General features: G+C 67.5%; 47 protein-coding genes and 2 tRNA genes (1 of these 49 only partly in view). 22 read left to right on the top strand and 27 right to left on the bottom strand.

Annotated features, from left to right (window positions below):
- From AC3A84_RS05070 to AC3A84_RS05055, 4 genes are all read right to left on the bottom strand, one after another.
- Nucleotides 1-1,191 carry the 5' portion of a branched-chain amino acid ABC transporter permease gene (locus tag AC3A84_RS05070; protein WP_487968560.1) on the bottom strand. Its footprint begins 129 nt before the window's first position, so 1,191 of the gene's 1,320 nt are visible here — the first part of the coding sequence; its start codon is at nucleotides 1,189-1,191; its stop codon lies beyond the left edge, outside the window.
- A 5-nt stretch (nucleotides 1,192-1,196) separates the two neighbouring features.
- On the bottom strand, nucleotides 1,197-2,150 hold the full coding sequence (locus tag AC3A84_RS05065; protein WP_487968559.1) for a branched-chain amino acid ABC transporter permease: 954 nt from the start codon (nucleotides 2,148-2,150) through the stop codon (nucleotides 1,197-1,199).
- Nucleotides 2,151-2,289: 139 nt separating this feature from the next.
- Entirely contained in the window at nucleotides 2,290-3,525 is a 1,236-nt protein-coding gene (locus AC3A84_RS05060; protein WP_487968558.1) for a branched-chain amino acid ABC transporter substrate-binding protein, read from the bottom strand.
- 118 nt (nucleotides 3,526-3,643) lie between these two features.
- Nucleotides 3,644-5,287 (bottom strand): 3-(methylthio)propionyl-CoA ligase, encoded by a 1,644-nt coding sequence (locus tag AC3A84_RS05055; protein ID WP_487968557.1) that lies wholly within the window; start codon nucleotides 5,285-5,287, stop codon nucleotides 3,644-3,646.
- A 199-nt stretch (nucleotides 5,288-5,486) separates the two neighbouring features.
- Here AC3A84_RS05055 and AC3A84_RS05050 point away from each other — a divergent pair, with 199 nt between their 5' ends.
- From AC3A84_RS05050 to AC3A84_RS05030, 5 genes are all read left to right on the top strand, one after another.
- Nucleotides 5,487-6,989, top strand: coding sequence for a protein adenylyltransferase SelO (locus tag AC3A84_RS05050; RefSeq protein ID WP_487968556.1), 1,503 nt, complete (start codon nucleotides 5,487-5,489; stop codon nucleotides 6,987-6,989).
- Nucleotides 6,986-7,399, top strand: a complete 414-nt coding sequence (msrB, locus tag AC3A84_RS05045; protein ID WP_092939032.1) for a peptide-methionine (R)-S-oxide reductase MsrB — start codon at nucleotides 6,986-6,988, stop codon at nucleotides 7,397-7,399. Before AC3A84_RS05050 ends, msrB begins: the two co-directional genes overlap by 4 nt.
- 73 nt (nucleotides 7,400-7,472) lie before the next feature.
- The gene (locus AC3A84_RS05040; protein WP_487968555.1) at nucleotides 7,473-8,048 is read left to right on the top strand and encodes a septation protein A; all 576 of its coding nucleotides are present in this window, start codon (nucleotides 7,473-7,475) and stop codon (nucleotides 8,046-8,048) included.
- Nucleotides 8,045-8,332 (top strand): BolA family protein, encoded by a 288-nt coding sequence (locus AC3A84_RS05035; protein WP_487968554.1) that lies wholly within the window; start codon nucleotides 8,045-8,047, stop codon nucleotides 8,330-8,332. The genes AC3A84_RS05040 and AC3A84_RS05035 overlap by 4 nt, the downstream gene beginning before the upstream one ends.
- A gap of 62 nt (nucleotides 8,333-8,394) precedes the next feature.
- Nucleotides 8,395-9,180, top strand: a complete 786-nt coding sequence (locus AC3A84_RS05030; protein WP_487968553.1) for a peptidylprolyl isomerase — start codon at nucleotides 8,395-8,397, stop codon at nucleotides 9,178-9,180.
- Between the two features lie 236 nt (nucleotides 9,181-9,416).
- On the opposite strand, the gene AC3A84_RS05025 is transcribed toward AC3A84_RS05030, so the two are convergent.
- The 4 genes from AC3A84_RS05025 to AC3A84_RS05010 form a co-directional block, all read right to left on the bottom strand.
- Nucleotides 9,417-10,544 (bottom strand): branched-chain amino acid ABC transporter substrate-binding protein, encoded by a 1,128-nt coding sequence (locus tag AC3A84_RS05025; RefSeq protein WP_487968552.1) that lies wholly within the window; start codon nucleotides 10,542-10,544, stop codon nucleotides 9,417-9,419.
- Nucleotides 10,545-10,680: 136 nt separating this feature from the next.
- Nucleotides 10,681-10,938, bottom strand: coding sequence for a hypothetical protein (locus AC3A84_RS05020; protein WP_487968551.1), 258 nt, complete (start codon nucleotides 10,936-10,938; stop codon nucleotides 10,681-10,683).
- A gap of 203 nt (nucleotides 10,939-11,141) precedes the next feature.
- Nucleotides 11,142-11,576 carry a DNA polymerase III subunit chi gene (locus AC3A84_RS05015; protein WP_487968550.1) on the bottom strand — a complete coding sequence of 145 codons (435 nt, stop codon included), beginning with the start codon at nucleotides 11,574-11,576 and terminating at the stop codon, nucleotides 11,142-11,144.
- Between the two features lie 38 nt (nucleotides 11,577-11,614).
- Nucleotides 11,615-13,150, bottom strand: coding sequence for a leucyl aminopeptidase (locus AC3A84_RS05010; RefSeq protein ID WP_487968549.1), 1,536 nt, complete (start codon nucleotides 13,148-13,150; stop codon nucleotides 11,615-11,617).
- A gap of 23 nt (nucleotides 13,151-13,173) precedes the next feature.
- Between AC3A84_RS05010 and lptF the strand changes: the two genes are divergently transcribed.
- The 5 genes from lptF (at nucleotide 13,174) to AC3A84_RS04985 (ending at nucleotide 18,038) form a co-directional block, all read left to right on the top strand.
- Entirely contained in the window at nucleotides 13,174-14,268 is a 1,095-nt protein-coding gene (gene lptF, locus AC3A84_RS05005) for an LPS export ABC transporter permease LptF (RefSeq protein ID WP_487968548.1), read from the top strand.
- Nucleotides 14,265-15,389, top strand: a complete 1,125-nt coding sequence (gene lptG / locus AC3A84_RS05000) for an LPS export ABC transporter permease LptG (protein WP_487968547.1) — start codon at nucleotides 14,265-14,267, stop codon at nucleotides 15,387-15,389. The genes lptF and lptG overlap by 4 nt, the downstream gene beginning before the upstream one ends.
- A 17-nt stretch (nucleotides 15,390-15,406) precedes the next feature.
- A complete protein-coding gene (locus tag AC3A84_RS04995; protein WP_487968546.1) occupies nucleotides 15,407-15,802 on the top strand; it encodes a sirohydrochlorin chelatase in 396 nt (131 codons plus the stop codon).
- A 69-nt stretch (nucleotides 15,803-15,871) separates the two neighbouring features.
- A complete protein-coding gene (locus AC3A84_RS04990; protein ID WP_487968545.1) occupies nucleotides 15,872-16,813 on the top strand; it encodes a CysB family HTH-type transcriptional regulator in 942 nt (313 codons plus the stop codon).
- 49 nt (nucleotides 16,814-16,862) lie between these two features.
- Nucleotides 16,863-18,038 carry a pyridoxal phosphate-dependent aminotransferase gene (locus tag AC3A84_RS04985; protein WP_487968544.1) on the top strand — a complete coding sequence of 392 codons (1,176 nt, stop codon included), beginning with the start codon at nucleotides 16,863-16,865 and terminating at the stop codon, nucleotides 18,036-18,038.
- A gap of 15 nt (nucleotides 18,039-18,053) precedes the next feature.
- On the opposite strand, the gene rng is transcribed toward AC3A84_RS04985, so the two are convergent.
- The 7 genes from rng to AC3A84_RS04950 form a co-directional block, all read right to left on the bottom strand.
- Complete coding sequence (gene rng / locus AC3A84_RS04980; protein ID WP_487968543.1) at nucleotides 18,054-19,541, bottom strand: ribonuclease G; 1,488 nt, start codon at nucleotides 19,539-19,541, stop codon at nucleotides 18,054-18,056.
- 33 nt (nucleotides 19,542-19,574) lie between these two features.
- Nucleotides 19,575-20,192 (bottom strand): Maf family protein, encoded by a 618-nt coding sequence (locus AC3A84_RS04975; protein ID WP_487968542.1) that lies wholly within the window; start codon nucleotides 20,190-20,192, stop codon nucleotides 19,575-19,577.
- Between the two features lie 125 nt (nucleotides 20,193-20,317).
- Nucleotides 20,318-20,785: a 23S rRNA (pseudouridine(1915)-N(3))-methyltransferase RlmH gene (gene rlmH / locus AC3A84_RS04970; protein WP_092939017.1), complete on the bottom strand. Its 468-nt coding sequence runs from the start codon at nucleotides 20,783-20,785 to the stop codon at nucleotides 20,318-20,320.
- 84 nt (nucleotides 20,786-20,869) lie between these two features.
- On the bottom strand, nucleotides 20,870-21,673 hold the full coding sequence (rsfS, locus tag AC3A84_RS04965; protein WP_487968541.1) for a ribosome silencing factor: 804 nt from the start codon (nucleotides 21,671-21,673) through the stop codon (nucleotides 20,870-20,872).
- Nucleotides 21,674-21,828: 155 nt separating this feature from the next.
- A complete protein-coding gene (gene hemF, locus AC3A84_RS04960; protein WP_487968540.1) occupies nucleotides 21,829-22,836 on the bottom strand; it encodes an oxygen-dependent coproporphyrinogen oxidase in 1,008 nt (335 codons plus the stop codon).
- Nucleotides 22,836-24,116, bottom strand: coding sequence for a phosphoribosylamine--glycine ligase (gene purD / locus AC3A84_RS04955; RefSeq protein ID WP_487968539.1), 1,281 nt, complete (start codon nucleotides 24,114-24,116; stop codon nucleotides 22,836-22,838). Before purD ends, hemF begins: the two co-directional genes overlap by 1 nt.
- Nucleotides 24,113-24,832, bottom strand: coding sequence for a YebC/PmpR family DNA-binding transcriptional regulator (locus AC3A84_RS04950; RefSeq protein ID WP_487968538.1), 720 nt, complete (start codon nucleotides 24,830-24,832; stop codon nucleotides 24,113-24,115). The genes purD and AC3A84_RS04950 overlap by 4 nt, the downstream gene beginning before the upstream one ends.
- A 72-nt stretch (nucleotides 24,833-24,904) precedes the next feature.
- On the opposite strand from AC3A84_RS04950, the gene AC3A84_RS04945 reads away from it, so the two are divergent.
- The gene (locus tag AC3A84_RS04945) at nucleotides 24,905-26,410 is read left to right on the top strand and encodes a helicase HerA-like domain-containing protein (protein ID WP_487968537.1); all 1,506 of its coding nucleotides are present in this window, start codon (nucleotides 24,905-24,907) and stop codon (nucleotides 26,408-26,410) included.
- Between the two features lie 684 nt (nucleotides 26,411-27,094).
- Here the strand turns inward: AC3A84_RS04945 and AC3A84_RS04940 are convergent.
- A complete protein-coding gene (locus AC3A84_RS04940) occupies nucleotides 27,095-27,280 on the bottom strand; it encodes a hypothetical protein (RefSeq protein WP_487968536.1) in 186 nt (61 codons plus the stop codon).
- Between the two features lie 118 nt (nucleotides 27,281-27,398).
- Entirely contained in the window at nucleotides 27,399-28,466 is a 1,068-nt protein-coding gene (locus AC3A84_RS04935; protein WP_487968535.1) for a porin, read from the bottom strand.
- A gap of 349 nt (nucleotides 28,467-28,815) precedes the next feature.
- Between AC3A84_RS04935 and AC3A84_RS04930 the strand changes: the two genes are divergently transcribed.
- Complete coding sequence (locus tag AC3A84_RS04930; RefSeq protein ID WP_487968534.1) at nucleotides 28,816-29,586, top strand: IclR family transcriptional regulator; 771 nt, start codon at nucleotides 28,816-28,818, stop codon at nucleotides 29,584-29,586.
- Nucleotides 29,587-29,604: 18 nt separating this feature from the next.
- Here the strand turns inward: AC3A84_RS04930 and AC3A84_RS04925 are convergent, their stop codons facing one another.
- The 4 genes from AC3A84_RS04925 to AC3A84_RS04910 form a co-directional block, all read right to left on the bottom strand.
- The gene (locus AC3A84_RS04925; protein WP_487968533.1) at nucleotides 29,605-32,112 is read right to left on the bottom strand and encodes a penicillin acylase family protein; all 2,508 of its coding nucleotides are present in this window, start codon (nucleotides 32,110-32,112) and stop codon (nucleotides 29,605-29,607) included.
- Nucleotides 32,113-32,248: 136 nt separating this feature from the next.
- On the bottom strand, nucleotides 32,249-33,268 hold the full coding sequence (locus AC3A84_RS04920; protein WP_487968532.1) for an LD-carboxypeptidase: 1,020 nt from the start codon (nucleotides 33,266-33,268) through the stop codon (nucleotides 32,249-32,251).
- Between the two features lie 89 nt (nucleotides 33,269-33,357).
- Nucleotides 33,358-34,770 carry a tRNA adenosine(34) deaminase TadA gene (gene tadA, locus AC3A84_RS04915; RefSeq protein WP_487968531.1) on the bottom strand — a complete coding sequence of 471 codons (1,413 nt, stop codon included), beginning with the start codon at nucleotides 34,768-34,770 and terminating at the stop codon, nucleotides 33,358-33,360.
- A gap of 113 nt (nucleotides 34,771-34,883) precedes the next feature.
- Nucleotides 34,884-36,044, bottom strand: a complete 1,161-nt coding sequence (locus tag AC3A84_RS04910) for a branched-chain amino acid ABC transporter substrate-binding protein (protein WP_487968530.1) — start codon at nucleotides 36,042-36,044, stop codon at nucleotides 34,884-34,886.
- Nucleotides 36,045-36,140: 96 nt separating this feature from the next.
- Between AC3A84_RS04910 and AC3A84_RS04905 the strand changes: the two genes are divergently transcribed.
- The 3 genes from AC3A84_RS04905 to AC3A84_RS04895 all read left to right on the top strand — a co-directional run bounded on the left by AC3A84_RS04905 (nucleotide 36,141) and on the right by AC3A84_RS04895 (nucleotide 40,201).
- Entirely contained in the window at nucleotides 36,141-38,147 is a 2,007-nt protein-coding gene (locus AC3A84_RS04905; protein ID WP_487968529.1) for a peptidase U32 family protein, read from the top strand.
- A gap of 199 nt (nucleotides 38,148-38,346) precedes the next feature.
- On the top strand, nucleotides 38,347-39,630 hold the full coding sequence (locus tag AC3A84_RS04900) for an O-acetylhomoserine aminocarboxypropyltransferase/cysteine synthase family protein (RefSeq protein WP_487968528.1): 1,284 nt from the start codon (nucleotides 38,347-38,349) through the stop codon (nucleotides 39,628-39,630).
- A gap of 118 nt (nucleotides 39,631-39,748) precedes the next feature.
- Nucleotides 39,749-40,201 carry an energy transducer TonB gene (locus AC3A84_RS04895; RefSeq protein WP_487968527.1) on the top strand — a complete coding sequence of 151 codons (453 nt, stop codon included), beginning with the start codon at nucleotides 39,749-39,751 and terminating at the stop codon, nucleotides 40,199-40,201.
- Nucleotides 40,202-40,227: 26 nt separating this feature from the next.
- Here the strand turns inward: AC3A84_RS04895 and egtB are convergent, their stop codons facing one another.
- Together egtB and egtD are read right to left on the bottom strand one after the other, a co-directional pair.
- Nucleotides 40,228-41,520: an ergothioneine biosynthesis protein EgtB gene (egtB, locus tag AC3A84_RS04890; RefSeq protein WP_487968526.1), complete on the bottom strand. Its 1,293-nt coding sequence runs from the start codon at nucleotides 41,518-41,520 to the stop codon at nucleotides 40,228-40,230.
- Nucleotides 41,521-41,595: 75 nt separating this feature from the next.
- Nucleotides 41,596-42,513 (bottom strand): L-histidine N(alpha)-methyltransferase, encoded by a 918-nt coding sequence (gene egtD, locus AC3A84_RS04885; RefSeq protein WP_487968525.1) that lies wholly within the window; start codon nucleotides 42,511-42,513, stop codon nucleotides 41,596-41,598.
- Nucleotides 42,514-42,729: 216 nt separating this feature from the next.
- Here egtD and AC3A84_RS04880 point away from each other — a divergent pair, with 216 nt between their 5' ends.
- Nucleotides 42,730-43,761, top strand: coding sequence for a metal-dependent hydrolase (locus AC3A84_RS04880; protein ID WP_487968524.1), 1,032 nt, complete (start codon nucleotides 42,730-42,732; stop codon nucleotides 43,759-43,761).
- A gap of 134 nt (nucleotides 43,762-43,895) precedes the next feature.
- Here the strand turns inward: AC3A84_RS04880 and AC3A84_RS04875 are convergent, their stop codons facing one another.
- Nucleotides 43,896-44,513, bottom strand: coding sequence for an OmpW/AlkL family protein (locus AC3A84_RS04875; protein ID WP_487968523.1), 618 nt, complete (start codon nucleotides 44,511-44,513; stop codon nucleotides 43,896-43,898).
- Nucleotides 44,514-44,688: 175 nt separating this feature from the next.
- Entirely contained in the window at nucleotides 44,689-45,711 is a 1,023-nt protein-coding gene (locus AC3A84_RS04870; protein ID WP_487968522.1) for a DUF808 domain-containing protein, read from the bottom strand.
- Nucleotides 45,712-45,931: 220 nt separating this feature from the next.
- Here AC3A84_RS04870 and AC3A84_RS04865 point away from each other — a divergent pair, with 220 nt between their 5' ends.
- Nucleotides 45,932-47,722 carry a sensor domain-containing phosphodiesterase gene (locus tag AC3A84_RS04865; protein WP_487968521.1) on the top strand — a complete coding sequence of 597 codons (1,791 nt, stop codon included), beginning with the start codon at nucleotides 45,932-45,934 and terminating at the stop codon, nucleotides 47,720-47,722.
- A gap of 67 nt (nucleotides 47,723-47,789) precedes the next feature.
- Here the strand turns inward: AC3A84_RS04865 and purL are convergent, their stop codons facing one another.
- Nucleotides 47,790-51,800: a phosphoribosylformylglycinamidine synthase gene (gene purL / locus AC3A84_RS04860; RefSeq protein ID WP_487968520.1), complete on the bottom strand. Its 4,011-nt coding sequence runs from the start codon at nucleotides 51,798-51,800 to the stop codon at nucleotides 47,790-47,792.
- Between the two features lie 168 nt (nucleotides 51,801-51,968).
- Between purL and map the strand changes: the two genes are divergently transcribed.
- Both map and AC3A84_RS04850 read left to right on the top strand, forming a co-directional pair.
- Entirely contained in the window at nucleotides 51,969-52,784 is an 816-nt protein-coding gene (map, locus tag AC3A84_RS04855; RefSeq protein ID WP_487968519.1) for a type I methionyl aminopeptidase, read from the top strand.
- Nucleotides 52,785-52,881: 97 nt separating this feature from the next.
- Nucleotides 52,882-55,545: a [protein-PII] uridylyltransferase gene (locus AC3A84_RS04850; RefSeq protein ID WP_487968518.1), complete on the top strand. Its 2,664-nt coding sequence runs from the start codon at nucleotides 52,882-52,884 to the stop codon at nucleotides 55,543-55,545.
- An 88-nt stretch (nucleotides 55,546-55,633) separates the two neighbouring features.
- Here AC3A84_RS04850 and def read toward each other — a convergent pair whose 3' ends face one another.
- Nucleotides 55,634-56,173 carry a peptide deformylase gene (gene def / locus AC3A84_RS04845; protein WP_487968517.1) on the bottom strand — a complete coding sequence of 180 codons (540 nt, stop codon included), beginning with the start codon at nucleotides 56,171-56,173 and terminating at the stop codon, nucleotides 55,634-55,636.
- Between the two features lie 146 nt (nucleotides 56,174-56,319).
- On the opposite strand from def, the gene AC3A84_RS04840 reads away from it, so the two are divergent.
- The 3 genes from AC3A84_RS04840 to AC3A84_RS04830 all read left to right on the top strand — a co-directional run bounded on the left by AC3A84_RS04840 (nucleotide 56,320) and on the right by AC3A84_RS04830 (nucleotide 57,039).
- Nucleotides 56,320-56,754 (top strand): YbaN family protein, encoded by a 435-nt coding sequence (locus AC3A84_RS04840; RefSeq protein ID WP_487968516.1) that lies wholly within the window; start codon nucleotides 56,320-56,322, stop codon nucleotides 56,752-56,754.
- 63 nt (nucleotides 56,755-56,817) lie between these two features.
- Nucleotides 56,818-56,893 (top strand) — tRNA-Asn (locus tag AC3A84_RS04835).
- A gap of 70 nt (nucleotides 56,894-56,963) precedes the next feature.
- Nucleotides 56,964-57,039, top strand: a tRNA-Asn gene (locus tag AC3A84_RS04830).

Below are 57,039 nucleotides of genomic sequence, written 5' to 3'. Positions count from 1 at the left end.
CCAGCTGGCCGGCGCGCGCGCATCCAGCGTCGCGCCCATGAAGGGCAACTGCGGGCCCAGCGCCGCATTGAGCTGCAGGTGATAGGTCATCTCGACCATCGCCGCGAAGCCCAGCACCGCGAGCAGCGCCGTGACTGCCAGCGCCAGATACGAAGGCAGCAGCCCGCGCAGCTTGCCGAAACGCGCCAGGCGCACGTTCATCATGATCAGACTGGCGATGCCGCCGGGCGCATACATCACCATGAAGAGGAAGACCAGGCCCAGGTAGAGCAGCCAGGCCTTCGAGAGCTCCGACAGCAGCACCGAGGCGAACACCAGCAGCACCGCCCCGATGATGGGCCCGAAGAAGAAGGTGGCGCCGCCCAGGAAAGTGAAGAGCAGGTAGCCGCCCGAGCGCATCACGCTCACGCTGTCGGCTGCCGTGACGATCTCGAAGTTGATCGCCGCCAGCCCCCCGCCCACGCCCGCGAAGAAGCCAGCGATGATGAAGGCGAAGTAGCGCACGCGCTGCGTGTTGTAGCCAATGAACTCCACGCGCTCGGGGTTGTCGCGCACCGCGTTCAGCATGCGCCCCAGTGGCGTGCCGGTGAAGGCGAACATCAGCGCGGTGCAGATGAAGCAGTACGCGGCGATCAGGTAATAGACCTGCAGCGCGGGCCCGAAGCTGATGCCGAAGAAGGGCTTGCCGTAGACCCGGTCGGTGGTGATGCCGCCCTCGCCGCCGAAGAAGCCCGGGAACATCAGCGCCATCGACGCCACCAGCTCGCCGATGCCCAGCGTGATCATGGCGAAGGTGGTGCCCGACTTGCGCGTGGTGACGAAGCCCAGCAGCGCGGCGAAGAACAGGCCTGCCAGCCCGCCCACCACCGGGATCAGCACCAGCGGAATGTGCAGCGTGCCCTGCCCCGCCAGGTTCATGGCATGGATGGCGATGAACGAGCCCAGACCGGTATAGACCGCATGGCCGAAGCTCAGCATCCCGCCCTGCCCCAGCAGGATGTTGTAGGAAAGGCAGATGATGATCAGATAGCCGATCTGCGAGAGCATGGTGAGCGCCAGGCTGCTCGTGAACACCCAGGGCGCGGCGATGAGCGCCAGCGCGAAGGCGCCCCAGACGATCATGCGACCCGGGCTGAGCCGTCCTGCGCGATCGCGCCCGGCGGCGGAAGGAGATAGCGGTGCTTGGTTCATGGTTTTCAGTCCTCCCGGGTGCCGAGCAGACCCTTGGGCCGGAAGATCAGCATCAGCACCAGCAGCAGATACGGAAGGATCGGCGCGATCTGCGAGATGGTGAGCTTGAGCACCGGCCAGCCGAAGGTCTGCTCGGTGATCTGCACGCCGAAGCGCGCAAAGGCATGCACCAGCGAATAGTCCAGTGCCACCGCGAAGGTCTGCACCAGCCCGATCAGTAGCGACGCAAGGAAGGCCCCTGCGAGCGAGCCCATGCCGCCCACCACGACCACCACGAAGATGATGGAGCCCACTGACGCGGCCATGGCCGGCTCGGTGATGTAGGTGTTGCCCCCGATCACGCCCGCCAGCCCCGCCAGCGCGCAGCCACCGCCGAACACCAGCATGAACACACGCGGCACGTTGTGGCCCAGCGCCTCGACCATCTCGGGGTGCTTGAGCGCAGCCTGGATCACCAAGCCGATGCGCGTGCGCGTGAGCAGCAGCCAGACAGACAACAGCATCAGCACCGCCACCAGCATGACGAAGGAGCGCGACTTCGGAAACTGCGTGCCGTAGAGCGTGAAGAGCGGCCCCTGCAGCTGGCTGGGCAGCGCATAGGGCACGGTGGAACGGCCCCAGACCAGCTGCACCAGCTCCAGAATGAGATAGGACAGGCCGAACGTCACCAGCAGTTCGGGCACGTGGCCGAACTGGTGGACCCGGCGCAGTGCGAAGCGCTCGAACGCCGCACCCATCGCACCGATCAGCAGTGGCGTGACGAAGAGCGCGGGCCAGAAGCCGATCACGCCCGAGATCGTGTAGGCGAAGTAGGCGCCCAGCATGTAAAAGCTGGTGTGGGCGAAATTGAGCACGCCCATCATGCTGAAGATCAGGGTCAGGCCCGAGCTCAGCATGAACAGCAGCAGCCCGTAGCTGACGCCGTTCAGCAGGGAGATCACGAAAAATTCAAGACTCATCGGAGTGCTTCGCTTCGGCGGGCAGCGGGGACCTGGCGGCGCGGCCAATGAAGCCGGCGCCGGGCGAATCACGCGATGCCTGGGGATGGAAAAAACCCGGGCCCAGCCCGGGCCCGCGAGGGCGCTGGCGGCCGGCGGCTCAGGACGGCCGCTTCATCTGGCACGACGTGGGCGTGCTCGCCACATAGGGCTCGTAGTATTTCACCGGAACGAAGGTGTAGCCGGTGTTTTCGGCATCGTACGGGTACTTGCCGCCGGCTTTCTCCCAACGCGAGACGAAGAGCCCCTGCTGCAACTGGTGGTCGGTCTTGCGCATCTCGACCTCGCCATTGAAGCTGTTGAACTTCATTCCCTCCATCGCCGCAGCCACCTTCACCGGGTCGGTGGACTTGGCCTTGACGAAGCCGGCATCGAGGATGGCGAAGGCGTGATAGACGGCGCCGGTGTACATGTCGTCGTTGAACTTGGCCTTGAAGTCCTTGACGATGCGGCCGATGTCGCCCGGCAGGTTCAGGTGGTTGTACGAGGTCATGTACACCCGCCCCGCCGCTGCCGCGCCCATCGCAGTGGGGCTGCCGGTCACGCCGCCATAGTAGGTGTAGAAGTTGACGTTGTTCAGGCCCGAATCGTTCGCGGCTTTGATCAGCAGGGCCAGGTCCGAGCCCCAGTTGCCGGTGATGACCGTGTCGGCGCCGGACTGCTTGATCTTGGCGATATAGGGCGAGAAATCGCGCACCTGCGCCAGAGGGTGCAGGTCGTCGCCCACGATCTGGATGTCGGGGCGCTTGTTCGCCAGATTCTCCTTGGCGTACTTGGAAACCTGCTGGCCGTGCGAATAGTTCTGGTTGATGAGATAGACCTTCTTGACCTCGGGCTTGTCCTTGATGAAGGTGGTCATGGCTTCCATCTTCATCGACGTGTCGGCATCGAGCCGGAAGTGCCAGTAGCTGCACTTGCTGTTGGTGAGGTCCGGATCCACCGCCGCATAGTTGAGGAACACCACCTCCTTGCCCGGGTTGCGCGCGTTGTATTTTTCCAGCGCGTCGATGATGGCCAACGCCGGGCCGGAGCCATTGCCCTGCACCACGTAGCGCGCGCCCTGGTCCATGGCCGAGCGCAGCGCGCTGGTGGTCTCCTGGGGGCTGAGCTTGTTGTCGATGCCGATGATCTCGAATTTCACGCCCGACGCGTTCTTCTTGTTGAACTCCTCGGCCAGGAACTGGAAGCTCTTGAGCTGGTTGGTACCGACGGCCGCCATCAGGCCCGACAGGGGGTCCAGCCAGGCGATCTTGACGGTGTCGCCTTTTTGGGCGAATGCGCCGCCGGCGCTGGCCAACAGGACCGATGCTGCTACTGCCTTGATAGCGAAACCCATGTCTGTCTCCTGAGGTGTTGTCGATGCGGCCCAGCGTATCGGCTTGCCTCAGGAGACGTTTGAGGGAATGCCCGTAGCCGCTATCGCGCAAGCGACTGCCGGCGGGGTTCGACGCGCCTCAGAGCCCCGGCAGGCGATAGCCCGCCAGCTGCTCGCGCAGCCGGGTCTTGAGCATCTTGCCGGTGGCGCCGATCGGGATCGCCTCTACGAACACCACGTCATCGGGGATCTGCCATTTGGCAGTCTTGCCTTCGTAGAACTTCAGCAGCTCCTCGCGCGTCACATCGGCCCCAGGCTTGCGCACCACGGCCACGATGGGGCGCTCGTCCCACTTCGGGTGGGGCATGCCCACGCAGGCCGCCATGGCCACGCCGGGGTGGGCCATCGCGATGTTCTCGATGTCGATGGAGCTGATCCACTCGCCCCCGGACTTGATCACGTCCTTGCTGCGGTCGGTGATCTGCATGAAGCCGTCCGCATCAATGGTGGCCACGTCGCCGGTCGGGAACCAGCCGATGCCATGCTCGTCGGGCACCAGCGGGTCGCCGCCCTCGCCCTTGAAGTAGCTCGCGACGATCCATGGGCCCTTGACCAGCAGATCGCCGTAGGTCCTGCCGTCCCATGGCAGTTCACGGCCCGCGCCATCGACGATCTTCATGTCCACGCCATAGATGGCGCGGCCCTGCTTGCCTAGCACCTTCATCTGCGCGTCCTTGGGCCAGTCGAGCTGCTTGCGCTTGAGCGTGGTCAGCGTGCCCAGCGGGCTCATCTCGGTCATGCCCCAGGCATGCAGCACGCGAACGCCGTAGTCCTCCTGGAAGGTCTGGATCATGGCCGGTGGGCAGGCCGCTCCGCCGATCACCGTGCGCTGGAGCGTGGAAAAGCGCAGACCGGCCGCCTTGACGTGACCCAGCAGCATCTGCCACACAGTGGGCACGCCCGCGGCAAAGGTGACGCCCTCGGCCTCCATCAACTCGTAGACCGACTTGCCGTCGAGGGCCGGACCCGGAAAAACCAGCTTGCAGCCGGTGAGCGGCGCGGAATACGGGATGCCCCAGGCATTGACGTGGAACATGGGCACGACCGGCAGCACCGCATCGCGTGCCGACAGGCACATCACGTCGGGCAAGGCCGCCGCATAGGCGTGCAGCGTGCTGGAGCGGTGGCTGTAGAGCGCGGCCTTGGGGTTACCCGTGGTGCCGCTCGTGTAGCACATGCCGCAGGCGGCGTTCTCGTCGAAGCGCGGCCAGGCATAGTCGGGCGATGCGCCAGCGATCAGCGCCTCGTAGCTCATCAGGCCAGGAATGCCGCTGCCTTCGGGCAGCCGGTCGGCATCGCACAGCGCCACCCAGTGGCGCACGGTGGGGCAGCGCGCATGCACGGCCTGCACCAGCGGCAGGAAGCTGAGGTCAAAGCACAGCACCTGGTCTTCGGCATGGTTGACGATCCAGGCGATCTGGTCGGGATGCAGCCGCGGGTTGATGGTGTGCAATACGCGTTCGGAGCCGCTTACGCCGTAATACATCTCCAGATGGCGGTAGCCGTTCCAGGCCAGGCTGGCCACACGGTCGCCGGCCTGCAGCGCCAGGCCGTCCAGCGCGTTGGCCAGACGCTTGGCGCGGGCCGACAGGTCGCGGTAGGTGTAGCGATGGATGTCGCCCTCGACGCGGCGCGAGACGATCTCGGCGTCGCCATGATGACGCTCGGCGAACTCGATCAGTGACGACACCAACAGCGGTTGGTTCTGCATCAGGCCCAGCATGTATGTGCTCCTTTATAGGTATGAATTTCCGATGAAAAGCCATCCTATCGCCTGGGGCCCGGCCGCCGGGGCAGGAATATCCCGCGCGTCGTGCCACGGGGCCTGGGGCTGTCACGCAGCGGACAGACGGCGGAGCGCCAGAGCCGCACACCAAGGCCCTTGCGCCACCGGGAGATAGGCCCTGCGAGACAATCGGCGCATGCCCTCCCCACTGCCTTCGGGCGACACATCCGCAAGCGCTGCCCTCGCCTGGCGCAATGGTTTCGCCGCCCTCGGCCCCGCCTTCTTCACCGACCTGCAGCCCACGCCGCTGCCTGCCGCACACGCCATCGCGGTCAGCGCAAGCGCCGCGGCCTGGATGGGCGTTGCGCCCACATGGCTGACTTCAGGCGAGGCGGTGCAGGCCTTCAGCGGCAACGCGGTGCTGCCCGGCATGCAGCCGATGGCATCGGTCTACAGCGGCCATCAGTTCGGCGTCTGGGCCGGACAGCTGGGCGACGGCCGCGCCATCCTTTTGGGCGAAACCCATGGCGGCATCGAAGTGCAGCTCAAGGGCGCCGGCCGCACGCCCTACTCGCGCATGGGCGACGGCCGGGCCGTGCTGCGCTCGTCCATCCGCGAGTTTTTGTGCAGCGAGGCCATGCACGCGCTGGGCGTGCCCACCACGCGCGCGCTCTGCCTTACCGGCTCGCCCGCACCCGTCTATCGCGAAGAGGTCGAAACCGCGGCCGTCGTGACGCGCCTCGCACCCAGCTTCATCCGCTTCGGGCATTTCGAGCACTTCTCTGCCCGCGGGCAAACCGAAGAGCTGCGCCAGCTGGCCGACTACGTCATCGACCGCTATTACCCCGACTGCCGAAGCACCACTGCCTTCGGCGGCAACGCCTATGCGGCGCTGCTGCAAGCGGTAAGCGAACGCACGGCGGCGCTGCTCGCGCACTGGCAGGCCGTGGGCTTCTGCCACGGCGTGATGAACACCGACAACATGAGCATCCTGGGGCTCACCATCGACTACGGCCCGTTCCAGTTCCTCGATGCCTTCGACCCCGGCCACATCTGCAACCACAGCGACAGCCAGGGACGCTACGCCTTCGGCCGGCAGCCCAACGTGGCCTACTGGAACCTCTATTGCCTGGCGCAGGCCCTTATGCCGCTGATCGGCGAGACGGAACACGCCCAGGCCGCGCTGGAATCGTACAAGGACGTTTTCCCGTCTGAATTCATCGCCCGCATGCGATCCAAGCTCGGCTTGGCGCAGCGCGGCGCCGACGAGTCGCAGGCTTCGGACGTCGCGCTGATCGAAGCGCTGCTGCAACTGCTGGCAGCAGGCAAGGTGGACTATCCGATCTTCTGGCGCCGCCTTTCGCATGCGCGCGCGTCGGGCGAGTACGAGCCCGTGCGCGACCTGTTTCTCGACCGTGCCGGCTGGGACGCCTGGCTGCTCACCTATCAGGAGCACGCGGCGCAGACGGACCCTGCGCGGGCGGCTGTTGCAATGCTCCAGGCCAACCCCAAGTTCGTGTTGCGTAACCACCTGGGCGAAGAAGCCATCCGCGCCGCCAAGGCGGGCGACTTTTCCGTGTTGCACACCTTGCAGGCGTTGCTGGAGCGACCCTTCGACGAACACGCAGAACAGGACGCCCATTGGGCCGACTTCCCGCCCGCATGGGCCTCCACCATCGAGATCAGCTGCTCATCATGACCTTCCCCATCGAGAAATCCGGAGCCGAATGGCAGGCTCTGCTGAAAGACAAAGGCGCCGAACCCGCCGCTTACCAGGTCACTCGCCACGCGGCCACCGAACGCCCCTTCACCGGCAAGTACGAGGCCTACTGGGCCGACGGCAGCTACCACTGCATCTGCTGCGGCGCCAAGCTGTTCGACTCGGACACCAAGTTCGACGCGGGCTGTGGCTGGCCCAGCTTTTCGCAGGCCGTGCCCGGCGCCATCAAGGAAGTGGTGGACCGCAGCCATGGCATGGTCCGTACCGAAACCGTGTGCGCCCAGTGCGGGGCGCACCTGGGCCACGTCTTCGAAGACGGCCCGGCCCCCACAGGTTTGCGATACTGCATGAATTCCGCGTCGCTCGACTTCGAGCCGCCGGCACGCTGATAGCCCCGCTCCAACCGTTCAGGGCGGAGAGGCTGCCACGCCGCCGGCCCGCACGCTCCATGCCCCTCGCTTCATGAAACTGCTGATCGACTTCTTCCCCATCATCCTGTTCTTCGTGGCCTTCAAGGTCTGGGGAATCTACGTGGCCACAGGCGTGACCATCGCCGCCACCGTGGCGCAGATCGCCTATCTGCGCGTCAAGCACGGCAAGGTCGAGCCCATGCAATGGGTGAGCCTTGGGGTGATCGTCGTCTTCGGCGGCGCCACGCTGCTCGCGCACAACGACACCTTCATCAAGTGGAAGCCCACGGTGCTCTACTGGCTGATGGCCGCGGCGCTGGTGCTGGGCCAACTCATCTTCCGCAAGAACCTGATCCGCTCCGTGATGGGTGGTCAGATGCAGCTGCCCGAACCGGTGTGGCGCACGCTGCAGTGGACCTGGGCGGGTTTCTTCTCGGTGATGGGCGTCGTCAACCTCTGGGTGGCTTACCGCTTCGACACCGACACCTGGGTCAACTTCAAGCTCTTCGGCGGCATGGGCCTGATGGTCGTCTTCGTCGTGCTGCAGGCACTCTACATCAGCCGCTTCCTCAAGGAAGGCTCTGCCGATGACGCGGTGGCACCAGGAACGAAGGATGTCCAGCCATGAGCGGCAACGACGCGCTTCTTCAATACCCCGTCACCGCCGACGCCATGCAGCGCCGCCTGACGGTAATGCTCACCCCAACCCACCTCGAAGTGCTGGACGAAAGTGCCGACCACGCGGGCCATGTAGGGTCCAATGGCACGGGTTTTGGTACCCACTTCAGGGTACGCATTGCGTCACCGTTCTTTACGGGGCGTACACGGGTGGCCCGTCATCGCCTTGTGTATGATGCGCTGCAGGTTTTTATTGACAACGGCGCCCATGCCATTGCCATAGAAACTCTCTGACCAGCCCCTCGCAGGGCACGCAGCCGCAGGTGCTGCAATCACTTCCTTTTTTTGGAAATCGAATGAAGAAAAAGCTCTTGTCCGGCCTCGTCGCCGCAGCTCTGCTGGGCACGGTGGTTCTGCCGGTCTCCGCGCAAAACATCGCCATCGTGAATGGCAAGGCCGTTCCCAAGGAACGCGCCGAAGCGCTGAAACAGCAAGTGGAACGCTCGGGCCGCCCCATCACTCCTGATATCGAAAGCCAAATCAAGGAAGAAGTGATCGCACGCGAAATCTTCATGCAGGAAGCGCAAAAGCGCGGCCTGGAAGGTTCTGCCGACTACAAGTCCCAAATGGAACTGGCTCGCCAGGCCATTTTGATCCGTGAGCTCTTCGCCGACTACCAGAAGAGCAACCCCGTCACCGACGCCGAAATCAAGGCGGAGTATGACAAGTACGTCGCCGCCAACACCGGCAAGGAATACAAGGCCAGCCACATCCTGGTGGACAAGGAAGATGATGCCAAGGCCATCATCGCCGCCATCAAGAAGGGCGCCAAGTTCTCTGACCTCGCCAAGAAGCAATCCAAGGACCCCGGCTCCGCTGCACGCGGCGGAGACCTGGACTGGGCTAACGCCAGCACCTACGTGCCCGAATTCACCGAAGCCCTGGTCAAGCTGAACAAGGGTCAGATGACGCAAGTGCCGGTCAAGAGCCAGTTCGGCTGGCATGTGATCCGCCTGGACGACGTGCGCGATGCGCAACTGCCCAAGCTGGAGGACGTGAAGCCCCAGATCGCACAGCAACTGCAACAGCAGAAGCTGGCCAAGTTCCAGGAAGACCTGCGCGCCAAGGCCAAGGTCGAGTGATTCCGACGTTCGCGCAGCCCGGCTCGTAGAAGAGCGGCTGGCGCTGAAGAAAAAAAACGGCCATTGGCCGTTTTTTTTCGTCTGTGTGCGGGCCCCGCCAAGGGCTTCGCCGCGGCGCTGCGCCGACACCATGAAAAAAGCCGGGAGGATCTGTACGATCCTCCCGGCTTTCGCTCATCTCCCGCCAGGTGCCTCGGCCTGAGCCGCACCCTTGCAGGCTATGACAGCATGCGCGCTCAGTTCAGAGGCGTCTTCTTGCCGTCCTTGTACACGTACAGCGTGATGGCGGGGTTCTTCAGTTCGCCGTTGGGCTCAAAGGCGATGTTGGCGGTCACGCCCTTGTAGTTGGACTTGGCCAGCTCAGGGGTATAGACCTTTGGATCCCACGAACCTGCACGCTTCATGGCATCGACCAGCAGCATGGTGGCGTCATAGGTGTAGGGGCTGTACACCTGGAACTGGCCGGGGTACTTGGCATCGTACTTGGCCTTCCAGGCCGTGCCGCCAGGCATCTTGGCCAGCGATGCGCCGCCTTCTGCGCAGACCACGTTGGACAGCGTCTTGGCACCCGCCGCCAGCTTGGCGATTTCGGACGTGCAGATGCCGTCGCCGCCGAAATACTTGACGTTGGTCATGCCCAGCTGTTCCATCTGGCGCAGCATGGGGCCGGCCTGGGGATCCATGCCGCCAAAGAAGATGCCGTCGGGGTTCTTGGCCTTGATGGCCGTCAGGATCGCCATGAAGTCAGTGGCCTTGTCAGTCGTGAACTGCTCGTCCACCACCTTGATGCCCTTCTCGGCCGCGACCTTCTTGAACACGGTGGCAACGCCCTGGCCGTAGGCTGTGCGGTCGTCGATGATAGCCACGGACTTGAGCTTCAGCGTGTCAGACGCATAGGCAGCCAGGCCAGCGCCCAGGGCGTTGTCGTTGGCGATGATGCGGAAGGTGGTCTTGTAGCCGGGCTTGGTCAGGTTGGGGTTCGTGGCCGCACCGGTGACGTGAGGGATACCGCAGTCGTTGTAGACCTTGGAAGCGGGGATGGTGGTACCAGAGTTCAGGTGACCCACCACGCCGGCGACCTTGGCGTCGCACAGCTTTTGGGCAGCAGCGGTACCTTGCTTCGGATCGGCTGCATCGTCTTCGGCCTGCAGTTCAAACTTGACCTTCTTGCCGCCGATGCTCACGCCTTGGGCGTTCAGCTCTTCGATCGCCATGCGGGCGCCGTTTTCATTGTCTTTGCCGTAATGCGCTTGCGCACCAGAAACCGGGCCCACGTGGCCGATCTTCACCACTTCTTGGGCGGTGGCCATGCCTGCCACTGCGGCGATCGCTGCGAGGACGGTCAGTTTCAACTTCAATTGCATAGGGATCTCCAATAAAGGTAAACGCTGAGAAATATTGTTGTGTCTCAACGCGGGGAAACATATCGCAATTTACGGGCCAGAACACTAGGGAACACGCGAAACATCGTCGGAATTCACAGGGATAAACCCTGTCAACTCACAACGGAGTCGCGCGGCCGGGTGCCAGTTCATCGGCCACCGCCTCATAAACCGCATGCCGCACCACCGACTCGACCTCCTCCCTCAAGCGCGGCACCAGGGAGCGCGTTTGCTCCTGCACCACGGTGGCGATGGCTTCGCGCAGGCGCTGGTCGAGCACCACATCCACTCGCTGCATGACGCGGTGGACGATGTACTCCTCGATGCCTTCGGGCAAAGCCGAAAGCGGCGGTTGCGGAGTGGGCGCCAAAGGCAAGGCAGAGTGCGCCGGGGGCTTCGCCCCCTCCCCGGGCGCGAGCGGCCCTACAGAGACGGAAGGCGTGGCGACCGTTGGTGGCGGTGAGGCAAACACGGCCGCTGGCAGCACCTCGTTCGCAATGTCGTCGACCTGCACCACCTCGGTGAGCGTGGGCACAAATTTGGGGGGCTGCCCTGCGGGAGTTTGCGGCGCTGCCACGGTCAGCCGCCTTTCAGCACCAGATCGTGGCGAATGATTGCGTAGCCCCGCGATGCGTAATGCCGCCAGCGCTCCCGCGCGGCCTGACGGTCAGCTTCGTCCTGGCTGCTCACGACCTCGATCAGCTTGCCGAAGCGACTGAAGGCCGCCGGCACGTCCGCCCAGAGGTTGAGCAATACGTCGCTGTGCGGCGCGCTCCCCGCATCGGGGACCAGGATCACGGGCGAGACCTTGCACATCTCCTCGTCTGCATCGCCCCGGCAGTGGGCGACGAAGTCGGTAGGCGCCATGGCCCAGAGCATGCGATCGAGCTGTTCGAGCTGATCCTGTGGTCCTGTGACGGCCAGCCGGACGTCTGCGCGGGACACCTTGCGTGCGAACCGGCAAGCGTAGGCCAGCTTGTCAGGCGCATTGAAATGGAACGCGATCTCGGTCATCGCCGCCGCATGGGTTGGGGCATGGACTTGCAGGCGCCTCAAGCGGCCGAGCGCAACGCCTTGGCAGGCGCCGAGGCAGACGTGTTGACCGCTCTGCGACGCGTGGCACCCGCTCGCGCGGTACCTGCTGCAGCACCGCGGGCTACGTCCAGCAGGTAATGCACCAGCAGGCCCACGGGCCGGCCCGTTCCGCCCTTGGCCGCGCCACCCTTCCAGGCCGTGCCGGCGATGTCCAGATGCGCCCAGGGCGTGTCGCCCACGAAGCGCTGCAAGAACTTCGCAGCGGTGATGGAGCCGCCAGCGCGCCCGCCCACGTTGCCCATATCGGCAAAATTACTCTTCAGGCTCTCGGCGTACTCATCGTCCAGCGGCATGCGCCAGCAGGGGTCGAGCGCGGCCTCGCCAGCGGCTTGGAGCTTGGCGGCAAGCGCGTCGTCGCTGGCGAAGAGCCCGCTGCGCAGATTGCCCAGCGCGATCACGCAAGCGCCCGTGAGCGTGGCGATGTCCACCAGAGCCTGGGGCTTGAAGCGGGCCGCGTACGTTAGCGCGTCACACAGCACCAGTCGGCCTTCGGCGTCGGTGTTCAGCACCTCGACAGTGAGGCCGTTCATGGTGGTCACCACGTCGCCGGGCTTGACGGCGCGGCCGTCGGGCATGTTCTCGCAGGCGGGAATCAGTCCCACCACATTGATGGCGGGCTTGAGCTCGGCCAGGGCGCGGAAGGTGCCCAGCACACTGGCCGCGCCACCCATGTCGAACTTCATCTCGTCCATCTCCGCCGCCGGCTTGATGGAGATGCCGCCGGTGTCGAAGGTGATGCCCTTGCCCACCAGCACCACGGGCGGCACGCTCTTGGCGGCGCCGTTGTAATGCAGCTCAATGAAGCGCAACGGTTCTTCTGAACCCCGCGCCACAGCCATGAACGAACGCATGCCCAGACGCGCCACCTCGGCGGGCCCATGCACCTTGCATTGGACATTCGGCGCCTTGGCCAGTGTCTTGGCCGCATGGGCGAGCAGCGTGGGAGTGGCATGGTTGGCCGGCCGGTTGGCCCACTCGCGGGCGAAATCGACACCCGCCGCCACGCCCGTACCTCGGGCGAAGCCTTCACGCACGACTGCCGCATCAGGCACGCCCACGGTCACGCGGCCCAGGGCAGGCGCCTCCGCTTTGGACTTGGTGGCGGTGTACACGTAGCTGCCATCAGCCACGGCCAGCACGGCGGCGCAGACGGCATCCGCATCGCAGTCACCGGCGAACACCAGCGCGGCCCGCTTGATCTGAGGGCCCTTGAGCGCGGACGAGCACGCCAGCAGGGCCTGGCGCACCGCCTTGGCGCTGCCCTCGCCCGCACCGGCCAGCACCAGCCGGCGAGCGGCCACGGCGGGGGCGTTGTAGAGGGACAGACTCTTGCCCGCCTTGGCCTCCAGGTCACCTTGCTTCAAGGCATGCGCCACCAGCGTGGACAGCGCGTCGGACGCGGGCTTGAATCCCTCCGGCACCAGCACGATCAGCAAGTCGCACTTCTCGGCAGCGGCGGTGGATAGCGGCAGGGTCTTCAGATCGAAGTTCATAATCGGCGTTTTCCTTCGAGCCAATGTTATTCGATTCATCCATCCGCAAGGAGCTGGCGCGCAGCTTCGGGGCCACGCTGGTGGTGCTGATCACCGTGGTCATGACGATGATGCTGATCCGCACGCTGGGCCAAGCCGCGCGCGGCAGCGTGAGCCCATCGGACGTGATGCTGGTGATGGGTTTCACCGTGCTGGGGCAGTTGTCCACCATCCTCACCCTGAGCCTTTTCGTGGCCACCGTGAGCACACTTTCGCGCATGTACCGCGACAGCGAGATGGTGATCTGGTTCGCCAGCGGGCGCGGGCTCATGAGCCTGCTCGCGCCGCTGCTGCGCTTCGCCTGGCCGGTGATGCTGGCGGTCGCCGCGCTGGCGCTGGCCATATGGCCCTGGGCCAACCGCCAGGTGGTGGAGCTGCGCACGCAGTACGAGCAGCGCAGCGACATCGATCGCATCGCCCCGGGTGAATTCCAGGAATCGGCCAACGGCACGCGCGTCTTCTTCATCGACAAGGCAACATCCAACGCCGGCGAAGCCAGCAACGTGTTCGTCGCCACGACCGAGAAGGACCGAGAAACGGTCACTTCCGCGCGCAGCGCGCGGCTCGAAATGCGCAAGGGCGAGCGCATGGTCATCCTGAGTGACGGCCAGCGGCTGGAGGCCTCGCTGGACAAGCCCGACATCAAGGTCAGCGACTTCGTCGAGTACGGCATGCGCATCGGCTCCTCGTCGTCCAGCGGCTCAGATGAAGCGGCCGTGAAAACGCAGGACACGCTAACCCTGCTGCGCGACCCTACACCCAACGACCTGGCCGAGCTGGGCTGGCGCCTGGGCCTGGCATTCGCGGCACTCAACTTCGTCGTGCTGGGCCTGGCGATCGCCGTGGTCAACCCGCGCGCTGGCCGCAGCGGCAGCATGATGTTCGCCCTCTTCTCCTTCATCGTCTACTACAACCTCATGACCGTGGGCCAGAGCTGGGTGGCTGCCGGGCGCATGGGCCTGTGGCCCTTCATGCTGATGCTGCACGGCGGAGCGCTGGCCTTCGCGCTGGCGCTGTTGACCTGGCGCCATAACCACTGGTCGCTGCGCACGTTGCTGGGCGCACGGAGCACCGCATGAAGACCATCCGCCGCCTCATCTACCGCGAGGCCATCACCGGCGTCGCCTTCGTCACGCTGGCCTTCCTGGCACTGTTCTTCTTCTTCGACATGGTGGACGAGCTGCGCTGGGTGGGCCGTGCCGGCGAGGCCGGCTACACGCTGTCCTATGCACTGCTCTACGTGGCACTGAGCCTGCCCGCACACCTCTACGAATTGCTCCCGATCACCGTGCTGATCGGCACCATCTTCGTGATGGCGCGGCTGGCGCAGAGCTCCGAATTCACCATCATGCGCACCAGCGGGCTGGGTCCCTGGCGTGCGCTGCGCACGCTGCTGGTGCTGGGCTGCGGCTTCGCCATCCTGACCTTCGCGGTGGGGGACTACCTCGCGCCGCTCAGCGACAAGGCCTCGCAGCTGGTCAAGGCGCGGCGCACCGGGCAGATCAGCTCCGGCGCCACGGGCGCCTGGCTCAAAGAACGGCAGGGCGAGCATTCGATCGCTGTGAATGTGCGCGCGCTCGACACAAACGGCCACATGCGCAACGTGCGGGTGTACGAATTCGACGGGCGGGGCCGCGTCGTGTCCACCCTGCGGGCCGAGCGCGGCGAATTCGCGCCCGACGGCAACGGCTGGGACCTCGAAGGCGTGCACCGAAACATCTTCCATCAGGGGGGCGATGGCACTCAGGGCAGCCGCGCTGCGTACGTGGAGCGCTTCACGGAAGCTCAATACCGCTGGCCCACGCACATCAGCACCGACATGGTGGCTGCCTCCCTGCTCAAGCCCGACAAGATGGCGACGATCGATCTCTTCCAGTACATCCGCCACCTCGAATCGAACGGCCAGTCCGCCCAACGCTACGAGATCGAGTTCTGGCGCAAGGTGTTCTATCCGCTGAGCTGCCTGGTGATGGTCGTGTTGTCACTGCCCTTCGCCTACCTGCACTTCCGCTCGGGCGGCATCGCCACCTACGTGTTCGGCGGCGTGATGGCCGGCATCAGTTTCTTCCTGCTCAACAACGTGTTCGGCTATGCAGGCAACCTGCGCAACTGGTCGCCCTGGCTCACCGCCGCTGCGCCCGGGCTGATCTACACCGTGCTGTCGCTCGGCGCCTTCGGGTGGCTGGTGCTCAGACGATGACCCACCACAACGAATCCATGCCCTCTTCCTTCCACGAACACGACGGTGTCGTGCTGTTCGCCCATGGCTCGCGTGATCCGCTCTGGAGCAAGCCGATGGAGGCTGTTGCCGCGCGCATCGCGGCAGACCGGCCCGACCTGGCCGTGCAGTGCGCGTACCTCGAACTCAGCGAGCCCAACCTGCCCCAGGTGGTACGCGAGATGGCGGCCAGCGGCGTCGGACGCATCACCATCGTGCCCATGTTCCTCGGCACCGGCCGGCATGCGCGCGAGGATCTGCCGGTGCTGGTGCAGGAGCTGCGCACCGAACACCCCGCGCTGCATTTGCATGTGCAGCAGGCGATCGGCGAGGACGAGCGCATGACAGCCCTCATGGCGCAGATCGCCTGTGCCCCTTTCGACAGCGAAGAATAACCACCGCCCTGGGGTCCAACCCTTAGACGATTGCAGCATAATGATGCGACTTTTTAGCCGCAATCAGACATGAACCTGCACCAGTTTCGCTTCGTCCAGGAAGCCGCTCGCCGCAACCTGAACCTGACCGAAGCCGCCAAGGCGCTGCACACCTCCCAGCCCGGCGTTTCCAAGGCCATCATCGAACTGGAAGACGAGCTGGGCGTGGACATCTTTGCGCGCCATGGCAAGCGGCTCAAGCGCATCACCGAGCCTGGCCAGCACGTGCTCAAGAGCATTGAGCTCATCATGCGCGAGGTAGGCAACCTGAAGCGCATTGGCGAGCAGTTCAGCGCACAGGACAGCGGCACGCTGAGCATCGCCACCACCCACACGCAGGCGCGCTACGTGCTGCCGCTGCCGGTGGCCAAGCTGCGCGAGGCCTACCCCAAGGTCAACATCAGCCTGCACCAGGCCACGCCGCACGAGGTGGCGCGCATGGTGATCGACGAGGTGGCCGAGATCGGCATGGCGACCGAATCGCTCGCCGACTATCCGGACCTGGTCACCCTGCCCTGCTACGAATGGCAGCACGTGCTGGTCATGCCCTCGGCGCACCCACTGGCGCAGAAGGAACGCATCGGCCTGGACGACATCGCGCACGAATCGCTGGTGACCTACCACCCTTCCTTCACCGGCCGCGGCAAGATCGACCAGGCCTTCGCCGCGCGCAAGCTGCAGCCGCGCATCGTGCTGGAGGCCATCGACTCCGACGTCATCAAGACCTATGTGCGCCTGGGCCTGGGCGTAGGCATCGTGGCCGAGATGGCCATGCGCGACGACCCGCTCAGCGACCTGGTGGTGCGCCCACTGGGCCACCTCTTCGGCCAAAGCGTGGCGCGCGTAGCCTTCAAGCGCGGCGCCTACTTGCGCAACTTCGTCTTCAAGTTCGCCGAACTGCTGAGCGACCGGCTGAACCGCGAACTCATCTCTCGCGCAATGACCGGGCACGTCAACGACTACGAGCTCTGACGCCTCTCGCGCAGCATTGATCGCCCCCCGCTCCATCGCCTTTCGCCGCATGAACTCCGCCGCACCGCTTTCAACCCGCACGCCCGCCGTCCCTAGCAAGCTGCCCCAGGTAGGCACCACCATCTTCACCGTGATGTCAGCGCTTGCGGCCGAACATGGCGCGGTGAACCTGGGCCAGGGCTTTCCAGATTTCGCCTGCGACCCGGCGCTGGTCGATGCCGTGACCCGTGCCATGCAGGCCGGCCACAACCAGTACCCGCCCATGCCTGGCGTGCCGGCGCTGCGGCAGGCCGTGGCGCGCAAGATCGAGGCGCTGCACGGCCGCGCCTACGACGCGAACACCGAGATCACCATCACCGCCGGCGCCACGCAGGCCATCCTCACGGCCATCCTCGCCACGGTGCGGCCGGGCGACGAGGTGATCGTGCTGGAGCCCTGCTACGACAGCTACGTGCCCAACATCGAACTGGCCGGCGGCACCGTGGTGCGCGTACCGCTGGTGCCCGGCAGCTTCCGGCCGGACTTCGCGGCCATCGGCGCGGCCATCACGCCGCGCACGCGCGCGATCATCGTCAACACGCCGCACAACCCCAGCGCCACCGTGTGGACGGAGCAGGACATGCTGGCGCTGCAGGAGTTGCTGGCGCCCACCGACGTGCTGCTCATCAGCGACGAGGTCTATGAGCACATGGTGTTCGACGGTGCCGAGCACCAGAGCGCGGCACGCTTTCCGGGCCTGGCGGCGCGCGCCTTCATCGTCTCCAGCTTTGGCAAGACCTTCCATGTGACGGGCTGGAAAGTCGGCACGGTGGCCGCACCCGCGCCGCTCACAGCGGAGTTCCGCAAGGTGCACCAGTTCAACGTGTTCACCGTCAACACGCCCATGCAGCACGGCCTCGCAGCCTATCTGGATGACCCCGCGCCCTACCTGCAGCTGCCGGCCTTCTACCAGGCCAAGCGCGACCTGTTCCGCCAGGGACTGGAGGGCTCGCGCCTGAAGCTGCTGCCCAGCACGGGCAGCTACTTCCAGTGCGTGGACATCTCGGCCGTGAGCGACCTGGGAGAGGCCGACTTCTGCCAGTGGCTCACCCGCGAGATCGGCGTGGCGGCGATCCCGCTCTCGGCCTTCTACGGCGACGGCTTCGACCAGCGCGTGGTGCGCTTTTGCTTCGCCAAGCAGGACGCGACGCTGCGCGAGGCGATCGCGCGGCTCAAGAAGCTCTGAACCGCGCGTTCGGGTTCAGAGCAGCACGATGTCGTACTGCTCCTGCGCCATGGCGCTTTCGGACTGCAGCGAGATCGGCTTGCCGATGAAGTCCGAGAGGCCAGCCAGATGCTGGCTTTCCTCGTCGAGGAACAGCTCCACCACGCGCGGCGAGGCGACCACGCGGAACTCGCGCGGGTTGAACTGGCGCGCCTCGCGCAATATCTCGCGCAGCACGTCGTAGCAGACGCTGCGCGCCGTCTTCACCTGGCCCTTGCCCTGGCAGTGGGCGCAGGGTTCGCAGAGCATGTGGGCCAGCGATTCGCGTGTGCGCTTGCGCGTCATCTCCACCAGGCCCAGCTGCGAGAAGCCGCCCGCCGTGGTCTTCACCCGGTCGCGCCCCAGCTGCTTGCGGAACTCGGCCAGCACGGCGGTCTGGTGGTCTTCGCGCACCATGTCGATGAAGTCCACGATGATGATCCCGCCCAGGTTGCGCAGCCGCAGCTGGCGGGCGATGGCGCCGGCCGCCTCCAGGTTGGTGCGGAAGATGGTGTCGTCGAAATTGCGGGCGCCCACGTAGCCGCCGGTGTTCACGTCCACCGTGGTCAGCGCCTCGGTCTGGTCCACGATGAGGTAGCCGCCCGATTTCAGATCGACCCGACGGCCCAGGGCCCGGGCGATCTCTTCGTCGATGGCGTAGAGGTCGAAGATCGGCCGCTCGCCCTTGTAGAGCTGCAGCTTGGGCACGGCCGCCGGCATGAATTCGGTGCCGAAGGCATGCAGCTGCGCGAACTGCTCGCGCGAATCGATGCGGATGCTCGTCGTCTCCTCGCCCACCAAATCGCGCAGCACGCGCTGCAGCAGGCTCAGGTCCTGGTGCAGCAGCGAGCCGGCCGGCAGGCGCAGCCCGGCCTGCTTGATGCGCGCCCAGGTCTTGCGCAGGTAGGCGATGTCTTCAGCCAGTTCGGCATCGGACGAATCCTCGCCGTTGGTGCGCAGGATGAAGCCGCCGCCGCCACCCGTGGCCTTGTCGCCCACCAGCGCCTGCAGCCGCGCGCGCAGCGCGTCGCGCTCGGCCACCGGAATCTTCTGCGAGACGCCGATGTGGTCGTCCTGCGGCAGGAAGACCAGCAGCCGTCCCGCGATGCTGATCTGCGTGGACAGACGCGCGCCCTTGGTGCCGATGGGGTCCTTGATGACCTGCACCATGATGGACTGGCCCTCGAACACCTGCTTTTCGATGGGCACGGGCGGCTCGCCCTTGCGCGCGAACATGGGCGCCTCGCCGCCCTCCTGGCGGTGCCAGACGTCGGCCACGTGCAGGAAGGCCGCACGGTCCAGGCCGATGTCGATGAAGGCCGACTGCATGCCCGGCAGCACCCGCGAGACCTTGCCCAGATAGACGTTGCCCACCAGCCCGCGCTCCAGCGTGCGCTCCACGTGCAACTCCTGCACGGCGCCGTGCTCCACGACGGCCACGCGGGTTTCCTGGGGCGACCAGTTGATGAGGATGTCTTGTTGCATGGTGTGGGCGATAGGGATAGGAGAAAGGCTCGCTCAGAGAGCGAAGCCCGCCTGGCGCAGCAGCTGCGCCGTCTCGAACATGGGCAAGCCCATGATGCCCGAATAGCTGCCCGCAAGATGTTCCACATGCGCTGCGGCCCGGCCCTGGATGCCGTAGGCGCCGGCCTTGCCCATGGGCTCGCCGGTGGCGACGTAGGCATCGATCTGCGCGGCCGTCATCGGCGCGAAGCGCACCTGCGAGACCGAGAGCGCCGCCCGCCGTGGCCCGATGGCGGCCTGCAGCGCCACCGCCGTCAGCACGCGGTGCTCACGCCCGGCCAGGCGCGCCAGCATGCGGGCGGCGTCCTGCTCGTCGTCCGGCTTGCCGAGGATGTCTGAACCCAGCGCCACCGTGGTGTCGGAGCACAGGATGGGCGCATCGGGCAGGCCACGGCGCGCGCGCCGGGCGATGGCGGCATCGAGCTTCAGGCCGGTCACGCGCTGCACGTAGGCATCAGGCGATTCGCCGGGCAGCACGGCCTCGATGGCTTCGGCGTCTTCGGGCTCATCGCCGGGCGCGTTGGGCAGCAGCAGTTCATGGCGCACGCCCAGCTGCTCCAGCAGTTGGCGGCGGCGCGGGCTTTGCGAGGCGAGGTAGATGAAGTCGGCCATAGGGTTTGAATCGGGAATTCGGCAAGAAAAGTGCCCTCAGCGCTTGATATGCCTCCGCAGGAAGCTATCAAAAGATGAGCACAAAGATCGGACGGCGGCTGCGACGCGCGGCAGCTCGCGCGCCCTCACTCCCGATGGTACGGGTGACCGGCGTTGACGGACCATGCCCGGTAGAGCTGCTCGATCAGCAGCACCCGCACCATGGCGTGCGGCAGGGTCAGGTCGGAAAGACGGATGCGCTCGTGCGCCGACTGCCGGAAGGCCGGCTCCAGGCCGTCGGGACCACCGATGACCAGAGCCACGTCATCGCCGCCCATCTGCCAATCCTTCAGGCGCTGGGCCAGGGCTTTGGTGGTCAGGTTGGTGCCGCGCTCGTCGAGCACGACGATACGCGTGCCGCGCGGAATGGCGGCCTCGATGCGCTCGCGCTCGGCGGCGTAGAGGGTTTCCAGCGTCTTGGAGCCGCGCGGCTCGGTCTTGACGGCCTTGAGCTCGACTTTCAGCTCGGGCGGAAAGCGCTTGGCGTAATCGTCATAGGCCGTCTGTGCCCAGTCGGGTACACGCTGGCCCACGGCCACGATCAGGAGCTTCATCGGCGGGCAGGTGGATGGGTCACGGGAAAGGGGAAACGCACGGGGCGCCGCTGTTCAGGCGCCCCGCGATGGCCCTGGAGGGCCTCAGACGGCCTTCTTGCGGGCCGGAGCCTTCTTGGCTGCCGCAACGGCCGGGCGTGCCGAGGTCCTCGCGCCAGACTTCGGGGCAGCCTTGGCAGCAGTCTTCTTCACGGCGGGCTTGACCACCACGGTCTTGACCGTCTTCACAGACTTGGCGGCCGGTGCCTTTGCAGCAGTCGTCTTGGCCGCAGTGGCCTTCGATGCCGGCTTGGCAGCGGTCGTCTTGACCGGGGCGCGGGACGCAGTTGCCGCGGCCTTCTTCGCAGGCGCCTTCTTGGCTTCGGCCGGCGCAGCAGCGGCGGGCTTGGCCTTGGAAACGCCGGGCTTGCGTGCCGGCTGGGCCGGGGCGGCGGCAGCGGCCTTCTTGCGGGCCGGCTTCTTCTTGGCCGAAGCGTCTTCGCTGGCGACCGCGGCGGCAGGCTTGGGCGCGCCCAGCTTCAGGCGCACGGGCTTATCGCCCCAGATCTCCTCGAGCCGGTAGTACTGGCGGATGGCGGGCTGCATGATGTGCGCCACGGCGGCGCCGCAGTCCACGATGATCCACTCGCCGTTGTCCTCGCCCTCGGTGCGGGGCTTGGGAAAGCCCGCTTCGCGCACCGCGTCGCGCACGCTGGAGGCCAGCGCCTTGGTCTGGCGGTTGGACGTGCCCGAGGCCACGATGACCCGCTCGAACAGCGGGGACAGGTGCTCGGTGTTGAACACCTGCACGTCTTGCGCCTTGACGTCTTCCAGCCCGTCCACGATGGCGCGCTGGAGCTTGGTCACGTCTTTCTTGGCGGCGGATTCCGATTTGCTGGAGGTGGTCATCAGGCTGTGTTCAGTGAGGAGGAAATAGGTTTATAGCGGGCTGGCGAAGCGCCGGCCAGTAGGACCGATCCCTCCACCTTCCGGCATGCAGGCGCCGGATCGGATGCTTTTCAGGCACTTGGCGCAATGGCTTCAAGCGCTGGCAGCTATCAAAATTATAGTTGATCGCCTTCGGAGGCACCCAGCCAGTCGCGGCGCTGCAGGAAGCGTGCCGTCAGTTCGGCCTCGGGCGAGCCCGGTGGATCCTGCCGCTGGTAAGCCCAGCCGGCCAGCGGCGGCATCGACAGCAGGATGGATTCGGTGCGCCCGCCCGACTGCAGGCCGAAGTGCGTGCCCCGGTCCCAGACCAGGTTGAATTCGACGTAGCGCCCGCGGCGGTAGAGCTGGAATGCGCGCTCGCGCTCGCCGTAGGGCATGGATTGGCGGCGCTCCACGATGGGCAGGTAGGCGCCCAGGAAGGCATCGCCCACCGACTGCATCATGGCCAGGCTCTGCTCGAAGCCCAGCTCGGAGAAGTCGTCGAAAAAGATGCCGCCCACCCCGCGCTGCTCGCCCCGGTGCTTGAGGAAGAAGTACTCGTCGCACCACTGCTTGAAGCGGGGGTATTTGTCGTCGCCGAAAGGCGCCAGCGCCTGCTGGCAGCTGCGGTGGAAATGCACGGCGTCTTCGTCGAAGCCGTAGAAGGGCGTCAGGTCCATGCCGCCGCCGAACCAGCACACGGGCTCGGCCCCCGGATGGCCGGCCGCGATCATGCGCACGTTCATGTGGACGGTGGGCAGGTAGGGGTTGCGCGGGTGGAACACCAGCGACACGCCCATGGCCTCGAACGGCGCGCCGGCCAGTTCCGGCCGGTGGGCCGTGGCCGAAGGCGGCAGGCGCGGCCCGCGCACGTGCGAGAAGCCGCAGCCGGCGCGCTCGAACACGCGCCCGCTTTCCAGGATCTGGGTGATGCCGTCGCCCTGGAGCGTTTCGCCCGCTGGTTTGCTCCACGCGTCGGCGAGAAACCGCGCCCCGCCCTGCTCCGCCGGGCCTTCGACCTGTTCCAGTGCATCGGTGATGCGGGCTTGCAGGCCGACCAGGTAGCCGCGCACCCGGGCGGCCACGCCACCGGGGTGCAAAGGCTGCTGCGAGGGCTGCGACTGCAAAGGCGCGCCGGCTTCCATCAGCTCTTGATGGCGCGGTGGCCGATGTCGCGGCGGTACTGGGCGCCGTCGAAGTGGATGCCGCGCGCCACGTCATAGACGCGCTGCTGCGCCTGCTTGACGCTGTCAGCCAGTGCCGTCACGCACAGCACACGGCCACCCGTGGTGTGGGGAACGCCATCCTTGAGGGCCGTTCCGGCATGGAACACCATGGCGTCGTCGGCATCGGCCGGCAGGCCGTTGATCGCGTCGCCCTTGCGCGGATCTTCGGGGTAGCCGTGCGCGGCCATCACCACGCCCAGCGCGGGGCGGCGGTCCCACTGCATCTCGACCTGGTCGAGCTTGCCGTCGATCGCAGCGCCCAGCACGTCCACCAGATCGCTCTTGAGGCGCATCAGGATGGGCTGGGTCTCGGGGTCGCCCATGCGGCAGTTGAATTCCAGCGTCTTGGGGTGGCCGCCCGCATCGATCATCAGGCCGGCGTAGAGGAAGCCGGTGTAGGGAATGCCGTCCTTTTCCATGCCACGGATGGTGGGCAGGATGATCTCGCGCATGGCGCGGGCGTGGACGTCGGCCGTAACCACGGGCGCGGGCGAATACGCGCCCATGCCGCCGGTGTTCGGGCCCTGGTCGCCGTCCTTGAGGCGCTTGTGATCCTGGCTGGTGGCGAGGGCCGCCACGTTCTTGCCGTCGCACAGCACGATGAAGGAGGCTTCCTCGCCTTCGAGGAACTGCTCGATCACCACGCGGGCGCCGCCGTCGTTGTGGCTCACGCCGTACTTGTTGTCCACCAGCATGAAGTCCACCGCGTCGTGGGCTTCCTGCAGCGTCATCGCCACGACCACGCCCTTGCCGGCGGCCAGGCCGTCGGCCTTGACGACGATGGGCGCGCCCAGGCGGTCCACGTAGGCGTGGGCTGCTGCCGGGTCGGTGAAGGCTTCGTATTCGGCCGTGGGGATGCCGTGGCGCTTCATGAAGGCCTTGGAGAAGGCCTTGGAGCTTTCGAGCTGCGCGGCGGCCTTGGTAGGTCCGAAGATGCGCAGGCCGTGCGCGCGGAACTCGTCCACCACGCCGGCGGCCAGAGGCGCCTCGGGGCCGACAACGGCCAGGGCGACCTTTTGCTCCTGCGCCCACGCGCGCAGCTCGCGCACGTCGGTAATGGGCAGGTTCTGCAGCTTGGGATTCATGGCCGTGCCGCCGTTGCCGGGGGCCACGTAGACCTTGCTGACCTTGGGCGACTGGCTGATCTTCCAGGCCATTGCGTGTTCACGGCCGCCGCCACCAATCACGAGAATTTTCATAAGGCTGCGTTGTGATAGACCTCTTGCACGTCGTCCAGGTCTTCCAGGACGTCGAGCAGTTTCTGCATGCGGGTGGCGTCGTCGCCCTCCAGCTCGATGGTGTTTTCTGCGCGCATGGTGACTTCAGCGATCTCGGGCTGGAAGCCGGCCGCCTCCAGGGCGTTCTTCACCGCCTCGAAGTCTGCGAAGGCCGTCAGCACCTCGATGGCGCCGTCGTCGCCCGTCACCACGTCTTCGGCGCCGGCTTCCAGCGCCGCTTCCATGACGCGGTCTTCATCGGTGCCGGGGGCGAAGATGAGCTGGCCGCAGTGCTTGAACTGGAAGGCCACCGAGCCTTCGGTGCCCATGTTGCCGCCGTGCTTGCTGAAAGCGTGGCGCACTTCTGCAACGGTGCGCACGCGGTTGTCGGTCATGGTGTCCACGATGATGGCCGCGCCGCCGATGCCGTAGCCTTCATAGCGGATCTCTTCGTAGTTCACACCCTCGGCATTGCCGGTGGCTTTGTCGATGTTGTATTTGATGCGGTCGGCCGGCATGTTGGCGGCCTTGGCCTTCTCGATCGCCAGACGCAAGCGCGGGTTGGCCGACACGTCGCCGCCACCGGCACGGGCCGCCACCGTGATTTCACGGATGATCCGGGTCCAGATCTTGCCGCGCTTCTCGTCCTGCCGCCCCTTGCGGTGCTGGATGTTCGCCCATTTACTATGTCCTGCCACGGTTGTCCTTTTTTGCTTTTCGTGCTGTATTAACCTTCAGTCCGCGATTTTACTTTTGACTGTCCCTCCATCATGGCCGAACCCATCCTGATCGCCCGCACGGGCACCGCCGAATGCCACCTGCTGCCCTCGCTGGCCAACCGCCACGGGCTCATCACGGGCGCCACCGGCACCGGCAAGACGGTGACGCTGCAGTCGCTGGCCGAAGGCTTCTCGCGCATCGGCGTGCCCGTCTTCATGGCCGACGTGAAGGGCGACCTCACCGGCATCAGCCAGACAGGCCGCATCAGCGAGAAGCTGGCCGCGACCCTGACCGAGCGCGGCCTGCCGCTCCCCGAGCCGGTGGCCTGCCCCACCACGCTCTGGGACGTGTTCGGGGAGCAGGGCCACCCGGTTCGCGCCACGGTGTCCGACATGGGCCCGCTGCTGCTGGGCCGCATGCTGAATCTGAACGAGACGCAGCTGGGCGTTCTCAACCTGGTGTTCAAGATCGCCGACGACCAGCAGTTGCTGCTGCTGGACCTGAAGGATCTGCGCGCCATGCTCACCTACGTGGGGGAGAACGCCAAGGACTTCACCACGACCTACGGCAACATCGGCGCCGCCAGTGTGGGCGCCATCCAGCGCGGGCTGCTGCAGATCGAGACGCAGGGCGGCGACAAATTCTTCGGCGAGCCCATGCTGAACATCAGCGACTTCATGCAGACCGTCGATGGCCGGGGCGTGGTGAACATCCTCGCGGCCGACAAGCTCATGAATTCGCCGCGGCTCTACGCGACCTTCCTGCTGTGGATGCTCTCGGAACTGTTCGAGACGCTGCCCGAGATCGGCGACCCCGAGCAGCCGAAGCTGGTCTTCTTCTTCGATGAGGCCCACCTGCTCTTCAACGAGGCGCCCAAAGTGCTCGTCGAACGCATCGAACTCGTGGTGCGGCTGGTACGTTCCAAGGGCGTGGGCGTGTACTTCGTCACCCAGAATCCGCTGGACATTCCCGACAGCGTGCTGGCGCAACTGGGCAACCGCGTGCAGCACGCGCTGCGCGCCTTCACCCCGCGCGACCAGAAGGCCGTCAAGGCCACAGCCACCACCATGCGCCCCAAGCCGGGGCTGGACATCGAAGCCGCCATCACCGAACTGGCTGTGGGCGAGGCGCTGGTGAGCCTGTTGGACGCCAAGGGACGCCCCAACGTGACAGAGCGTGCGTTCGTGATGCCGCCGGGCAGCCAGATCGGCCCGATCACGCCCCAGCAACGGCAGGCGCTGCTGGCCCAGTCGCTGGTGGCGGGCGTCTATGAGCAAGCAGTGGATCGTGATTCGGCGTACGAGAAGCTGCGCGGCCGGGCAGAACAGGCCCCCGGTGGCGCGCCGGCGAACGGCGGCACCGCTGCTGGCGATGGAGGCGGACTCATGGGCGGACTCAACGACGTGCTGTTCGGCACCACCGGCCCGCGCGGGGGCAAGCACGACGGGCTGGTGCAGACCATGGCCCGATCGGCTGTGCGCACCATGGGCACTTCGCTGGGCAAGGAAATCCTGCGAGGCGTGCTGGGCACCCTGTTCGGTGGCAAGCGGCGCTGAATGGCCGTCAGGAGGCCTCAGAGAACAGGGGCGTCCCGCGAGAGGACGCGCTGATCGCCCTGCACGACAAGCAGCGCAGCGGCTCCAGGGTCTGCGCACGCAGAGTCGAACCGATCCGCGCCATTCCCGAGGTCAGAGGCTTCCAGTCGTTCGGCAAGGCCATGCGCGCATGGGTCAGCCGCACAGGCATCGCGCGCATCCGTGCGCAGCCACCCTTGTGTGACTGAGTCGTCTGCCCCACGGTGACACACCCTCTAACGCTCGAATCCGCAGACTGCTGGATGGGTACTGGCTTCTTGACGCCAGGCATCGAATCTGCCCTGGAGCACCCGTCGCGCGATGGCGGGCTGGGTGGCGGCGGCCGTGCGGGTGCGCTTGCGGGTGCGGTTGCGGGCGCGCTCACCTCTTAATTCGGCCGGCCCATCGGCCGCGCAAAGGGGGCCAGCCAGTGCCGGCCGCCCGGATGGCGCAGCGCATCGCGCAGGCTTAGGTCGATGGCGACCGAGATCCGCGCCGGGGCCGAAGTGACCCAGCAGGGCCGGCAGGAGATCCCGCAAGGCCGCGTGGACCTGCCCGTGCGCCCCACGACCCGGCCGCGTTGCTGTAAGACACCGACGCCAGCAAGGAGCCATCCGCTGACATCCTCACCATGGCGCGGAACCCAGCGTACAGAGCGCGGGCTCGTCAGAGGGGCGGCGAAGCGGCGGCGCTCATGCCGTAACGCCGCTCGGTGCTCTGGCGCATGGCGCACACCATGCAATGCGGGAGCAGCAGGTCCCGAGACATCGGCGCGCGAAACCGGCCGGTGCCGCAGACGCCGCGGATACGGACGGCCACATGCTGCGGCAGCGCACGGTCAATGAAGCGCACGCGGAGCGCGGCATCCGCCGCACGGACGACAAAAAAAGGCTGCCGGCGATCCGCGCGGCAGCCCCAATGCCGGTCAGCCGGCTCGCAATGAAAAACAGGTCTCAGCGCACCCGTGGGCTCAGAAAGAATGGCCCATGCCCACGTACATGGCGCGCTGCGATGCACCCGCGCCCGGGCCGTTGACGGTGACATCGGCCGCGTAGTTGGCCGTGGAGCTGTTGTTCACGCCGCCGAGCGAAGCGTAGAGGAAGGTGCGCTTGGACAGGTAATAGTCCGCGCCCACCATCAGCAGCGTGGCATTGCCGTTGCCCCGGTTGGCGCTCACGCGGTAGCCCGCGCCGATCAACGTCAGCGCTGGGGTCACGTCGTAGCGCACGCCGAGCCAACCGTGCTTGAGCTTGCTGGGTGCGCCAGCCGCTGCGTCGGGAGCGGAGATGGCGTCGTAGGCGGCGAACAGCTTGGCCGCGCCGATGCGATACGTGCCGCCAATGATGGCTTCCTTGGAAGCCGAGTAGACGTCGCTGTAGTTGCCGTTGGCGTCATGGCGGTTGTTGAACATGGCGCGCAGCTCCAGGTCGTTGGCAGCATAGGCCAGCGACAGGCCTTCATTGCGCAGCTTCTTGTTGGAGCCAGGCTGCTCGCCCAGGCCCACCTGCACGTTGGCGGTGAAGCCGCCGAAGTTCGGCGTGGTGTATTCGATGAGATTGTTCACGCCTTGCCAGTTGCGGCCCCGCACCAGCGTCGCGCTGCTCATGAACTGCTGACCCGTCGGGTCGATGTTCCACACATCGTTGCTGTTGAAAAGGTTCTTGCCCAGCATCAAGGTACCCCAGCTGGCGCTGCTCAGGCCCACCAACGTCCGGCGATTGAAGAACGCGGTGCCGGTCGTACCCTTGGTGGCGCTGAAGCCCCCCTCCAGGTTGAACACGGCGCTCAGGCCGCCGCCCAGGTCTTCCTTGCCCCGGAAGCCGATCATGCTCGTGCCCCACTGGTTGTCGGCCGCACGGGTGAGCGAGTTGGTCTGGCCGGTGACGGGATCGGCGATCTTGTCGATGTACTCGACGCCGGCGACCACGCGGCCGTACAGTGTGACGGCAGACTGCGCCTGCGCGATGGAAGGCAGCGCGCCTGCGGCGGCCACAGCGGCGGCAGCGGCCACCAGGGTCTTGTTGATGCTCGTATGCATGGTCCTCATCTCCGTTGTAGTGAATCGTTCTGAATCATCGAATCGGGCCACGCCCGAGACAGCCCCGACACAGCGCGGTTCACGCGCCCTGCTGTCCGGCGCAGGGCCAAGCGCCGGAAGACCCGCCGTGGCAGGTAAGCCTCGGAAGAAATTCATGGATGAACTTTTCATTCATCAGCGGACAATGTAAAAACTTGCAGCGTACGCCGCCAATGAGGAAATACCCTGCTCCCGTGGCGTGCCTGCCACTGCCACAGTGCCGAGCGCAGCGGAGCCCGATTGCCCAGAGAATTCCGCTTCTGCACGTGCTGAGCCCGCCTGTCGCCGCCCCTCACCCCAACGCCCCGCAATGACCGAAGAATCCGATCGCTACCGCGCCCCAGCCCTGGACAAGGGTCTGGACATTCTCGAGCTGCTGGCCGGCCAACCCCACGGCCTCACGCGGGCAGAGATCGTCAAGGCCATGGGCCGAAGCCCGGGCGAGATCTATCGCATGCTCGAAAGGCTGGTGGCGCGCGACTACGTCACCCGCTCGCCCCAGGGCGACCGCTATGCGCTCAGCCTCAAGCTCTTCGTGCTGGGCCACAGCCATCCGCCGATGGAGCGCATGGTGTCCCAGGCTCTGCCGGTGATGGAGGCCTTCGCCACCGCAGCGCAGCAGTCCTGCCATCTGGGCATCTACGACCGGGGCGGCATCACCGTGGTGGCGCAGGTCAACGGCCCAGGCAACTGGGGCCTGTCGATCCGGCTGGGGGTTCGGGTGAACCTGATCGACACGGGCCCGGGCCATGTGATGCTGGCCTTTCAGTCGGACGAAAGGCGCGCGGAGATGCTGACCGAGCACCAGGCAATGGAGGGCGCGCAGGGCGATGAGCCCATGCAGCCCGCCGAGCTGAACACAATCGTGGAACGCATCCGCGCGCAGGGCTGGTGGCAGGGCGACAGCCAGCAGGCCTTCGGCGTGATCGACATCTCGATGCCGGTGCTGGGACCACAGGGTCAGGCATTGGCGGTACTGACCTGCCCCTTCATTCGCCGGCTGGACCAGCCCCTGGAACCGGATCTGAAGGCCGCCCGCGACCAGCTGGCGCAGGCGGCGGGCGCACTCTCGATCCGCTGAGGAAGAGGCGCCGCCCGCTCAGGGCTGCAGCACCAGCCGGTGCGCGAACTGCGCCGGAGCCAGTTGCAGCGGCCGCATGCCGCCCTGCGCCCAGGCCTGGGCCATGTCACGGTAGCGCGGGGAAAAGACCAGGCCGCTCTGGCCCGTCTGGTAGATGAAGAGCGAGCGCTCCGGGTCGGCCAGGTCGTAGATGGCGCGCAGGGAAGGCGCATGGTGGCTCACGAAGGGCGCCCGCGCATTGCCCGGGTTGTACTGGCCCACATCGACGGTGTAGGTGTCGCCCGGCGACGGTACGCTGACGTCGAAGAACGGCGCCAGCAGCGCCACGTTGTCGAACGGGCGGTGCTGGCTCACGGCCGGATGCGCCTGGCCCCAGCGCCAGCGGGCCGGATCAGCGCCATAGCCCGCCGACAGCCGCTGCAGCGCGCGGTCCAGCGCCGCGCCAGTCTGCTGGGCGCAGCTCAGCGGCTGGCACCACCAGGCGTCGTTGCGCTGCAGGATGCCTTCCACCGCCAGGCGGAAGTCGCGCCGGCCGTAGAGCGCGGCGAAGCGCTCGTCGCCCAGGCGCGGGCGCAGCAGCCCGCGGGCCAGCTCGTCGGCCCAGGCCGCGAAGATCAGCGGCGCGGCGCTGGCGGCGCGCATGTCGCCGTTCCAGCCCTGCAGCTGGGCGCGTGCGGCGCCGGCCAGCGGGTGGCTCGATGCGGCCGCCCGCAGCTGCGGCAGCAGGCGCTGCGTGGCCAGCGAGACGGTGTCCTGCTGCAGCGCGCGCATGCTGGCCATGTCGTGTCGCGGCGTGGCCTCCAGCCGCTCGGCGATGCGGTCGTAGCGGTAGGGGGGCGTCCAGTCGCCGGTCAGGAAATGGGGATAGCCGGGCGGCGTGACGCGCTGGTTGGCGGTGGCGATCCAGCCCCGGGCGGCGCCGTCGTCCTGCGGCGTGGCGGCCAGCGGCAGCCAGCCCTGCCAGTCGTAGCGCGCCTCCCAGCCCGGCGCGGGCGCCACGCCGCGCAGGTCGTTGTCCGGGCCGCGCACGGGCACGCGGCCCATGGCCTTGAAGCGGATGTGGCCCTGCACGTCGGCCGCCACCACGTTCTGCATGGGAGAGTGGTAGTAGGAGAACGCCTGGAACACGTCGTCCACCGACCGCGCCTGGTTGGCCAGCAGGCCGGCCAGCGCGGTCTGGTTGTCGGCGTCCAGTGCCGTCCAGCGCAGCGCCAGCACGTAGCGGCGCAGGTCGACGACAGCGCCGTGGGCAGCCGGCTGCGCGTCGCTCAGCACCGGGCCGTGGCGCGTGCTGCGGACCGTCATGCGCACGTCGGGCTGGCCCTTGACGCGGATGACTGCCTCGCGCTGGGCGAAGCGGGCCCAGCCGTCCGGCGTGCGGTAGCGCGATGCGTCCTGCGGGTCGATCTGCTCCAGGTAGAGATCCTGCACGTCGGGCGCGGTGTTGGTGAAGCCCCAGGCGGCCTGCGCCGTGCGGCCCAGCACCACGAAGGGCAGGCCCGGGAGGGTGGCGCCGACCACGTCCATCGCGGCGACGGGCGTGCCGTCGCTGGCGTGGCCGGCCGGCGCTTTCAGGCCGGCGAAGTACCAGATGGCCGGCGCGCTCAGGCCCAGGTGCGGGTCGTTGGCCAGGAACGGCTTGCCGCTGGCGGTGTGCGTGCCGGACACCACCCAGTTGTTGCTGCCGCGCCCGCCGGGGTCGCCGGCCTGGGCGGCGATGTCGTGCGCGAGGGCCGCCAGCCGCTCGGGTGCGGCGTCGGCCCGCGCGTCGTTGTCGGTGTCTTCGCCGGAGTCGGCGCCGGGCGGGGCATCGCCCTTGCGATAGACGCCCAGGCGCTGGTAGAGCGCGTGCAAGTCCACGGCGGTGGCGGGCTGCTCGCCGGGGTATGGCGGCATCAACTGCCAGAGGCGATCGGTGGGCAGCTGGTGGGCCAGCGACAGGCGGGCGAACTCACTGCCCCAGTTGCCGCCCAGATCCAGCGCCAGCATCAGCGTCCAGGCCACGCTGTCTTCGGGCGACCAGACCGTGCCGTCGGCGCCTCCGGGCTTGGCGCCCAGCAGCAGAAATTCAGGCGGCAGCGCCTGCGTTCGGTGCTGGTGGAAGGCGTTGATGCCGCGGCTGTAGGCCTGCAGGGCCTCGCGCGCGAAAAGCGGCAGGCCCGCGTACTGGCGGCGGGCCGCACCCACGATGTCCAGCGTGCGCATGAGCCGGTCGGTGTCCAGCGCGGCCGGGCCGAACAGTTCGGAGAGCTCGCCGTGCATGAGCCGGCGATTGAATTCGAGCTGCCAGGTGCGCTCCTGCGCATGCACGTAGCCGAGCGCGTACCAGGCGTCGAACGGCGTGGCGGCCTCGATGTGCGTCACGTCGGCCGCGTCGCGCCGCACCTGCACGGCCTGCGCCAGTCCGCTGGCCTGCAGGCGCCCGTCCAGCGCCGGAAAGCTGCGCTGCACATAGACGGCCACCGCCGCCCCCGCCAGCAAGGCGGTGGCCACCAGGCCTGCCGCCGTCTTCTGAATCCAGCCCATCGCCCGTTCCCCTCGCCTTGCTCCGGCCGTTGCGGCTCCCGCAACGCAGGGCCTTGCCTATGCTGCCAGCCGTTCGTGTCAGCCTATCCGGTCCACGCCGCGATCGCCGCCGGCCGCCGGCCGCCGGGTCAGTCCATCAGTGCGCGTGGCCCCAGTAGATCAGGGCATCGCGCCCTTCGACCGACAGCGACACGGGCGCGCCCACGGGCAGCAGCACCTTGGTGGGCACGTGGCCGAACGGCAGGTTGGTCAGCACCGGGGCCTTGATCTGCGTGCGCAGCCAGTTCACCACGCTCTGCAGCTTGAAGCCCTTGTCGTGCGGACTGAGCTTGTAGTCGCTGAACTGGCCCAGCACCACGGCCTTCTGGCGAGCCAGCACGCCGGCATGCAGCAGCTGAGTGAGCATGCGTTCGATGCGGAACGGGTGCTCGTTCACGTCTTCGAGAAACAGGATGCCACCACGCACGTCGGGCATGTAGGGCGTGCCCACCAGCGAGGCGAGCATGGCCAGGTTGCCGCCCCAGAGCGTGGCGCTTTTCACGTAGATGTCGCGCACGGCGGGCTCGCCGGAAGGCAAGGGCTTTTCGGCCCCCATGCGCCAGCCAGCGCCTTCGCCGTGGCCGGTGAACAGGTCTTCCAGGCACGCCAGCATGATGTCGTCGGGCTCGCCCTCGCAGCCGAGGTCGCCCACCACCGCGGGGCCGGCCCAGGTGGTGGCGCCGGTCTGCGCGAGCAGAGCGCACTGCAGCGCGGTGAAGTCGCTCAGGCCGATGAAGCGCGTGCCACCCGCCACCGCCTTGGCCAGGGCCTTGTAGCGGATGCCGGGCAGGATGCGCGAGATCCCGTAGCCGCCGCGCGAGATCATGGCCACGTCGGCGCCACTGGCGGCCGCGCGGTGGATGGCGGCCAGCCGCGTGGCGTCGTCGCCGGCAAAGCGCGTGTGGGAGGCCAGCGCGTCGGCATCCACTTCCACCTCATGGCCCATGGCCTTCAGGCGCGCCACGCCGCGTTTGAAGGCGGCCTTGTCGCGCACCGCGCCGGAGGGCGAATAGACGTAGATGTGTTGCGGGCCGTGGTGGTGGCCGCAGGCGGCCAGGCCGCCGGGCTCATCGTCCTGCAGCGAGGTGGATGCGGCGGGAACTGGTTTCTTGGGCATGGGAATGTCGGCCCGCGAGGCGCGGGCCGCTCCGGAAGAGGGCGGTTGGAAGATCGTGGCCGGCAGGCCGCGCGGTGCGCGGGCCGTCATCAGGGGCGGAAGTATTCCACAGCGCGCTCGGCCACCACCCTGCCCTGCGCTTCGGGAACGAAAGGGCCACAGCCTGCCAGCGTCCAGACGGACGGAGCGCTGCGCAGGGCCGCGGGCATGGCCTGCATGGACTGCAGGCCGGCCGCCGGGTTGGCTGAACCCGCCACCAGCAGGCAGGGGCCTTGCCAGGCCTCGCCTGGGGTGCTCGCCGCAGGCGCGCCGGGCCAGTGCGGTTGCGAGAAGGCGCGCAGGGCGGCGCGGTAGCCGGCATCGGGAAACGGCGCATCGTAGGCAGCGGCCTCGGCAGGCGCGATGCCAGGCGCCTGCCCGGCCACCAGCACGCCCAGCGGCAGGCGGGGCTGAGCCCCGCAGCGGCGGCGCCAGTCGTCGCCCGGCCCGCCGCCGCGCGCAGACTGCACGGAGGCGCTGCCGGTAGTGGCCGCATACGGTATGTCGATGGCCAGCACGCCGGCGATGCGGCCCGGCAGTGCGGGCGCCAGGGCCAGTGCCATCGTCGCTCCCAGGTCGTGGCCCACCAGCACGGTACGGCGCAGGTCCAGCCGCTCGGCCAGTTCGGCCAGCACCTGCCGGTGCCAGGCGAAGCCGTGGGCCGCGTCCTTCTTGGGTTTGTCGCTGCGGCCAAAGCCGATCAGGTCGGGCACCACCACACGGTCGCCCGCCGCGAGGAAGACCGGCAGCATGTGCCGCCACAGGTAGCCCCAGGTGGGCAGGCCGTGCAGGCACAGCCAGGTGCGCGGCGCGTCGTGCGGGCCTTCGTCGAGGTAGTGCATGCGCAGGCCGGCCAGCGCGGGCAGGTCGCTGACGTAGCGCGGCGCCCAGGGGTAGGCGGGCAGCTCGCCGAAAGCCCGCTCGGGCGTGCGCAGCGCATCGTCGCGCAGCGGGTGGGCGGCCTGGGCGCGCTCGCGCTGCTGCTGCCGGCGCTGCTGGAAGAATCTGCTCAGCAGCGCGCCGCATTCATCGGCCAGCACGCCGCCCTGCCATTGGGTCTGGTGATTGAGGCGCTCCTGTGCAAACAGGTTGACGACCGATCCGGCCGCGCCCGTCTTGGCGTCGGCTGCGCCGAACACGACGCGCGCCAGCCGCGCATGCAGCATGGCGCCGCTGCACATGGCGCAGGGCTCCAGCGTCACATACAGCGTGCAGCCGTCGAGCCGGTAGTTGCCCAGCCGCTCGGCGGCGGCGCGCAGCGCGGCAATCTCGGCATGCGCGGTGGGGTCGTGCCCGGCGATGGGCGCGTTGCGCCCGGTGGCGATCACCTGCCCGCAGCGCACGACGATGGCGCCCACCGGCACCTCGCCAGCCTCGGCAGCGGCACGCGCCTCGGCCAGGGCCAGCCGCATCCAGGCGGCGTCCTGATCGGGCACGGCGGCAGAGGTCGGCGATTCACTCATATTTCGATAGCAGCATACGCTGGTGGATCAACGGCAAACGGGCATTTACAGCCAAGCCACCGACAAAGCACAACGGCCGCACAGGCGGCCGTTGCAGAGCGAGCGTGGACCGCTCAGTTCAGCGCCGCGCGGGCGTTGTTCGTGTATTGGTACAGCGTCACGGCAGGCGCCGTCAGCTCACCCTTGGGCGTGAACGCGATGTTGGCCGTCACCCCCTTGTAGTGGGTCTTGGAGATGAAGGGCGTGTATTTGCGCGGATCCACGGAATCGGCGCGCTTCATCGCATCGGCCAGCACCATCGCGGCGTCGTAGGCGTAGGGACTGTAGATCTGGAACTGGCCGGGGAACTTGGCGTCGTAGCGCTTCTTCCACTCGGCGCCGCCCTGCATCTTGGTGACCGAGGCGCCGCCGGTGGCGCAGGTCACGTTCTTGAGCTCGGGCGACTTGCTGGCCAGCTCGGGCAGCTTTTCGGTGCAGAGCGCATCGCCGCCGAAGAACTTGACGTCGCCCATGCCCAGTTGTCCCATCTGGCGCAGCATGGGGCCGGCCTGCGCATCCAGGCCGCCGTAGAAGATGCCTTCCGGCTTCTTGCTCTTGAGCGAGGTCAGGATCGCCATGAAGTCGGTGGCCTTGTCGTTGGTGAACTCTTCACCCACCACCTTCAGCCCCTTTTGCTGCGCGGTGGCCTTGAAGACCTGCGCCACGCCCTGGCCGTAGGCCGTGCGGTCGTCGATGATGGCCACGGTCTTGAGCTTAAGATGGTCGGCCGCGTAGAGGGCCAGCGCAGCGCCCAGCGCGTTGTCGTTGGCGATCAGGCGGAAGGTGGTCTTGTAGCCTGGCTTGGTCAGGTCGGGGTTGGTGGCCGAAGCGGTGATGTGCGGCAGGTCGCACTTGTCGTAGATGCTGGACGCAGGAATGGACGTGCCCGACTGCAGGTGGCCCACCACGCCGGCGACCTTGAGGTCGCACAGCTTCTGCGCCACGGCGGTGGCCTGGCGCGGGTCACCCGCGTCGTCTTCCGCCGCCAGCTCGAACTTGATCTTCTTGCCGCCGATCACGAGGTTCTGCGTGTTCAGCTCGTCCACCGCCATGCGCACACCGTTCTCGGTGTCCTTGCCGATGTGGGCGATGCCGCCCGACACGGGGCCGGCATGGCCGATCTTGACGACCTGCACGTCTTGCGCCGAAGCGGCGCCGGCAGCTGCCAGAGCGCAGACCAGGGCGGTCAGTTGCAGGGGGAAACGCAGGGGTTGGATGGTGGACGAGATGAGCATTCGGTCTCCGGGGAAAGGACTTTCGACAGCCCCCGATACTAGCTGCAACCAGCAGCGCGGGTTCCTTTCGGAGCCGACGCTGGGATAATCGGGCCCATGTCCCTGCTGCCCCACCAGATCGAACTGCTCTCCCCCGCGCGCGACGCCGACATCGGCATCGAGGCCGTCAACCACGGCGCCGATGCCGTCTATATCGGCGGCCCAGCGTTCGGCGCGCGGGCCGGCGCCGGCAACGAAATGCGCGACCTGGAGCGGCTCATCCGGCATGCGCACCGCTTCGGCAGCCGCATCTTCATCACGCTCAACACCATCCTGCGCGACGATGAGCTCGAAGGCGCGCGCCAGATGGCCTGGCAGGTCTACAACGCCGGCGCCGACGCGCTCATCATCCAGGACATGGGTCTCCTGGAGCTGGACCTGCCGCCCATCCAGCTGCACGCCAGCACGCAGACCGATATCCGCACGCCCGAGAAAGCGCGCTTCCTGCAGGACGCGGGCCTCTCGCAGATCGTGATCGCCCGCGAGCTGGACCTGGGCCAGATCGCCGCCGTGCGCGCCGCCACGGATCCGGCGCGCACCACCATCGAATTCTTCGTGCACGGCGCGCTCTGCGTGGCCTATTCGGGCCAGTGCTACATCACCCACGCTCATACCGGCCGCAGCGCCAACCGGGGCGACTGCAACCAGGCCTGCCGCCTGCCCTACGAGGTGCTGGACGCGAATGGCCGCATCATCGCGCACGAAAAGCACGTGCTCTCGATGAAGGACAACAACCAGAGCGACAACCTGCGTGCGCTGATCGACGCGGGCGTGCGCAGCTTCAAGATCGAGGGCCGCTACAAGGACATGGGCTATGTGAAGAACATCACGGCCCACTACCGCAAGCTGCTCGACGAGATCATCGAGGAGCGCGAATTCACGGCCCAGCCGCTGGCGCGCTCCTCTTCGGGCCGCACCACCTTCAGCTTCACGCCCGACCCGGACCAGAACTTCAACCGCGAGTTCACCGACTACTTCGTCAACGGCCGCAAGGAAGACATCGGCGCCTTCGACACGCCCAAGACCCCGGGCCGCGCCATCGGCTGGGTGACCCAGGTGGGCGAGAACTTCGCCGAGCTGGAGCTTTCCAGCCCCGACACCGTGCTGCACAACGGCGACGGCCTCTGCTACTACGACCTGCAAAAGGAACTGGTGGGCCTGCAGATCAACCGCGCCGAAGCCGTCAACGCGAAGAAGGGCCTGTGGCGCGTGTTCCCCAAGGACCCGATCGCCGGCTTCAAGGACCTGCGCAAAGGCCTGGAGGTCAACCGCAACCGCGACATGGACTGGGTGCGCACGCTCGACAAGAAGTCCAGCGACCGCCGCATCGGCCTGTGGGCGCAGCTGTCGGAAACGCCGGACGGCTTCGGCCTCACGCTGACCGATGAAGACGGCTTCACGGGCAGCGCCGCCATCGTGCAGCCGCACCAGCCCGCCACCGACGTAGCCCGCGCCGAAGCCACGCTGCGCGAGCAGCTGGGCCGCTTCGGCGCCACCATCTTCGCGGTGCACGACATCGCGCTCACCCTCTCCCAGCCCTGGTTCGTGCCGGCCTCCGCGCTCAACCAGCTGCGCCGCGACGCGGTCGAGGCACTGGAGGCCGCGCGCGCAGCCGGCTTCGTGCGCCTGCCGCGCGCCACGCCGGTGGAGCCGCCCGCGCCCTTCCCCGAAGACACGCTGAGCTACCTGGCCAACGTCTTCAACCACAAGGCGCACGACTTCTACGCCCGCCACGGCGTGAAGGTGATCGACGCGGCCTACGAGTCGAAGGAAGAGGAAGGCGAGGTGAGCCTGATGATCACCAAGCACTGCGTGCGCTTTTCCATGAGCCTCTGCCCCAAGCAGGCCAAGGGCGTGATCGGCGTCAAGGGCACCATCAAGGCCGAGCCGCTGCAGCTGGTCAACGGCAAGGAAAAGCTGACCCTGCGCTTTGACTGCAAGCCCTGCGAGATGCATGTGGTGGGCCGCATGAAGAAATCGGTGCTCAACCAGCACGCCAAGGAGATGCAGGCCGTGCCCATGCAGTTCTACCGCACGCGGCCGGCGCCCGCTTCGCTCTCATAATCAGAGCATACTGCCCTTATTCCATGCGGGCTACGGGCCAATTCGTCACTGGAAATCGGCCCACAATGCGGAGCGCATAAGCTCATCGCCAAAGATTCGACGACCTGAGGACGGTGCGGCGCCAGAATGGCCGCTCGCCCGCTGCCTCGGCACCCGAGGCGGCAGGCGCATATCGCCACCCATCCAGGAGACCTGCCGCATGAAGATCGAAACGCTCGCCGTCCACGCCGGCTATTCGCCGGACCCGACCACCAAGGCCGTGGCCGTGCCCATCTACCAGACGGTGGCCTACGCCTTCGACAGCGCCCAGCACGGCGCCGACCTGTTCGACCTGAAGGTGCCGGGCAACATCTACAGCCGCATCATGAATCCGACCAACGACGTGCTGGAAAAGCGCGTCGCGGCGCTCGAAGGCGGCATCGCCGCGCTGGCCGTGGCCTCGGGCATGGCGGCCATCACCTACGCCATCCAGACGATCGCCGAAGCGGGCGACAACATCGTCTCGGCCGGCACGCTCTACGGCGGCACCTACAACCTCTTCGCCCACACGCTGCCGCAGCAGGGCATCACCACGCGCTTCGCCGATCCGCGCGACCCGGCCAGCTTTGCCCCGCTGATCGACGCGCGCACCAAGGCCATCTTCATCGAATCCATCGGCAACCCGCTGGGCAACGTGACCGACATCCGCGCGCTGGCCGACATCGCCCATGCCCACGGCGTGCCGCTGATCGTGGATAACACCGTGCCCAGCCCCTACCTGCTGCGGCCCATCGAGCACGGCGCGGACATCGTCGTGCATTCGCTCACCAAGTACCTTGGCGGCCACGGCACCAGCGTGGGCGGCGCCATCGTCGATAGCGGCAAGTTCCCGTGGGCGCAGCACAAGGCACGCTTTCCGCGCCTCAACGAGCCGGACGTGAGCTACCACGGCGTGGTCTATACCGAGGCGCTGGGCGAGGCCGCCTTCATCGGCCGCGCCCGCGTGGTGCCGCTGCGCAACACGGGCGCGGCGCTCTCGCCGCAGAACGCCTTCCTGATCCTGCAGGGCATCGAAACGCTGGCCCTGCGCATGGACCGCATCTGCGACAACGCCCTGGCGCTCGCGCACTACCTGCAACAGCACCCCAAGGTCGAATGGGTGCGCTACGCGGGCCTGCCCGACCACCCCGACCACGCACTGGTGCAGCGGCAACTGGGCGGGCGGGCCTCGGGCATCCTCTCCTTCAGCGTCAAGCAAGACGGCGGCGATCCGCGCGCTGCCGGCGCGCGCTTTCTCGACGCACTGCAGCTCTTCACGCGGCTGGTCAACATCGGAGACGCCAAGTCGCTGGCTACGCACCCGGCCTCCACCACGCACCGCCAGCTCGACGCAGCCGAACTCGCCAACGCCGGCGTGACGGAAGGCATGGTGCGCCTGTCGGTCGGCATCGAGCACATCGACGATCTGCAGGCCGACCTGGCCCAGGCGCTGGACGCGGTCTGATCCGGCAGGCGGGGCGCCCAGGCTTGGGGGTTACGGCTCCCGGGCGATACTCGGGCATCGCCCGGCCGCAGCCGCACCGGCGGCGGCCGAGTCCCCCCCGTTCCACCTGGAGAGTCCTGTGTCCCTGCACGCCACGCACCGCCCCTTTTTCCGCCCGCTGACGCTGGCTGCCACGCTCGCCCTCGGCCTGCTGCTGACGGCCTGCGGTTCGGGCCCGGCCGGCGCCGACATGACCGAGGAAGACTTCATCGCCTACCGCAAGAGCCTGGACGTGGTGGCCCTGCAGCAGCAGATCACCCCGCCGCTGGACGAGCCCCTGAAGCTCATCGAGTCGCCCGATCCCCGCTACCCCTCCTACCTGATCTCCCAGGGCATCCGCGGCAACGTGGTGGTGTCGTTCGAGGTGCTGCCCAGCGGCCATGTGGGCGATGCCAAGGTGCGGCCCGGCACCGACCCGGCGCTGGACAAGCCGGTGCTGGACGCGGTGCGCCGCTGGCGCTTCGCCCCGCCCATGCGCGACGGCAAGCCTGCCCGCCTGCGGCTGGAGAAGACCTTCCGCATGGCGCCTTGAGCGCTGAATGAGGGTGGCCCCGCGGATCAAGCGTCGCGGGCCAGCCGCACACCGCTGACCTGCCAGCGCGCAGTGGCCGGAAAGAAGTTGCGGTAGGACCGCCGCGCATGGCCCGAGGGCGTGGCGCTGGAGCTGCCGCGCAGCACGTATTGGTTCACCATGAACTTGCCGTTGTATTCGCCCACGGCCCCTTCGGCCACGCGAAAGCCGGGATAGGCGGCATAGCTGGACTGCGTCCACTGCCAGGCCTCGCCGAACATCTGCACCAGGGCGGGCTGCTGAGCGGGCAATGCGCCATCGCGTGCAGCGCCGGCCGCCGCCACCTCCCATTCCGCCTCGGTCGGCAGGCGCGCACCGGCCCAGCGCGCATAGGCATCGGCCTCGAAGTACGACAGGTGGACGACCGGCCGTTCGCTGCCCAGGGGGCATGCGCCGTCCAGGGTGAATTCTTCCCAGCCCTCGGGACAGCCGGCCTGCGCAGCCGCGGTACGGCGCCAGTAGATAGGGTGCTCCAGCTGCAGCGAACGGCGCCAGTCCCACCCTTCGGCCAGCCAATGGGCCGGCTCGGCATAGCCGCCGTCGGCCATGAAGGCCAGGTATTCCCCGTTGGTGACCAGGCGCGAGGCCAATTCGTAGCGCGCCAGATAGACCCGGTGGCGTGGCGACTCGTTGTCGAAAGCGAAGCCGGCGCCCGCGTGGCCGATCTCGGCCACGCCCTCTTCGAAGCGCTGCCACGCCAGGGGCGGCGCGGTGGGTACTTCGTTGGGACGGGGCACCGACGACCGCTGGTGGTAAGCCGGCCAGAGCGGGTTGCACGAAAGCAGGTGCTTGAGATCGGTGACGATCAGTTCCTGGTGCTGCTGCTCATGCTGCAAGCCCAGTTCGATCAGCGCGTGCAGCGCCGCGTCGCCTTCCCGTTCCTGCAGCAACCGTGCGATGCGCGCATCCACATTGAGCCGGTAGGCGAGCACTTGGGGTAGCCCAGGCCGCGTGATGAGTCCGCGCTGCGCACGGGGATGTTGCGCCCCGACGCCCTGGTAGTAGGAATTGAAGAGCACCCGGAAAGCCGGGTGGAAGGGCTGAAAGCCCCGCTCGTAAGCTTCCAGCACGAAGGTCTCGAAGAACCAGGTGGTGTGTGCCAGGTGCCATTTGACGGGGCTGGCGTCGGGCATGGACTGCGCACAGCAGTCCTCGTCGCTCAGCGGTAGGGCCAGCGCTGTGGTGGCTTGGCGCACGTCGGCATAGCGCCGCGCCAGCGGACAGATGGGTGCCGGGCCGGACTCTGCCGGGGCTTCGTGGAGAGCGGGGAAGGCTGTCATGGCGCGAGGTGGTCTGGAGGGGAGTCGAAAGAGACGCGGTGCGCGACACAGGCGGGGCTATCGGCGCGCGGCCCTTCAGGGCCGCGCGTGCACCACGGCGTACCAACCCTGCGCATCCGTCCACGCCTGCATGCGGGAAAAGCCCGCACCGGCCAGCAGCGCTGAGAAGCCCGGCAGCGTGTACTTGTAGCTGTTCTCAGTGTGGATGCGCTCGCCCGGTGCAAAGTCGCGCTCGCCACCCGGCCAGTTCACGCGCGTCGGTGCGCGGGCCTCCAGATGCATCTCGATGCGCGATGCACCATCGTTGAAGAAGGCCCGGTGCTGCCAGCCATCGGGCACGAAATCGCTGCCGATGAGCCGGTTCACATGCGACAGCACGTTCAGATTGAAGGCGGCGGTGACTCCGGCCGCATCGTCGTAGGCGGCCTCCAGCACCTCCACGTCCTTGCGCAGATCCACACCGACCAGCAGTCCGCCGTCGGCATCCACCAGCGCACGCAGATTCGCCAGCAGCTGCTGGGCCTGGGGCGGCTCGAAGTTGCCGATGGACGAGCCCGGGTAGAACACCAGGCGCTGGGCGCGGGGGATGTCGGGCGGCAGCAGGATGGGCCGCGTGATGTCGCCGGCCACCGCCTGCGCCTGCAGGGCTGGCATGGCCGCGCCCAGCCGGGCCACGCCTTCGCGAAGGAAGTCCGCCGAGATGTCCAGGCCCACGAAACGCTCGGGGCGCAGCAGCTCGCAGAGCCGGCGCGCCTTCTCGCAGTTGCCGGCACCCGGTTCGATCACGGTGGTGCACGTGGCGACGGAGCGTGCAATCTCGTCACCGTGCGCCTGCATCACGGCAGCCTCCGTCCGGGTGGGGTAGTACTCGGGCAGGCGCGTGATGTCCTCGAACAGCCGCGAGCCGCGCTGGTCGTAGAAGTACTTGGGGGAAATGCTCGCGGGGTGGCGCGCCAGCCCCTGGATGATGTCGAGATGCAAAGGGTAATGCATGGTGGCAGGAGCGGGTTGCGGCAGGCGGGCCTGCGGGATGCGGCGGAGCGAGTCACCGGGCCGCGACGGACGAATGGGTGCAGATGAGCCAGTCAAGCCCACGCCGCCCGAGAATTGCAGAGTGGCCGGCCGGCGGCTGTAGGACGGGCACGCGACACGCCCAGCGTGGCATTCATGGCACGTGGCCGCAGCGCAGCGCTCTGGTATGTTGACCCCATGGATTCACTCACGCAGATCGCGCTGGGCTCGGCCGTCTCGATCGCCGCCCTGGGACGCCGCACGGCGGTGTGGAAGGCAGCCCTCTGGGGCGCGGCCGCTGGCACGCTTCCCGACCTGGACACCTTCATCGACCACGGCGACGCCATCGCCAACATGGTGCTGCATCGCGCCGAGAGCCACTCCTTGTTCTACCTGAGCGTGCTCTCGCTGCCGCTGGGCGGGCTGGCGGCACGGCTGCACGGCGAGACAGCACTCTGGCGCCGCTGGTGGCTGGCGATGTGGCTGGCGCTGGTCACCCACCCGCTGCTGGACTGGATGACGGTCTATGGCACACAGTTGCTGCGGCCCTTCGACGACACGCCGCTGGGCGTGGGCAGCATCTTCATCATCGACCCGCTCTACACCCTGCCGCTGCTGGCCGGCGTAGTGCTGGCCCTGCTGCTGCGCGGCGGACGGGGACTGCGCTGGAACGGCTGGGCGCTGGCCGTAAGCACCGCCTACCTGGCCTGGAGCTTCGCGGCCCAGCAGTACGTGACCGGCGTGGCGCGCACGGCCCTGGCGGCGCGGGGCGTGCAGGCCGAACGGGTGCTGGTGACCCCCACGCCGCTCAACACCCTGCTTTGGCGCGTCGTGGCCGTCACGCCCTCGCAGTACCTCGAAGGCTTCTACGCCCTGGCCGACGGCGGCCGGCCGATGCAGTGGACCGCGCACCCGCGCGGCGTCGAACTGATCGCCCGCTACGACCAGCACCCGCAGGTGCAACGCATGGCGCAATTCAGCCGGGGCTTCTGGCGGCTCTGGCAGGACGATGCCGGCCACATCCACGTGACCGACCTGCGCATGGGACAGGAGCCGGCCTACAGCTTCGACTTCGACCTGGGGCCCGCCGCCGCCGTGGCCCAAGGCGGCGGCCGCGTGGTGCAGCAGCCCATGCGCATCGACGTGGCCACCGCCCTGCCCGCGCTCGGGCGGCGCCTGCTCGGCCAAGGCGGCGGCAGCGGGCCCTTCGGTGCCCAGCCGGCGCAGTGATAGTCAAGGATTTCTAGCCGCTGGCGCTGTCGCCACCTGCACGCCCAGCTATATTTTTAATAGCAAAAGCAAAAAGGCCGGCACACCGGCCGGCCTCGCTATGTGCCTCCACCGCCCGAAGGCGGCGGCGGGCGTCAGAACCGCCAGCCCAGGCCCACGCCGGCCAGCACCGGGTTGATCTTGAGCGTGCCGACCTTGTTGCCGGCCGAGAACACGTCGGTCTCGATGAACACCTTCTTCACGTCGATGTTCAGATAGAGGTTCTTGGACAGGGGAATGTCCACGCCCACCTGCAGCGCGCCGCCCCAGCTGCTCTTGTCGATGCTGGGGCTGAGCGCGGCCTGCACGGCCGGGTTGAAACGCACGCTGGAAAAGCGCGTGTAGTTGATGCCGGCGCCCACATAGGGCTTGAAGCCGCTGAACTGCGTGAAGTGGTATTGCGCCAGCAGGGCCGGCGGCAGGTGCTTGAGCGTGCCGATCTTGCCCAGGCCGTCAGCGCGGATGTCCTGCTTCTGCGGCACAGTCAGGATCAGTTCGGCCGCGATGTTGGGGCTGAAGAAATAGGTGAAGTCCACCTCGGGCAGCACCTTGTCGTTGATCGACAGGCCCAGGCCGGTGGAATCCTTGTTCACGCTGTCCAGATGCACGGCGCGCGCGCGCACCATCCAGCGGCCGTCGGCAGCGTCTTGCGCGAATGCGGCGCTCGAAGCCAGGGAACACAGAACGGCCAGGGCCAGCCAGGTTTTTTTCATACGGAACTCGTTGCGGTTGACCGGGGACGACCCCCGTGAACGCATTGGGCCCCTGCGGCGGCATGCCCGCCTTGCCGCACATCAAATCGGCGCACTCCGCACCGGCTGGCACTGGCCGGATCCATGATCCAGCGCAAACTTCGGCGCACCGACCGTACGGATGCGCAGTGCCAGGTCAGTGCGCAGCAGCCTGCGTGCGGCCCCGCAGGCGCTGCACGCCGCTGACCACCGCCAGCACGATGGCGCCCGCCACCACGCCCACCAGCGCGCTCAGCAGATGGCTGGCGAGGAAGGACCACAGCCCCCCCGCAGGGCCCTGCTCCAGTCCGGCGGCCCAGCCCTCGATGGCATGCGCCAGCGCCGGCACACCATGTACCAGGATGCCACCGCCGACCAGGAACATGGCGGCAGTGCCCGCGACCGACAGGCCCTTCATCAACCACGGCGCCGCCGCGACGATGCCGCGCCCCACGGCCTGCGCTGCACGACTGGCCTTGCGGCTCAGCCACAGGCCCAGGTCGTCCAGCTTGACGATGCCGGCCACCAAACCATAGACGCCCACTGTCATTGCCAGCGCGATGCCCACCATCACCGCCACCTGCGTCATGAACGGCGCGCCGCTGACCGTCCCCAGGGTGATGGCGATGATCTCGGCCGACAGGATGAAGTCGGTGCGCACGGCCCCCTTGACCTTCTCCTTCTCGAACGCGGCGATGTCCGTGGGCGCTGCCCCTGCGGACGGTGCGGAGGCTGCTGCATGCACAGGCACGCTATCGGCCTTCTCCGCGCCCTTTTCAGAGTCGCCCCGGTGCAGGAACTTGTGGGCCAACTTCTCAAAGCCCTCATAGCAGAGGAAGCCGCCCCCCACCATCAGAAGCGGCGTGACCGCCCACGGTGCAAAGGCGCTGATGAGCAGCGCCGCCGGCACCAGGATGGCCTTGTTCACCAGCGAGCCTTTGGCCACGGCCCACACCACGGGCAGCTCCCGGTCGGCATGCACGCCGGCCACCTGCTGGGCGTTCAGCGCCAGATCGTCACCGAGCACACCGGCCGTCTTCTGCGCGGCCACCTTGGTCATGACGGACACGTCGTCGGCCATGGCCACGCTCTTGCGCGCCGCGACCTTGGTCATCAACGCCACGTCGTCCAGCACGGTGGCGATATCGTCGAGCAGGGTGATGAGGCTGGCACCGGCCATGGTTACGCTCCGAAAGAAAGTGAGAAACAGATCCGAAGAGTATGGGGGCCAGCCTGACGGGCATTTGCCTTCCCGCCACTCAAGCGCTTGCAGGACAAGGCCTTGCATGCCCCCGGTGCCTGGGCTGCCGAGCCGACGATGCGACGGGCCACGCTGGGTTACATTGCAGCCAGGTAACGGGGCTTTTGGTCATCCCCGCGCTTTTTTCATGCCTTTTTCTATGTCCACCTCCAGATATTCTGAAGCGGAGCGACTTGCCACATTACGGGCCACGGGCCTGCTGGACTCCCCGCCTTCCGAGGAGTTCGATCGCATCACACGGCTTGTCTGCAAAACCTTCGATGCGCCGATGGCCATCATCGGCTTCATCGATGCGGACCGCCAGTGGTTCAAGTCCGAGATCGGCATGGGCGTGCGCGAAACCTGCCGCGAAGATGCGTTCTGCAACCACACGATCCGCCAGCAAAGCGTGATGGTGGTGGAGGACTCGCTCAAAGACTCCCGCTTCGTCAACAACCCGCTGGTCACCGGCGCGCCGCACATCCGGTTCTATGCGGGTGCGCCGCTGCGCCTGCTCAACGGGCACATCCTCGGCGCGCTGTGCGTGCTCGACCACCGGCCCCGCAGCTTCGATGCCCACCAGATCCGGCAGTTGGAGGACTTTGCGGCCTTGGCGGTGGCACAGATCAACCTGCAGTGCTCTTTCGCGCGGCTTGACGAGGCCACCCTGCTGCCCAACCGGAACCAACTGCTGGCCGACCTGGCGGGCCTGTGCGTGAGCGAGCCCGGCGGCGAGCGCACGCTCGCGCTGGTGGAGCTCATGTCCACCGAGGTGCTGATGGACGTGCGGCGCGCCGTCGGCACGGACTCGATCGAGCGGCTCTACCACCAGGCCGGCCGCCAGATCGCCCTCTGGGTGGGTGACACGACGCGCGTGTACCGTACCGACTCCAGCCATCTGGCGCTGGTGCTCAAGGGCAGCTCGGTCACGGAAACCCGGGCTTTCGCGGAAACGCTGCTCTCCAGCCTTGACCACGCCCTAATGAACCTGAGCGACGGCCGACACCCCGTCATCCATCAACGCCGTCGCATCGGCCTGGTGCCGCTCAAGCTGGAACCCGCGGATGCGGGCGATGCCCTGCGGCGCGCCAGCGTGGCGCTGTTTCATGCCAGCGGCACCATCGACGACATCACCGTCTATGACGCAGCAGCCGATGTGCGCCACCAGCATGCCTATGAACTGCTGGCCCGCGTACCGCGCGCGCTGGACTCGGGGGAGTTCCGCTTGGTCTACCAACCCCAGTTCGAGCGTGCCTCCATGCAATACACCAGCGTCGAAGCCCTGCTGCGCTGGGACCACCCGGTGCTGGGTCCCGTGTCGCCGGGCGAATTCATCCCGCTGCTGGAAAAGACCACGTACATCCAGCCGGTGACGCACTGGGTGATAGACACCGCACTCGCGCAGATCCGTGCCTGGGAGGCCGAAGACGTGCGGGTGAACGTCGCGGTCAATGTCTCGCCGCGCAATCTGGAGCACCCCGGCTTCATGGACCAATTGCTCCCCAGCTGCGAACGCCACGGCCTGGCGCCCTCGCGCCTGGAGATCGAATGCACCGAGAACGCGGTGCTGACGGAGGGCCCTACTCTGGACGCAGTGCGCGCATTGCGGGCGCTGGGCGTGCGCGTGGCGCTGGACGACTTCGGCACGGGCTACTGCAACTTCGGCTGCCTCTATGGCCTGCCGGCCGAAGTCCTCAAACTTGACCAGTCGCTGATCCGCCCCATCGGCACCGACGCCCGCGCCCTCGACGTGGTGCGCGCCATGGTCCAACTAGGCCACACGCTGGGCTATCGACTGCTGGCCGAAGGGGTGGAAACGGCCGAGGTGTTCGACCAGCTGCTGCAAATCGGCTGCGACCAGGCCCAGGGCTACTACCTGAGCCGGCCCCAGCCGCCGGCGGAAGCATTCGACTTCCTGCGGCGCTGGAACGGGCTGATGGCGCCGACCTGAGCGCCCGGGGCGGTAGCCCCGGCGCCGTGCGGAACCGCGGGGCGACACGGCCGCCTGCGGCAGGCGGTCAACCCACCCAGCGGCGGGCGTTGCGCCAGATACGCAGCCAGGGGCTGGCCGCGCTCAAGTCGCCGCTGGTCCAGCTCATCTGCACGTTGCGGAACACGCGCTCAGGGTGCGGCATCATGGCCGTGAAGCGGCCGTCGGCCGTGGTCACGGCGGTGAGGCCGCCCGCGCTGCCATTGGGATTGAGCGGGTACTGCTCGGTCGGCGCGCCGTGGTGGTCCACGAAGCGCATTGCGGCAATGGCCTGGGCGGCGTTGCCGCGGCGGCTGAAATTGGCATAGCCCTCGCCGTGCGCCACGGCGATCGGCAGGCGGCTGCCCGCCATGCCGGCGAAGAACAGGCTGGGCGATTCCAGCACTTCCACCTGCGAGAGACGCGCCTCGAAGCGCTCGCTCTGGTTGGTGGTGAAGCGCGGCCAGGCTTCGGCGCCCGGGATGATGTCGGCCAGCTCGGCGAACATCTGGCAGCCGTTGCACACGCCCAGGCCGAAGGTGTCGCCCCGGCCGAAGAAGCCCTGGAACTGCGCGGAGAGCCGCTCGTTGAAGGTGATGGAGCGCGCCCAGCCGATGCCGGCGCCCAGGGTGTCGCCGTAGCTGAATCCGCCGCAGGCAACCACGCCCTGGAAGGCGGCGAGGTCGGCGCGGCCGGACTGCAGGTCGGTCATGTGGACGTCGAAGGCCTCAAAGCCAGCTTCGGTGAAGGCGTAGGCCATTTCCACATGCGAGTTGACGCCCTGCTCGCGCAGGATGGCGACCTTGGGGCGGGCCAGGTTCAGGAACGGCGCGGCCACGTCCTCGGCCGGGTCGAAGGTGAGAGCGACGTGCAGGCCCGGGTCGGTGGGCTCGCCCGCGGCGGCATGCTCGGCATCGGCGCAGGCCGGGTTGTCGCGCTGCTGGCAGATCTTCCAGCTCACCGCGTCCCAGACCTGGTGGAGATCGGACAGCGTAGCGCTGAACACGTTCTTGGCATCGCGCCAGACCTGCAGCTCGCCCTTGCCCACGTCCATGGCGGACGACTGCGGGCGGGTCTTGCCCACAAAGTGGCTGAACCTGGACAGGCCGTGCTCGCGCAGGGTCTGCATGACCTCGTTGCGCTCGGCGGTACGCACCTGCAGCACCACGCCCAGCTCTTCGTTGAACAGGGCCTTGAGGGTCAGCTCCTCGCGGCGCGCGCTCACCTGCTGCGCCCAGTTCTTGGCGTCGCCGGTTTCCATGCGGCTGTCGCTGATGCCGTCGCCTTCGGTGACGAGCAGATCGACGTTGAGCGCCACGCCCACATGGCCGGCGAAGGCCATCTCGGCCACGGCGGCCAGCAGGCCGCCGTCACTGCGGTCGTGGTAAGCCAGGATGCGTCCCTGGGCGCGCAGCGCGTTGACTGCGTTCACCAGGTTGACCAGATCCGTCGCATCGTCGAGGTCAGGGGCGGCGTCGCCGCTCTGGCCCAGCACCTGGCCCAGGATGGAGCCGCCCATGCGGTTCTGGCCCCGGCCCAGGTCCACCAGCACCAGGGTGGTGTCTTCTTCGGTGGCATCCAGCTGCGGCATGAGCGTGCCGCGCACGTCGGCCAGCGTGGCGAAGGCGCTCACGATCAGGCTGACGGGCGAGGTGACCTTCCTCGCGGCGCCGGATGCGTCCTTCCACTGCGTGCGCATGGACAGGCTGTCCTTGCCCACCGGAATGCTGATGCCCAGCTGCGGGCACAGCTCCATGCCCACGGCCTTGACGGTGGCGTAGAGGTCGGCGTCTTCGCCGGGCTCGCCGCAGGCGGCCATCCAGTTGGCCGAGAGCTTCACGCGCGGCAGATCGATGGGCGCGGCCAGCAGGTTGGTGATGGCTTCGGCCACGGCCATGCGGCCCGAGGCGGGCGCGTCGATGGCGGCGAGCGGCGTGCGCTCGCCCATGCTCATCGCCTCGCCGGCAAAGCCCTTGTAGTCGGCCAGCGTCACGGCGCAGTCCGCCACCGGCACCTGCCAGGGGCCGACCATCTGGTCGCGGTGCGAGAGCCCGCCCACCGTGCGGTCGCCGATGGTGATGAGAAAGCGCTTGGAGGCGACCGTGGGGTGGGCCAGCACGTCGATCACGGCTTTTTGCAGCGGCACACCGGTGAGGTCGATGGGGGCCAGTTCGCGGCGCACGGTCTTCACGTCGCGGTGCATCTTGGGCGGCTTGCCCAGCAGCACTTCCATGGGCATGTCGACGGGGAATTTCTGGTCGCCCGCCGCCACGGCCGTGTCTTCCAGCACCAGCTGGCGCTGCTCGGTCGCGGTGCCGATCACGGCGAAGGGGCAGCGCTCGCGCTCGCAGAAGGCGCGGAACTGCTCCAGCGATTCGGGCGCGATGGCCAGCACGTAGCGTTCCTGGCTTTCGTTGGACCAGATTTCCTTGGGCGCCAGGCCGGATTCCTCCAGCTGCACGGCGCGCAGGTCGAAGCGAGCGCCCCGGCCAGCGTCGTTGGTCAGTTCGGGGAAGGCATTGGAGAGGCCGCCCGCGCCCACGTCATGGATGGCGAGGATGGGATTGGCCGCACCCTGCGCCCAGCAGTGGTTGATGACCTCCTGCGCGCGGCGCTCGATCTCAGGGTTGCCGCGCTGCACGGAGTCGAAGTCCAGCTCGGCCGCGTTGGCGCCCGTGGCCATCGAGCTAGCGGCGCCGCCGCCCATGCCGATGCGCATGCCTGGCCCGCCCAGCTGGATCAGCAGCGTGCCGGCGGGGAATTCGATCTTCTGGGTCAGGCCCGCGTCGATGATGCCCAGGCCGCCCGCGATCATGATGGGCTTGTGGTAGCCGCGATCCACGCCGCCCACGGTCTGCTCGTATTCGCGGAAGTAGCCCAGCAGGTTGGGCCGGCCGAATTCATTGTTGAAGGCCGCGCCGCCCAGCGGGCCCTCGACCATGATCTGCAGCGGGCTGGCGATGTGCTCGGGCTTGCCGAATTCACCGCCCCAGAGCTTGGAGACGGTGAAGCCCGTCATGCCCGCCTTGGGCTTGGAGCCCCGGCCCGTGGCGCCCTCGTCGCGGATCTCGCCGCCCGCGCCGGTCGATGCGCCCGGGAAGGGCGAGATCGCCGTGGGGTGGTTGTGAGTTTCCACCTTCATCAGCACGTGGTTCAGGGCGCTACTCTTTTCATAGCTGCTCACACCCGCCGTACCTGCGCTGGCGGGCATCTTGGCGATGAAGCGCTCGACCTGGGAGCCCTCCATGACCGAGGCGTTGTCCGAATACGCCACCACCGTGTGCTGGGGCGCCAGCTGGTGGGTGTTGCGAATCATGGCGAAGAGGCTCTTGTCCTGTGCCTGGCCATCGATGGTGAACTGCGCGTTGAAGATCTTGTGGCGGCAGTGCTCGCTGTTGGCCTGCGCGAACATCATCAGTTCGACGTCGGTCGGGTTCCGCGCCAGGCCCTTGAAGGCGTTGACCAGATAGTCGATCTCGTCGTCGGCCAGCGCCAGGCCCCACTGCGTGTTGGCAGCTTCGAGCGCGGCGCGGCCGCCGCCCAGCACATCGACGAACTCCATGGGCGCGGCGGGCAGCTCGGTGAAGAGCGCGGCGGCGCCGCCGAGATCGGGCACCACCGATTCGGTCATGCGGTCGTGCAGCAGCGCGGCGATCTGCTGCATCTGCTCGGCCGACAGCTCGGGCGTGCCGCCCAGCAGGCCGGACTTCAGCTCCAGGCGGTATTCGGTCACGCGCTCGACGCGGCGGATCGCCAGCCCGCAGTTGCGGGCGATGTCGGTGGCCTTGGAGGCCCAGGGCGACACGGTGCCCAGGCGCGGGGTCACGATGATGGTCGGGCCATCAGCCGGGCCGCCATAGGCGTCGCCATAGGCGAGCAACGCGGCCAGGCGGTCGCGCTCGGCCGGCGTGGGCGCGGTGTCGGTGGCCACCAGATGCACGAAACGCGCTGCAATGCCGGTGATCTTGGGGTGGATGGCCTGGAGGGCGGGCTGCAGTTGCTGGGCGCGGAAGGTGCTGAGAGCGTTGCCGCCCTCCAGCTGGGTCATGTGCAAGGTCACGGTGGCGGCCTGTGTGATGGGGAAGGGGTGCAAGAAAGCGTCGGTCGGCGGCCGCTGAATGGGGCCGGTGGGCCGGATGCCTTCGGAAAACCCGGCATTTTAGCGGTGCCGCGAGGACGAAGACCGCGGCAGCGGCAAGTGCGGAGGCCGGGTGGGATAATTGCACCCATGAGCATCACCATCAAAGACGCTGCCGGCATCGCCGGCATGCGCGAGGCCTGCCGCCTGGCCTCCGAAGTGCTGGACTACATCACGCCCCACATCCGCCCCGGCATCACCACGGCCGAGATCGATCGCCTGGGTGCGGAATGCATGGCCAGCCAAGGCACGGTGTCGGCCACCGTCGGCTACCAGCCGCCCGGCTACCCACCCTACCCGGGCCACCTCTGCACCTCGGTGAACCACGTGGTCTGCCACGGCATCCCGAACGACAAGCCGCTCAAGAAAGGCGACATCGTCAACGTCGATGTCACCGTCATCACGAAGGACGGCTGGTTCGGCGACAACAGCCGCATGTACCTGATCGGCGAATGCTCCATCGCCGCCAAGCGGCTGTGCAGCCTGACCTTCGAAGCTATGTGGCTGGGCATCCAGCAGGTCAAGCCCGGCGCACGCCTGGGCGACGTGGGCCACGCGATCCAGAAGTTCGCCGAAGGCCACGGCCTGTCCGTGGTGCGCGAGTTCTGCGGGCACGGCATCGGCCAGAAGTTCCACGAGGAGCCGCAGGTGCTGCACTACGGCCGCCCTGGCACGCTCGAAGAGCTGGTGCCCGGCATGATCTTCACCATCGAGCCCATGCTGAATGCCGGCCGCCGCGAGATCAAGGAACTGGGCAACGATGGCTGGACCATCATCACCAAGGACCGCAGCCTCTCCGCGCAGTGGGAACACACCGTGCTGGTGACCGAGACCGGCTACGAAGTGATGACGCTGTCGGCCGGCTCGCCGCCGCTGCCCAGCTTCGTCACGGCGACCAAGACCTGATCCGGCCGCCCGGGGCTCACGGCTCACGGCACGGGCGGGCTCGTATGGAATTTGCTTGACCGCCTGACCAAGCACACCCCTCACCTTCTGCATGCCCATGCCCGCCCCAGCCGCACCCAAGACCGCCCCGTCGCCCGCCGCCGACCTGCCCCAGCTGCGGGACGCCTATCGCCAGGACAAGGCGGCCCTGCTCGCCACGTTGCGCGAGGGCGGCAGCACCACGACGCGCAACATCCGCGGACTGCTGCACAAGCTCTCCTCCCTGGCGGACGGCCTGCTGGAACGCCTCTGGCTGCGCGCGGGACTGCCGCACGAAGTGGCGCTGGTGGCCGTGGGCGGCTACGGGCGCGCGCAGCTCTTTCCCGCGTCCGACGTGGATGTGCTGGTGCTGCTGCCCGACAACCTGTGCCCGGACCGCAGCGAAGGCGACCACGGCTGCGCCGAGGCACGCGAGCTGCGCGCCGCGCTGGAATCCTTCATCGGCAGCTGCTGGGATGCGGGCCTGGAGATCGGCTCCAGCGTGCGCACTGTGGCCGAATGCCTGAGCGAAGCGGCCGGCGACGTGACGGTGCAGACCTCGCTACTGGAATCTCGCCTCATCTGCGGCCACGCGGCCCTCTTCACCGAATTCCGCCGCCGTTACCTGGCGCAGATGGACCCGGCCGCCTTCCTCGTCGCCAAGACGCTGGAGATGCAGCAGCGCCACACCAAGTACGAGAACACCCCCTACGCACTGGAGCCCAACTGCAAGGAATCGCCCGGGGGCCTGCGCGACCTGCAGATGATCACCTGGGTGGCCCGCGCAGCCGGCCTGGGCAGCACCTGGCGCGAACTCGCCGCCAGCGGCCTGGCCACGCCCTTCGAGGTGCGCCAGATCGAGCGCAATGAGGCGATGCTGTTTCTGATCCGCGCCCGGCTGCACGTGCTGGCTGGCCGGCATGAAGACCGGCTGGTGTTCGACCTGCAGACCGCCGTGGCCGAATCCTTCGGCTACCGCACCACATCGCCCGACGGCAAGCGCCTGGCCATGCGCGCCAGCGAGACGCTGATGCGCCGCTACTACTGGGCGGCCAAGGCCGTGTCGCAGCTCAGTCAGATCCTGCTGCTCAACATCGAGGAGCGGCTCTCGCCCTCCACGCACGAACTGCGCCCCATCAACGAGCGCTTCTACGAGAAGGCCGGTCTGATCGAAGTGGCGAGCGACGATCTCTACCAGCGCGAGCCGCACGCCATCCTCGAGACCTTCCTGCTCTACGAGACCACCGGCGGCCTGAAGGATCTTTCGGTGCGCACCCTGCGCGCGCTCTACAACGCGCGCGGCGTGATGGACGGGCGCTTCCGCCGCGACCCGATCAACCGCGCCACCTTCATGCAGATCATGAAGCAGCCGGCCGGCATCACGCATGCCATGCGGTTGATGAACCAGACCTCGGTGCTGGGCCGCTACCTCTGGCCGTTCCGCCGCATCGTGGGACAGATGCAGCACGACCTGTTCCACGTCTACACGGTGGATCAGCACATCCTGATGGTGCTGCGCAACGTGCGCCGCTTCTTCATGCCCGAGCACGCGCACGAATACCCGTTCTGCTCGCAGCTCGCGGGCGGCTGGGACAAGCCCTGGCTGCTTTACCTGGCCGCGCTGTTCCACGACATCGGCAAGGGCCGCGGAGGCGACCATTCGCAGATCGGCGCGGAAGAGCTTCGCCACTTCTGCCGTCTGCACGACGTGGACAAGGCCGATGCCGAACTCGTCGAGTTCCTGGTGCGCGAACACCTGGCCATGAGCCAGGTCGCGCAAAAACAGGATCTCTCCGACCCCGACGTGATCGCCGCCTTCGCGCAGCGCGTGGGCAACGAGCGCAATCTCACCGCGCTCTACCTGCTGACGGTGGCCGACATCCGCGGCACCAGCCCCAAGGTGTGGAACGCCTGGAAGGGCAAGCTGCTGGAAGACCTTTACCGCGCCACGCTGCGCACCCTGGGCGGCCGCGCGCCCGATGCCGCCGCCGAAGTGGAGGCCCGCAAGCGCGAGGCACTGGTGCTGCTCGCGCTCAGCGCCCAGCCGGCCGACGGCCACCTCAAGCTCTGGGACACGCTGGACGTGAGCTACTTCATGCGCCACGAGGCCGCCGACATCGCCTGGCACACGCGGCATCTGTCGCGGCTGGTAGGCTCCGAGCAGCCCGTAGTGCGCGCCCGCCAGTCGCTGGTGGGCGAAGGGCTGCAGGTGATGGTCTATGCGGCCGACCAACCCGACCTGTTCGCACGCATCTGCGGATATTTCGACCGCGCGGGCTTCAGCATCCTCGATGCGCGTGTACACACGGCGCGCAACGGCTTCGCGCTGGACACCTTCCAGGTCGTCGCATCGACCCAGGCGGGCCACTACCGCGAACTCACCCACATGGTCGAAAGCGATCTGCTGCGCACCCTCGCCGATGGCGGCGCACTGCCCGAGCCGGCACGCAAGCGCGTCTCGCGGCGGGTCAAGAGCTTTCCGGTCGCACCACGCGTGACCCTGCGGCCCGACGACAAGGCCCAACGCTGGCTGATCTCGATCTCCGCCAGCGACCGGGCCGGCCTCCTCTACCTCGTGGCGCGGGTGCTATCGAGGCACCAACTGAGCGTGCAGCTCGCCAAGATCAGCACGCTGGGCGAGCGGGTGGAAGACACCTTCCTGGTACAAGGCAGCGAGCTGCAGAGCAACGCAGGGCAGATCCGCATCGAGACCGAGCTGCTGCAGGCGCTGTCGGACGGCTGAGGCCGCGCTGGTCACCGTTTGCTATTCATTCAATAGCACAATGCGCTCATCGAACAAGGGCCAGGGCCCTATTCGGGACTGATTGCGCTCAATCGTCCTCGGCCGCGTCGATCTCGGGGAATAGCACCTCGGTGTAGCCGAAGCGGCTGAAGTCACGCACCCGCATCGGGTAGAGCTTGCCGATCAGGTGGTCGCACTCGTGCTGCACCACCCGCGCATGGAAGCCCTCGGCCACGCGGTCGATCGGCTGGCCTTCCGGGTCGAAGCCGGTGTAGCGGATGCGCGACCAGCGCGGCACCACGCCGCGCAGGCCGGGCACGGAAAGACAGCCTTCCCAGTCTTCTTCCTCTGCATCGCCCAGCGGCGTGATGACCGGGTTGACCAGCGTGGTCTGCGGCACCAGCGGGCGGTCCGGGTAACGCGGGTTGCGCTGCTCCGAACCGAAGATCACCACCTGCAGATCGACGCCGATCTGCGGCGCCGCCAGGCCCGCACCGTTCACCGCCCGCATGGTTTCGCGCAGGTCTCGCACCAGGGTGTGCAACTCGTCGGTGCCGAATGCGGTCACGGGCTGTGCGACGCGCAGGAGGCGCGGATCGCCCATTTTCAAAATCGTGTGGATGGTCATGGGGCAGAAGGCGAAGTGAACGAAACGGAACGCAACGCAAAGCCGGTCGCGACGAAACAGCGCGGCAGCATAAGGCAACGCGGCGCAGCGCGTGGGGTGTGCTCTTACAAGGGCGGCCAACGGCGTGGCGCAGGCACAATCCGGCCATGCCCGTTCCGCCCGCCTCGCCCGAAGAGCCGCCACTGCCCCCGCCCCCCGTGCATGCCCCTCTGCCGCTGCCGGTGCGCTGGTTGCTGCTGGCCTTCGCCGCGTGCAGCCTGACCCTGGGCGTGATCGGCATCTTCGTGCCCGGCCTGCCCACCACCGTCTTCGTGCTGATGGCCGGCTGGGCCGCCGCGCGCAGTTCGCCGCGCCTGCACGCCTGGCTCTGGCGGCATCCGCTCTTCGGATCGATGCTGCGCAACTGGGCCAACGGCGGCTGCGTGAGCCGCCGTGCCAAGTGGAGCGCCACGGCGCTGATGGGCCTGTGCGCCGTGGTGCTGGCCTTCAGCACCGCGCCCCGCTGGGTGGCGGTGGGCGCCAGCGCCTGCATGGCCTGCGTGCTCGCCTGGCTGTGGTGCCGGCCCGAACCCACGGCTTGAAGTGATTGCAGATCGACGAAATCGCGATCGGTCGTTTTTTTGTGTATATAATCTAAGTCTTGTTCCTCGATAGCTCAGTCGGTAGAGCGCCGGACTGTTAATCCGTAGGTCCCTGGTTCGAGCCCAGGTCGAGGAGCCAAGATTCATTCAAGTTGCACCGCGCAATCGCATGCGGCGCAACAGCGTTAGTTGTCAGTCATACCGAACATTCCTCGATAGCTCAGTCGGTAGAGCGCCGGACTGTTAATCCGTAGGTCCCTGGTTCGAGCCCAGGTCGAGGAGCCA

It is taken from the genome of Paracidovorax sp. (genome assembly GCF_057642795.1).
This window is presented reverse-complemented; position numbering and strand designations above follow the sequence as displayed.

Bases quoted from the DNA above. Each gene is read 5' to 3' on its own strand.
- AC3A84_RS05065 (WP_487968559.1), bottom strand. From the start codon at position 2,150: ATGAGTCTTGAATTTTTCGTGATCTCCCTGCTGAACGGCGTCAGCTAC.
- AC3A84_RS05060 (WP_487968558.1), bottom strand. From the start codon at position 3,525: ATGGGTTTCGCTATCAAGGCAGTAGCAGCATCGGTCCTGTTGGCCAGC.
- AC3A84_RS05055 (WP_487968557.1), bottom strand. From the start codon at position 5,287: ATGCTGGGCCTGATGCAGAACCAACCGCTGTTGGTGTCGTCACTGATC.
- AC3A84_RS05050 (WP_487968556.1), top strand. From the start codon at position 5,487: ATGCCCTCCCCACTGCCTTCGGGCGACACATCCGCAAGCGCTGCCCTC.
- msrB (WP_092939032.1), top strand. From the start codon at position 6,986: ATGACCTTCCCCATCGAGAAATCCGGAGCCGAATGGCAGGCTCTGCTG.
- AC3A84_RS05040 (WP_487968555.1), top strand. From the start codon at position 7,473: ATGAAACTGCTGATCGACTTCTTCCCCATCATCCTGTTCTTCGTGGCC.
- AC3A84_RS05035 (WP_487968554.1), top strand. From the start codon at position 8,045: ATGAGCGGCAACGACGCGCTTCTTCAATACCCCGTCACCGCCGACGCC.
- AC3A84_RS05030 (WP_487968553.1), top strand. From the start codon at position 8,395: ATGAAGAAAAAGCTCTTGTCCGGCCTCGTCGCCGCAGCTCTGCTGGGC.
- AC3A84_RS05025 (WP_487968552.1), bottom strand. From the start codon at position 10,544: ATGCAATTGAAGTTGAAACTGACCGTCCTCGCAGCGATCGCCGCAGTG.
- AC3A84_RS05015 (WP_487968550.1), bottom strand. From the start codon at position 11,576: ATGACCGAGATCGCGTTCCATTTCAATGCGCCTGACAAGCTGGCCTAC.
- AC3A84_RS05010 (WP_487968549.1), bottom strand. From the start codon at position 13,150: ATGAACTTCGATCTGAAGACCCTGCCGCTATCCACCGCCGCTGCCGAG.
- lptF (WP_487968548.1), top strand. From the start codon at position 13,174: ATGTTATTCGATTCATCCATCCGCAAGGAGCTGGCGCGCAGCTTCGGG.
- lptG (WP_487968547.1), top strand. From the start codon at position 14,265: ATGAAGACCATCCGCCGCCTCATCTACCGCGAGGCCATCACCGGCGTC.
- AC3A84_RS04995 (WP_487968546.1), top strand. From the start codon at position 15,407: ATGCCCTCTTCCTTCCACGAACACGACGGTGTCGTGCTGTTCGCCCAT.
- AC3A84_RS04990 (WP_487968545.1), top strand. From the start codon at position 15,872: ATGAACCTGCACCAGTTTCGCTTCGTCCAGGAAGCCGCTCGCCGCAAC.
- AC3A84_RS04985 (WP_487968544.1), top strand. From the start codon at position 16,863: ATGAACTCCGCCGCACCGCTTTCAACCCGCACGCCCGCCGTCCCTAGC.
- rng (WP_487968543.1), bottom strand. From the start codon at position 19,541: ATGCAACAAGACATCCTCATCAACTGGTCGCCCCAGGAAACCCGCGTG.
- AC3A84_RS04975 (WP_487968542.1), bottom strand. From the start codon at position 20,192: ATGGCCGACTTCATCTACCTCGCCTCGCAAAGCCCGCGCCGCCGCCAA.
- rlmH (WP_092939017.1), bottom strand. From the start codon at position 20,785: ATGAAGCTCCTGATCGTGGCCGTGGGCCAGCGTGTACCCGACTGGGCA.
- rsfS (WP_487968541.1), bottom strand. From the start codon at position 21,673: ATGACCACCTCCAGCAAATCGGAATCCGCCGCCAAGAAAGACGTGACC.
- hemF (WP_487968540.1), bottom strand. From the start codon at position 22,836: ATGGAAGCCGGCGCGCCTTTGCAGTCGCAGCCCTCGCAGCAGCCTTTG.
- purD (WP_487968539.1), bottom strand. From the start codon at position 24,116: ATGAAAATTCTCGTGATTGGTGGCGGCGGCCGTGAACACGCAATGGCC.
- AC3A84_RS04945 (WP_487968537.1), top strand. From the start codon at position 24,905: ATGGCCGAACCCATCCTGATCGCCCGCACGGGCACCGCCGAATGCCAC.
- AC3A84_RS04935 (WP_487968535.1), bottom strand. From the start codon at position 28,466: ATGCATACGAGCATCAACAAGACCCTGGTGGCCGCTGCCGCCGCTGTG.
- AC3A84_RS04930 (WP_487968534.1), top strand. From the start codon at position 28,816: ATGACCGAAGAATCCGATCGCTACCGCGCCCCAGCCCTGGACAAGGGT.
- AC3A84_RS04925 (WP_487968533.1), bottom strand. From the start codon at position 32,112: ATGGGCTGGATTCAGAAGACGGCGGCAGGCCTGGTGGCCACCGCCTTG.
- AC3A84_RS04920 (WP_487968532.1), bottom strand. From the start codon at position 33,268: ATGCCCAAGAAACCAGTTCCCGCCGCATCCACCTCGCTGCAGGACGAT.
- tadA (WP_487968531.1), bottom strand. From the start codon at position 34,770: ATGAGTGAATCGCCGACCTCTGCCGCCGTGCCCGATCAGGACGCCGCC.
- AC3A84_RS04910 (WP_487968530.1), bottom strand. From the start codon at position 36,044: ATGCTCATCTCGTCCACCATCCAACCCCTGCGTTTCCCCCTGCAACTG.
- AC3A84_RS04905 (WP_487968529.1), top strand. From the start codon at position 36,141: ATGTCCCTGCTGCCCCACCAGATCGAACTGCTCTCCCCCGCGCGCGAC.
- AC3A84_RS04900 (WP_487968528.1), top strand. From the start codon at position 38,347: ATGAAGATCGAAACGCTCGCCGTCCACGCCGGCTATTCGCCGGACCCG.
- egtB (WP_487968526.1), bottom strand. From the start codon at position 41,520: ATGACAGCCTTCCCCGCTCTCCACGAAGCCCCGGCAGAGTCCGGCCCG.
- egtD (WP_487968525.1), bottom strand. From the start codon at position 42,513: ATGCATTACCCTTTGCATCTCGACATCATCCAGGGGCTGGCGCGCCAC.
- AC3A84_RS04880 (WP_487968524.1), top strand. From the start codon at position 42,730: ATGGATTCACTCACGCAGATCGCGCTGGGCTCGGCCGTCTCGATCGCC.
- AC3A84_RS04875 (WP_487968523.1), bottom strand. From the start codon at position 44,513: ATGAAAAAAACCTGGCTGGCCCTGGCCGTTCTGTGTTCCCTGGCTTCG.
- AC3A84_RS04870 (WP_487968522.1), bottom strand. From the start codon at position 45,711: ATGGCCGGTGCCAGCCTCATCACCCTGCTCGACGATATCGCCACCGTG.
- AC3A84_RS04865 (WP_487968521.1), top strand. From the start codon at position 45,932: ATGTCCACCTCCAGATATTCTGAAGCGGAGCGACTTGCCACATTACGG.
- map (WP_487968519.1), top strand. From the start codon at position 51,969: ATGAGCATCACCATCAAAGACGCTGCCGGCATCGCCGGCATGCGCGAG.
- AC3A84_RS04850 (WP_487968518.1), top strand. From the start codon at position 52,882: ATGCCCGCCCCAGCCGCACCCAAGACCGCCCCGTCGCCCGCCGCCGAC.
- def (WP_487968517.1), bottom strand. From the start codon at position 56,173: ATGACCATCCACACGATTTTGAAAATGGGCGATCCGCGCCTCCTGCGC.
- AC3A84_RS04840 (WP_487968516.1), top strand. From the start codon at position 56,320: ATGCCCGTTCCGCCCGCCTCGCCCGAAGAGCCGCCACTGCCCCCGCCC.